The sequence below is a fragment of the Candidatus Seongchinamella marina genome (genome assembly GCF_026262685.1).
GTDB classification, from domain to species: domain Bacteria; phylum Pseudomonadota; class Gammaproteobacteria; order Pseudomonadales; family Halieaceae; genus Halioglobus; species Halioglobus marinus.
Genome location: NZ_SHNP01000001.1, coordinates 920,937 through 977,645 on the forward strand (window position 1 = coordinate 920,937; position 56,709 = coordinate 977,645).

The following is a 56,709-nucleotide window of genomic DNA, read 5'->3' on the forward strand; positions in this document are numbered from 1 at the left end:
GGGAACCCACTATTGCCAGTGGATACGATTGAGCTCCCTCTGCCTTTCTGTTAGTCTGGTTTCCCATCATTTGACAAGACTTCCACCGCGCCGAAACGTGCACCGTGGAGGTTTTTTGTATCCCGAAATACAGCGTAATTAAAGGTTTTTCATGACGCGTTATGTCTTCGTCACTGGTGGTGTGGTTTCCTCTCTGGGTAAAGGGATCGCCGCCGCCTCCCTGGCAGCAGTGCTTGAGTCACGAGGGTTGAAGGTTACGCTCCTCAAGTTGGACCCCTACATCAATATAGACCCCGGAACGATGAGTCCTTTCCAGCATGGCGAGGTGTTTGTCACCGAAGATGGTGCCGAAACCGATCTCGACCTTGGGCACTATGAACGTTTCACTCGCACGACCATGAAGCGCAGCAACAACTTCACCACCGGTCGCGTCTATAACGCCGTGTTACGCAAAGAACGCAGGGGCGATTATCTGGGCGGTACCGTGCAGGTTATTCCTCATATCACTGATGAAATTAAGCGCCGGGTTATCCTGGGCGCTGGCGACGCCGATGTGGCATTGATTGAAATTGGCGGGACAGTGGGTGACATTGAAGGTCTGCCTTTCCTTGAGGCCGCCCGCCAGCTTAAGGCTGAGATGGGCCCCAGTCGCGCGTTGCTGATGCATCTTACCCTGGTGCCCTATATTGCGACTGCCGGAGAGATAAAGACCAAACCTACCCAGCACTCGGTCAAAGAGTTGCGCGCCCTCGGGCTGCAGCCAGATATCCTGCTGTGTCGCTGCTCCGTGGACATCGAGGAAAGTGCCCGCAAAAAAATCTCCTTGTTCACCAATGTTGAAGAGAGGGCGGTCATTCCCTTGCGGGATGCTGACTCTATTTATCGCATACCGGGCATGTTGCATGGTTTTGGCCTTGACGACTTTGTGGTTGAACGATTTGGAATCGACTGTAAAGAGGCCGACCTGGGTGAATGGGATGACGTGATTGAACGCGAGTTCTGTGAGACCGCCGGAGAAGTGCGAGTGGCCATGGTCGGTAAGTACATGGACTTGCTGGATGCTTATAAATCGCTCAATGAGTCACTGGCGCACGCCGGCCTGCAAACTCTTACCAATGTTCGCATTGATCATATTGACGCAGAAGAGATCGAGAAAAACGGAACTGCCGCCCTGGAGGGAGCGAATGCGATCCTGGTTCCCGGTGGCTTTGGCGATCGTGGTATCGAAGGAAAAATCACTGCCGTGCAATACGCTCGCGAGAACAATGTGCCATTCCTTGGTATCTGTCTGGGCATGCATGTGGCACTGGTAGAGTACGCCCGCAATGTTTGCAAGCTTGAAGGTGCTCACTCTACTGAAATGAATGCGACCACGCCTCACCCGATCATAGGCCTCATTACCGAATGGCAGAACGCTGACGGCAGCACCGAGCAGCGTACTGAATCTTCAGATATGGGGGGTACCATGCGTCTTGGTGCACAGCCCTGTCATCTCGAGGATGATTGTAAGATCCGGAGGATCTATGGCGCCGAGACTATAGAAGAACGCCATCGCCACCGTTATGAGGTTAACAACAATTACCTGGAGCAGCTTTGCGGCGCAGGGATGAAAGTTGCCGGCTGGTCCGCCGATCGATCGCTGGTGGAAATGGTTGAGCTGCCGGATCATTCCTGGTTTATTGCCTGCCAGTTTCACCCCGAATTTACATCCAGCCCCCGGGGCGGACACCCTTTGTTTACCAGTTACATTGAGGCAGCCATAGAACACGCAGCAGTCTAAGCTGGCTGAGACGTCGTTGACACACTATGAGGACAGGCCGTGACTGACCAGACCGTCACCCTCGGAGATATCCGATTTGATAACAGTGCCCCCTTCGTTCTGCTGGGCGGCGTTAACGTGCTTGAGAGTCGCGATTTCGCCCTTGCGGTGGCGGAGCAGTATGTGACTGTGTGCCGTCAGCTGGGCATCCCCTTTGTGTTCAAAGCTTCCTACGACAAGGCCAACCGCTCATCCGTGCACTCGTTTCGCGGTCCCGGTTTGGAGGAGGGGCTGTCTATTCTGGCTGACGTGAAGTCGACATTCGATGTCCCGGTTATTACCGATGTGCATAGCCCTGAAGAAGCGGCGCCTGCTGCGGAAGTGGCTGACATTATTCAGCTCCCCGCGTTCCTGGCCCGACAGACAGATCTTGTTGCAGCCATGGCTGCTACCGGCGCGATTATCAATGTGAAGAAACCGCAGTTTCTCAGCCCCTCCCAAATGGGGAACGTGGTGGATAAGTTTGTAGAGTGCGGCAATAGCCGAATACTGCTTTGCGAGCGAGGCAGTAATTTTGGTTATGACAATCTTGTGGTCGATATGCTCGGCTTCGGCGTAATGAAGGAAACATGCGGTAACGCCCCACTGGTCTTTGATGTTACCCATGCCCTGCAATGTCGTGATCCTGGCGGGTCTGCTTCCGGTGGGCGTCGCAGCCAAGTGACAGACCTGGCAAGAGCAGGTATGTCCACCGGTTTGGCCAGTCTCTTTTTGGAGGCCCATCCCGATCCCGATAACGCCCGTTGTGATGGGCCAAGCGCGCTGCCTTTAGACCAACTTGAACCCTTTCTGGCGCAAGTTAAAGCCGTGGACGATTTAGTTAAATCACTGCCACCCTTGCAAATCGATTAGAAAATACGGAGCTACCTTATGAGTAACATCGCAAACATCCAGGCTTTGGAGGTCATGGATTCCCGGGGCAATCCCACCGTTATGGCGGAAGTGACCCTGGAGTCTGGCCAAGTAGGTTCGGCATGTGCACCCTCAGGCGCATCTACAGGTTCCCGTGAGGCCCTGGAATTGCGTGACGGTGACGCTTCCCGCTACCTGGGTAAAGGGGTTCTTAAAGCGGTGGCCAATGTGAATGGTCCAATCCGGAATTTGCTGTTAGGTGCTGATGCTGCGGCACAACGTGATCTGGATAAAGCAATGATTGATGCTGATGGCACCGACAACAAGGCTGAGTTTGGCGCCAACGCGATCCTCGCGGTGTCACTTGCGGCGGCTAAAGCAGCTGCCCAAGCCAAAGGTATGCCGCTTTATCAGCATATAGCAGAGGTTAACGGCACAGCTGACTATTCCATGCCTGTGCCCATGATGAATATTCTCAACGGCGGTGAACACGCCGATAATAATGTGGATATTCAGGAGTTCATGGTCCAACCAGTGGCTGCGCCAACTTTCGCTGAAGGCCTTCGCGCCGGAGCTGAAATATTTCACCACTTAAAAAAGGTGCTGGCCAGTCAGGGGCTCAATACCGCGGTGGGTGACGAGGGTGGTTTTGCACCCAACCTGCCATCCAATGAGGCGGCTTTGGAAGCTATCGCCGTAGCGGTTGATAAAGCGGGGTACAAGCTGGGTTCGGATATCGTTCTTGCGCTGGACTGTGCTGCCTCTGAATTTTATCGCGACGGCGTTTACGACCTGGCCGGTGAGGGCAAGAAGTTTTCCAGTGATGCCTTTACCGACTATTTGGCCGACCTGGCCAACGGACACCCTATCATTTCCATTGAGGACGGTCTTGATGAGTCCGATTGGGATGGTTGGAAGCTGCTCACCGACAAAATAGGCGACAAGATTCAGTTGGTCGGTGATGATCTTTTTGTAACCAACACCAAAATCCTCAAAGAAGGTATCGATAAAGGGGTCGCCAATTCTATCCTGATTAAGTTCAACCAGATTGGCACTCTGACTGAAACCCTTGATGCCATCACCATGGCTAAAGCTGCCGGATACACCGCGGTTATTTCACATCGATCAGGCGAGACCGAAGACACGACTATTGCAGACCTTGCGGTGGCGACAGCGGCAGGCCAGATCAAAACAGGCTCACTGTGTCGTTCTGACCGGGTGGCAAAGTACAATCGCTTGCTGCGTATTGAGGCGGAGCTCGCTGGCCGCGCTCCCTATCGCGGCATGGCGGAATTTCAGCGTTAAGCTGTAATTACCTTGCGCTGGCTGTTCGGTGTTTTGCTAATCCTGTTGGTGATACTGCAGTATCGCCTGTGGATTGCTGAGGGGAGCATCGCCGAACAACAGCGTCTGCAAGTACAAGTCGAACAATTTATTCAGGTTAACGAGGCGTTACAGGCCCGCAATGCAGTGCTGGAGCGAGAGGTTCTGGAACTGCAAAGTGGAAGCGCCGGTATTGAGCAGCGTGCCCGTGAACAGCTTAACCTGGTGCGTGAGGGCGAAACCTATTTTCAGGTAGAGGACGGGGAAGCTAGCGCCACGCTATCCGCGCCCGAAAAGGTCAAACAGTGAGTCGTCGCTTACACGTTGTTATTCCCGCCGCTGGCATAGGCTCACGCATGACGGCGGACACTCCCAAACAGTATCTGAAAATTGCTGGTAAAACGCTGTTGGAATATAGCGTAGATACCCTGTTGCGAACGCCGGGTATTACTTCTATTACGGTCGCCTTGCACCCCGATGATACCTTTGCCGCAGATTTGCAGATACTGACAGACCCCAGGGTCAGCCGGGTTGCCGGTGGTGATGAAAGGGCTGATTCGGTATTAGCCGCGCTGTATGCCGTAGCAGGAGAAGAGGGCGACTGGGTGCTGGTGCACGACGCGGCCCGCCCTGGCCTGCGTATCGCGGATGTTCAGCGTTTGATCGCGGCGGTAATTGCCAAAGGAGAGGGCGGGATTCTCGCCGAGCCTGTGGTGGATACGGTCAAACTTGGTGACGCAGTAGGGCGGGTAGAGAAAACGCTTGATCGCAGTGCCCTGTGGCGTGCGCAGACACCGCAAATGTTTCAGTTAGGGGAGTTGATCTCCGCTTTGGAGGCGGCGAGCCAGCGTGGGCTTGCAGTCACCGACGAAGCGTCTGCTATGGAACTCGCAGGCCAGCCGGTACAGTTGGTGTCCGGCTCTCCTGCAAACTTGAAAGTCACAGTGCCTGAAGACCTGGAACTGGCTGCCTGGTATCTATCCCGGCAAGGGGAATCTTGATGAGTGTTCGTGTTGGGCATGGTTACGATGTTCACCGCTTCGAGGAGGGTGACGCTGTCGTATTGGGTGGCGTGCGTATTGAGCACCACCGCGGGCTGGCTGCTCATTCCGATGGAGACGTACTGATTCACGCCATTTGTGATGCGCTGTTAGGGGCAATCGCGGCGGGCGATATTGGACGACATTTTCCCGACACCGATTCAGCAAATGCAAATATAGACAGCAGAATATTATTACGAAAAGTCATGCAGTTGGTCGCCGATAAAGGCTATGTGCTGAGCAATCTGGATTCGACCCTGATCGCCCAGACACCGCAGATGTCGCCACATATTGAACAAATGCGCAGCAACCTGGCGGCTGATTTGTTGTTACAAGTAGGGCAGGTCAACGTTAAGGCGACCACCACAGAAAAGCTGGGGTTCGCCGGCAGGGAGGAAGGCATTGCCGCCCACGCCGTGGTGCTATTGGAGACTAACTCTGCGTGAGTGGCCCGTGGCCAACCGTCTCAGCTGAGCTTGTTGCTAGTGGCAAGTTGCGCAGCTCGCCTGAGGACTTTCGAGTCTACGAGGACCTGGGCTTTGAACCAGACGGTGATGGCGAGCATGTATTTCTACACCTGGAAAAGCGCGAACTTAACACCGCTGATCTGGCCCAGCGCCTTTCCAGTCTCAGCGGCATCCATCTGCGGGACATCAGTTTTAGTGGTATGAAGGACCGCAACGCAGTTACCCGCCAGTGGTTCAGCGTCAGGATGGCGGGCAGGGTTGAGCCCGATTGGCAACAGCTGGCTCATCAGGGTGATGTCGCGGTTTTGGCGGTCGCACGGCATCGCCGCAAGTTGAAGCGAGGTGTGCACAGGGGCAATCGTTTTGTGTTGGTGCTGCGAGAATTGACAGGCGGGCGTGAGGCCATCGAATCTCGATTGAGGCATCTTAGCTTGCATGGCGCACCGAATTATTTTGGTGAGCAACGATTTGGACGCAACGGCTCAACTCTGGCGCAGGCCAAGACCTGGATGGCCTCCGGGGGTCGGCGCATCTCCCGCAATAAGCGCAGTATTTACCTGTCAGTCCTGCGGTCCCAGATGTTTAATACCCTGTTGGCGGATCGAGTCAGTGTGGGTGATTGGAATCAGGTTTTGCCCGGTGATACCTGCGTACTGCAGGGAACTCGCAGTCAGTTTACCTGCGAGCAAGCTGATGCAGACATTGTGCAGCGTTGTTTTGTCGGTGATTTGCATCCGGCGTTGCCGCTCTGGGGCCTCGGCGTGGAGCAACTGTCGGCGAGTCTGTTGGAGCGTTGGTCTGATGTTCTTGAACAACAGGCAGCGATTGGCGATTTTCTAATTCACCAGGGTTTGGAACTGGGCCAGCGGCCGACACGGCTTATCGCGGATGACTTTTGCTGGCAGTTTTGTGATGATGGCAGCCTGCAACTCGAGTTTCGTTTGGCTGCCGGCAATTATGCTACGGCTTTATTGGCTGAGTTTGTCCAGTATGGGTAATTCAATGCGGCGCAAGAAGAGTTTAGGGGCGTTTTCGGAGTGGTAACGGGCGTGAACAGGGTAGATCTCAATGGTATCGGGATGACGTCACAGCGCACTCGTGAGCGCTTGATTCAGCGCCTGGTTGACCAGGGTATCGACAACCATCAAGTGCTTGACGTCATCCGCACAACGCCCAGACATCTGTTCCTCGATGAGGCCATGGCTCACCGGGCCTATGAAGACGTGGCTTTGCCAATTGGTTTTCAGCAAACCCTTTCCCAGCCCTATATCGTGGCTCGCATGACAGAGCTGCTACTTGAAGGCGGCGCTCCTGAGCGGGTGCTTGAAATAGGCACAGGTTCTGGTTACCAAACAGCGATTCTCGCGCAGCTGGTCGACGAAGTGTATAGCGTCGAGCGCATCAAGCCCCTGCAGCAAAAGGCCCGGCAGCGTATTCGCCAATTAAAGTTGCGCAATGTTCAGATGAATCATGCCGATGGCGGTATGGGATGGGCTGAGAGAGGTCCCTTCGATGGCATTCTGGCCGCTGCGGCGCCCGAAAGTATCCCGCAGGAATTGTTGCAGCAGTTGGCGCCCGGTGGACGGCTGGTGATTCCGGTGGGTGGAGAGACCCAGCATCTGCACGTTGTGGATCGTACCCACGAGGGATTTGAAACGACGGTGGTCGAAGCGGTTTACTTTGTCCCGCTGCGCCCCGGAACGGTGAGATAATTTTGAATCATTTTGGCATTTTTTTGCGTGGCATGCTGATGGGAGCTGCGGACATTGTTCCCGGTGTCTCCGGTGGCACTATGGCGTTTATCACCGGCATTTATGACACCCTCTTAACGAGTATTCGCTCGGTAGATCTGGACTGTCTTCGCCTGTTATTGAAATTCGATATTCGCGGTGCATGGGATCATGTTAACGGCAGTTTTTTGCTCGCGCTGTTGGCTGGGATTGCTACCAGCATACTGTCTTTGGCCAGGCTTATCTCCTGGCTGTTGGAAAATCATCCCGTACCTTTGTGGGCGTTTTTCTTTGGCCTGATATTGGCATCGGCCCTGGTGTTATTGCGCCAGGTACAGGGCTGGAGTATTGCCCGAACCCTGTGTCTTGTTGCTGGTCTTGGGATTGCGGCAACGATAGCGCTTTCCCCCACGGTGAACATGCATTTCGGCATGGCGGGTATATTCCTCTCAGGCTTCCTGGCTATTTGTGCCATGATTCTGCCCGGCATTTCCGGTAGTTTCATATTAGTACTGCTGGGCATGTACGGCACAGTCCTGAGCGCGCTCAAGTCGCTAGACCTGGGCTTCATCCTGGTGTTTGCTATGGGCGCGGCAATTGGCTTGCTGACCTTCTCTCGCCTGCTGCATTTTCTGTTGCACCGTTTTCATGAAGCTACTATGGCGTTACTGACGGGATTCCTGTTTGGATCCCTTTTGGTAGTCTGGCCCTGGAAACATGTGCTGGTTTGGATTGAGGGCAGTCATGGCCAGCTTAAACCAGCGCAGCAAGTTCCTGTCATGCCCTTGGAATTTACCGTGCTCACGGGGGAGTCTTCGCAACTGGTCTTGTGCCTTTCACTGATGGTGGTCGGCTTTGCCCTTGTGTGGCTCATCGATGCCCGTTGGGGTGGGAAGCAAGAGAACCCCGCCGAACAGTAAGGCGGATACTCGCCCGCTTGACGGGCATTGAAAAGGAGAGTGCGCTATCAGGGCGCTTATTTGCAGTGTACTGCTTCTGCTCCTGGTGGTTGCCTGTGGTGGCAATCCGCCTGCGCCTGTGGAGGATCGTCAGTCCAGGGCAGGCGCGGCTGCGGGAGGGTCGGCGTACAGAGTACAGAAGGGCGATACGTTGTATTCCATAGCATTCCGATATGGTCTCGATTACCGTGGCCTCGCCGCGGCGAATAGTATTCCCGCCCCCTATACCATCTTCCCGGGACAAGCTCTGAAACTGAAAGAGGCTAAGCCGCCGAAGGTCACCCGTGCGAGCAGTAGCACCAAAAGCGCGACAGCATCATCAAAGCCCTCGTCGCAACCCCCTGCGGCCAAACCAAACACGACGGTCACTCACTCTTCATCAACAAAGGCTACAAAGCCCTCATCTCGCCCGACTGCGGCAAGCAGTTCGTCGGTTGGTCCTGTAAAGGCCTGGCGCTGGCCTACTTCAGGAAAGGTTGTGCGTAGCTATTCATCCACTTTGCACAAAGGCATTGATATCAGTGGTAGCCGGGGTGATTCGGTGCAAGCCGTCGCAGCAGGGCAGGTAGTGTACGCCGGCACGGGCATTGTCGGACTCGGTGAACTAATCATTGTCAAACACAATGAAGTTTACCTCAGTGCCTATGGGCACAACAGTCGCCTGCTGGTCTCAGAGGGCGATGGGGTGAAAGCCGGGCAGCAGATTGCAGAGAAGGGCAGCAGTGGCACTGATACTGTGAGGTTGCACTTTGAGATCCGCAAGGAGGGCAAGCCGATTGACCCTCTTCGGTTATTGCCCAAGCGCTAACAGGTGTTGCAAAGTATCCACGGGCGCCCGATTTTGACCGAAAGCCAGTTGATGCAATTTTTTGCATAGCTGCTTGTAATTGTTCTTTAGGATGAGGTAATCTGGCCGGCCCGGCGGGGAATACTCTCTACACTTAATAGAAGAATTGAGGTATAGCCATGGAACTGGAAAGCACTGCCAGCCCGAAACGGAATTCGAAATCGGGACGAAAATCAAGAGCAGCGACGAACACTAAGCCCAAGACTCGAGCTTGCGGCACCAAGGATGCAGCGAATGCAAACAAGGTAAAGCCCGCAGTTGAGGCCTCCGGTGCTGACACTCAGGTGACAGAAGAGGCTCAGTTTGATCGAGCCAAGGCTCGAACTGCCACCGCACGCAAAGTCGGAAAGTCGCTGGACGTCACTCAACTTTACCTGAATGAAATTGGCTATTCGCCACTGCTGACAGCGGACGAAGAAAAGTACTATGCCCGCCTTGCCATCAAGGGTGACGAGTCTGGTCGTAAGCGCATGATCGAAAGTAATCTGCGGCTAGTCGTCAAAATATCCCGACGGTACATCAATCGCGGCTTGACCCTGTTGGACCTGATCGAAGAGGGGAATCTTGGCCTGATTCGAGCGGTTGAAAAGTTCGATCCCGAGCGAGGGTTCCGTTTTTCAACCTATGCCACCTGGTGGATCCGACAGACGATTGAACGGGGCATCATGAACCAGACTCGCACCATCCGCCTACCCATCCATGTCGTTAAAGAACTCAATGTTTATTTACGTGCCGCCCGTGAATTAACCCAGAAACTGGATCATGAGCCTACGGCCGAAGAAATAGCTGACATGCTCGACAGGCCTGCGGCTGACGTAAAACGTATGCTGGGCCTCAATGAGCGAGTGACCTCGATGGACACGCCGCTGGGTCCGGACTCTGACAAGGCGGTAGTCGATACTATTGCCGATACTCATGAGAGCGACCCGTCGCAGTTGTTGCAGGATTCGGACATCAAGGACAGCATCGGTTCGTGGCTGAATGAGTTGTCTGAAAAGCAACGGGAGGTCGTTGCGCGCCGTTTTGGACTGCGAGGGTACGAAAGTAGCACTCTTGAAGAAGTGGGCCGGGAAATTGGCCTGACTCGTGAGCGAGTGAGACAAATTCAGGTGGAGGCGCTCAAACGCTTGCGTGGCATTATGGAGACGCAGGGTCTCAGTGGAGAATCGCTGTTTAGTTGAGACTTTATCCTGATATTAAAAAGGCCGCCCATCAGGCGGCCTTTTTTGTGCTGACGCGGTTAGCCCCTGGGGCGTCCAAGCAATAATATAGCAAGCCCGAGCATAAAGGGACCGGTGCGCTCGAGGATGTCGCCAGGGGTGTTGGGCAGCAAGTAGCAGACCACTGCCGCGAGGAAGCCGCAGCCCACTGCAGGCAATAGCCTGCCGGCAGGGATGCTGGCACCGAGGGCGTGACAAACAATCGCTGGGCCCAGAGCGGAGCCTATGGCGACCCAGGCAAACAGAACTCGCTGGAAAATGGTCGACGGTAGGTAAATGGCTACCGCCATTGCCAATAAGGATATGACTGCAATGGTCAGTCGAGATGCCAATAGCGCATGCTGCGGGTAGTGTCGGGTAAGCCCCAGGTCGTGGGCTACGGTTGTTCCTGTCACCAGTAACATGCTGTCCGCAGTTGACATGATTGCTGACATTACGGCCGCCAGCAAGACGGCGGCGACCACGGAAGGAAAGAGGGTGCTATTGAGTGCGAAGAACACTTGCTCACTATTCTCCAGCTCCGGAAGCAGGATTTTACCGGCAAATCCTACTATACACATGCAAAAAAACACCACGGTATACCAAGCGGTGGCGATCAGCTGTCCTTGCTTCAAGGCGCGCTCGTCCCGCAAGGCAAGAAATCTCGCCACCAGATGAGGTTGGCCCAGGGACGACAGGCCAACGGACAGGGAGCCTGCTATTGTTCCCGCGGCAATCAGGCCAACATTGCCGCCCAGGGGAGCTGCAAAATTGCTGCTGTCTGTTGTCAGCAGAGCTTGGTAGAACTGCGCGGGGCCGCCCAGATGGAGCACTGCAGCTGCGGGTAGCAGGATGGCAGTGAAAATCATCAGCATCCCCTGCAAGGTGTCGGTGATACTTACTGCCCAGAACCCCCCCGAGCAAGGTATAGACCAAAATGATGGAGCCGCCCAGCAGAATGCTTTGGCTGGCATCGAGATTAAAAGTGGAGGCGAAGGTGTTCCCTGCACCCTGGAACTGGGAGGCTATGTAAACCACAAAACAAAACAGAATAATCAGTGATACGAGCGCTATTAAGCGGTTACGCTCGGTGCCCTGGGTGTTCCCGGCGATTAATTCTGTAGCGGACAGGAGGCTTTGTTGTTGGCCCTCACGCATTATTCGGGGAGCAAGTACAAACCAGGACGCAGCGCAAACCAGGACAGCCCCCAGTGCCACCCATAGCGCCGAAAAGCCGATGCTGTAGGCAAGGCCGCTCATCCCCAATAGGGTCCAGGCGGAGGCGGCACTCGCCGCGTAACTGATCGCCGCAACCCAGGGCCCTAGTTGCCTGCCGGCGAGGAAAAATCCTGTTCGCTGTTGACCCTGCGCTGTGCCCAGAAACCGATCAGGATTAATACAACTTTGTAAACGATCAGGGCAGTAAGCACTACACGGGTATCGAGCAAGGTGACTCCTTCATGGGATTGATGTTTCTCAAAGGGCTGGCTGGCACCTCATGTCATGCTGTATACATATCACAGGCGGCGGGGAGGTAGCCAATGCATTGGTCAAAGATGCGCCCAGGCCAGGCTGACGCTGATTTCAGTTATTGATGGAGAAGAATATGTCGGACGGACAGAGACCGTTAGAGGGAATAAGGGTCATAGAAATGGGGCAGCTATTGGCGGGGCCTTTCACCGGCACAATTCTGTCTTATTTTGGTGCAGAAGTGATTAAGGTCGAGCCACCCACCGGCGACCCCATTCGAGGTTGGCGGTTGCTGGATGAGAGTGGCACCTCTTTTTGGTGGCGCAGCCTGGGGCGCAACAAAAAAAGCGTTAGCCTGGATCTTAAGTCTGAGCGCGGGCAACAGCTCGCCAAAGAGCTCATTAAGACGGCTGATGTCGTGGTGGAGAATTTTCGCCCGGGCCTGATCGAGACGTGGGGTATTGGGCCCGACGAAATGCGGGCCGAAAAGCCCGGGTTGATTTATGCGCGTATTTCGGGCTATGGCCAGGATGGCCCCTACGCAAGCAAACCCGGATATGCCTCAGTAACTGAAGGGTTTGGAGGCTTTCGCTACATTAACGGTGAACCCGGTAAACCACCGATTCGCACTAACATCAGTATGGGAGATACGCTGTCGGCTATTCACGCTGCCCTGGGTATTGCCCTGGCGATTATTCAGCGCAGTAAACCCGGAGGGGAAGGGCAGGTTATTGATGTGGCTTTATACGAATCTATCTTCAACCTGATGGAAGGCATTGTGTCCGAATACGACGGCGGCGCAGCGATTCGCGGGCCCTCCGGAACCACAGTGACCGGCATCGTGCCTACCAACACCTACCTCTGCGATGACGGCAAGCACGTGGTGATTGGTGGCAATGGAGACTCAATATTCAAGCGCCTGATGGTTGTGGCGGGTCGCTCAGACATGGCCGAAAACCCGCAAATGGCGGATAACTCCGGTCGCGTTATACATCAGGAGGAAATTGACAAGGCGTTGTCTGATTGGTGTGCAGTACATTCATCGACCCACGTGATTGGAGCGTTGGAAGAGGTGAGAGTTCCCGTCGGGCCTATTTACAGCGTGGAAGATATGGTGGAGGACGAGCACTACAATGCTCGTGGCATGTTCGAGAGCGTTGAAATTAACGGTGAACCATTGAAAATTCCCGCTATCCTGCCGAAGATGTCGTCGACGCCTGGCCGCACCGACTGGCCCGGCGGCGAGATTGGCAGCCACAATGATGAGGTTTTGAGAGGGATCCTGCAGTTGGGTGACGAGGATCTGGCTCAGTTGCTGGAAGCGGGGGTTATTACCGCACAGCCAGAATAAAGAACCCGGGGTCGGCATTTGTCAAAGCAGACACAGCGCGCTCGCACGTATAAGCGTCTGCAGCAAGCGACTAAAGACAGTTGTTCATCTCCGCTTTGATTGGTAGCAGGCGCTGCAGGGGGCCTAGGGTTGCTGCCTGGTTCTGCAGACCATCGGCGTTTTATAACGTATAGTCTGGCCGCTTCATCGGCCCCACTGAAGTTGATCTGACGGGTAGGAAAAATTCGGGCGGCTCTGTTTCCGGGTAGCCCTCACCCCAGTTTACGGGATCCCCTTTCATCTCTACGCTGGCGCTATCTGTATACCAGTCGACCAGCTGTCCGTCACAGCGCAAAATTCACACAGTGCCATTTTCTCCGGAGGTGAAGTCTCCGTGACGGATGCCTTTTGGGCGAAAAAAATATTGGCCCTTGACCATCTCACCAAAGTTATAGTCGAAAGTACCATCCAGACAGCAAGCTGTATCCCGTCAGCACCATCTGGACACATTGACCTGATTGCTTAAGAGACACATTTGGCTCATGGTTAATCCCAAGAGGAACGATGATGACAAAGCGTAATCACAACAAACGCAGTTCTGAACAGACTGTACGCGATATCCGCAGGGCAACACGACGCCAGTATTCCGCGGAGGAGAAGATTCGTATTGTTCTGGACGGCCTCCGAGGCGAGGACAGTGTAGCCGAGTTGTGCCGCCGTGAGGGCATCAATACCAACGTCTACTACCGCTAGCCCAAGGAATTCCTGGAGGCAGGTAAAAAAACGCCTGGCTGGCGATACCGCCCGGGAAGGTACCACCACTGAGGTCATAGATCTCCGCTCAGAATCTGCCGCCCTCAAGGAGGCCTTGGCAGAGTTGCTCATGGAAAACCGGTTGCTCAAACCAAGCGTGACCGGGGATGGGGCGGACGATATATGAGATATTCGGCCTCGGAGAAGTATGAAATCATCCGCCTGGTGGAGCAGTCCAGCCTGTCGGTTAAACAGACACTTACCCGTCTGGATATCCACCGGTCCACATTTTATGCCTGGTTGAAGCGCTATGAAGCTGGAGGCATTGATGCACTTGAGGATCGAAAACCTGTTCCCCGCTCTGCCTGGAACAAGCTGCCTGAAGATGAGCAGGTGGCTATAGTGGATCTGGCGCTGAAGAAGCCGGCGCTTTCACCCCGGGAAATCGCGGTGACGTACACGGACGAGAAAGAGCGATTTGTCTCTGAATCTACCGTCTATCGGCTCCTCAAAGCCCAAGACCTGATAACCAGCCCCGCCTATATCCTGATGGAGGCAGGTGACAAGTTCTAGCATCCGACCACCCGGGTGAACGAGATGTGGCAGACAGATTTTACCTACTGCAAGATCATCGGTTGGGGCTGGCATTACCTGTCGACAATTCTCGACGACTACTCCCGATACATCCTGGCCTGGCGCCTGTGTACAACCATGGCGGCTAGCGATGTCTCAGATACGCTGGACGACGCGCCGAGCTTTACCGGCCTTGATCAGGTGAAGGTCAAACACAAGCCACGCCTGCTCTCGGATAACGGTCCCTCGTACATTGCCAGCGATCTGGCGGATTACCTCGGCGACAAGGGAATAGACCATACGCGGGGTCGACCGTATCATCCGCAGACGCAGGGCAAAATCGAACGTTGGCACCGTTCACTGAAGAACCAGATCCTGCTGGAGAATTACTATTTGCCCGGTGATCTGGAACAACGTATCGGCGAGTTTGTGGATTACTGCAATCACGAACGCTACCACGAGTCACTGAATAACCTGACGCCAGCTGATGTGTACTATGGGCGGGGACAGCAGGTGCTGGAACGTCGCGAGCAGATAAAACTGAACACTTTGGCGATGCGTCGCAAGATGCATTACGATAACCAGATGAAATCACAGACCCTGATGAGCTGAAGTGTCTCTTAAATCAGAACGCAATCTGTCCAGAAGGCTTTGACGACGTACACGCTGGGCAGGTGGCTGCCGTTACCTGCCCGGTACTCGCTTTTGCGGGTGATGAGGACTTGCTGAAAACCGCAGTAGCCCCAACCCTTGCGCTGTTGCGTGATGGGCATAAGGCGACGTTGCCGCAAGGTGCGGGCACTTATGCTTGTGAGCAGAATGCGTCAGAAATGGCAGTGATTCTTCGTGAATTTTTTAGCACTCGAAATAAATCCAGGGAGTACTAGAGCATGGATCTTAACAGGGAGTCTCTTGGCTTGGGCAAAAGTCCAGCACTCTTGCTAGTGGATATGATCGAGGGTTTTACCAACCCTGACTGCCCTCTCGGGTGCGCCTGCCCCGAGGTGGTGGCTGCCAATAAAATGTTGTTGGAGACATTTCGGCGGCAGCAGCGCCCGGTGTTTTTTACTTCTGTGGTCTACCACAACGAGAGCCAGGCGCGTGTTTTTCGGGATCGTGTGCCAGCATTGAACGTACTGACTGCTGACTCCCGCTGGGTGAAAGTGGATCAGCGCTTGAGCCCTGAGCCTGGCGAGCCGGTGATTGAGAAACACTGGGCAAGCGCTTTCAGAGCGACTGATATCGATAGCATGTTAAGGGCAAAGGGGGTCGACTCTCTGGTGGTTACCGGACTTACAACAAGTGGATGCGTGCGAGCCACCGTGGTCGACGGATTGCAGTACGACTACCGGGTGGTGGTTCCACGAGAGGCGGTAGGTGATCGCGATAGTGACGCGCACGAGGCGAACCTTTTTGACATGCACGCAAAATACGCAGATGTTTGGAATCTGGCGGATGTTTTAACTGCGCTCGAAAGGGTGAGTTGACCCGTGAGTAATTCGCAAGCTCCCATTGTTATTGCAGGCGCTGGCCCGGCCGGCTGTCTGTTGGCGCTATACCTGGCGAGCAGAGATGTGTCTGTGGTTCTGTTAGAAAAAGAGCCAGAACTACCGGTCGACCTGCGCGCATCTACTTTTCATCCGCCCAGCCTGGAAATGATTGCCGATCTTGGCTTTGGGATTATTGATGAAATGTTACACAAAGGCCTGATCGCTGATCGCTGATCGCTGATCGCTGACCGCTATCAGTATCGTGATCGCCGCAGTGGTGAGGTGGCCAACTTTGAAATGGATTTATTGGCCGATAGCACACGCTATCCGTTTCGCTTGCAACTCGAACAGTACGAGTTCACGCGGCTGGTGGCCGCTGTGCTTGAGGGTATCGACTCTGCAGACCTGCGTTTTAATGTAGAAGCCAAGGGCTTCACTGAAACTGCAGGCCACGTCATCGTTCAATTGGATACAGCGGCAGGAGAGGAACAGCTCCCGGCGTCTTTTTTTGGTCACTGCTGAAGGCGCCCGCAGCCAGATTCGCAAAGCCGCGGGGATTGACTACCTGGGGTTTACCTACGACGAAAAATTCCTCGTGGCGAGTACCCAATTTCCTTTTGAAGAAGTGTTTGATGACCTTTCCTGGGTGAACTACGTGTCGGACCCGGACGAATGGTGCGTCAGTGCATTGGAGTCGTTAGCCGGTGCAAGTCTGCACAGCTCACGGTGTAAAGCAGATTTGCGGCTCGCGTTGCGCCTTAACCTTGAGCCGCACGCTCCCCTGCGATGAAGCCAAACACCATGGCAGGTCCTAAAGTGGCACCCGGACCCGGATAGGCGGGCAGCAGAGCAGCAGTAGTGTTCCCGCAGGCATAGAGCCCAGCTATGACTGCGCCATCCTCATTCAATACTTGAGCGTTGTCGTCGATGACCAGGCCTCCCGCTGTTCCCATTTCTCCAGGATAAAGAGCGAGGGCGTAGAAGGGTGGTTTTAGCAAAGGCGCAAGACAGGGGTTGGGCTTCACCTCTGGGTCGGCGTAGTAGCGGTCATAGCTAGAGTCACCTCGCTGATAGTCAGCGTCTTTGCCATCAACAGCATATTGATTAAAACCCGCAACGGTATTTTCTAAGCCACTCGAGTCGATGCCGACCTTGCTCGCTAACTCTTCCAGGCTGTCTGCTTTGCTAAGAAACTCCGGCGTCCACCAGGCTTTGGGAATCATCCAGTCGGGGAAAAACTTCCCCTGAATAAGAACGGAAGCGACCGGACGCTGCTGTCGGAAGTCGGCATCGAAAATCATGTAACTGGGGGTGTTTGCTTCGTCCTTGATCATATCGGCAACAAAGCTCACATAATTCTGCGATTCATTACTGAAGCGCGCTCCCTTCCTGTTTACGGTAATGGAGCCGGCCATGCCTTTTTCTACCTGGCTCAGATAGGCCTTTGGCTTGCCGGGTACTGTGGCAGTGGTAAACCACCAGCCCCAGTCCATCTGGGCAGTGTCTGCGCCTAATTTCTGGGCGGCAATTATTGCATCGCCGGTATTTTGCAGGTTGCCTGCACTCCATTGTGTATTGGTGGGGGAGGGTAGGTATTGCTCTCGCATCGCCTGGTTACGCTCAAACCCGCCAGCTGCGAGCACCACGCCCTTGCGGGCTCGCACGAACTCACGTTGATTGTTACGTTCTATGACGATTCCAATTACACGGCCATCCTCCTGCACAAGATCAAGCATGGCGGTGCCGCGCCACAGGGGAATCTGTCGATCCCGCAACGCCAGGAAAAGGCGCGCCACGCCTGCATTGCCCATGGTGAGCCTGGCATCTCGCAGGGTCTTTAGTCGAGTCGGAAAATCAATCAGATATTTGAGAACCAATTTGGCGGCTAGACTAAACCAACCTCGCGTCGCCGCCAGGACAACAGCTCCCTCTACCTGGGTAAAGTTGATGCCCCCAGGCATTTGTGTCTGCGGGTGTTGAGGCGCAAGGTTATAAAAGTCTTCACCCATTGCACTGGCATGCAATGGCTCTGGTTCCATAGAGCGATTGCCAGTCTTGCCTCCGGGGCCATCGGGAAAATAATCTGGATAATAAGCGAGATTACGATAACGCACCCACTCGGTGTGTTCGTGCAGGTAATCAATCACTGCCGGGCCTCTCTCAAGATAAGCTTCCAGCAGTGCGGGATTAATTGTGTTCGACGGAGTCACGTGATCCAGATAAGCCCTGGCGTCTTCTAGAGAGTCGTCTGCTTTTTCCGCTACAGCATAGCGATTGTTTGGAATCCAGACCCCACCACCGGAACTCGCGCTAGTGCCACCGAACTTCTCGGATTTTTCGATAACAAGTGTTTCTGCACCACCATCCGCTGCGGCAATAGCAGCGGTGAGTGCGCCGTTGCCAGAACCCACGACAACGACATCGAATTCATGATTCCACGTTTTTCCGTCCCCAGCGTTCAAATTTCTGCTCCCTCTGTAAAGACTGTCCAGCCAAACCCACCCATGACAAACATTCCGTCAGCAAGCTTGGGATTATAGGCATAAACAGGATGTAACTGTGCTCCTGCCGTTGCCAGTTTGATGAGTGACCCATCGAACCCCCTCAGAATGAATTGCAAAATGCAACTTAATATGAGATTTGGGTTGCGAGGCAGAGCTCACATGGAGCGCCAGGGCCTCTTAATCACCTTGAATTATAAAGGTTTCTTTGATGGCACACTTTGTGCAAGAGCATAAGCAGTGGGAAGAATTCGGAGTATTGCCGAATCGCCTGTGATTAACAAAAACGAACGGAGTCCATTATGTTAGTACTGTCGCGAAAAGTAGGGGAATCCCTGATCATAGGAGACGACGTAGTCGTCACTGTGTTGGAGATCAAAGGCCAACAAATCCGAATCGGAGTTAGTGCGCCTCGTGAAGTAGAAGTGCATAGAGAAGAAGTGTACGAACGTATTGCCGCTGAAGGTTTCAGGACCCCAGCAGAGGTGCCAACACTTGATCAGGTTCACAGAGAGTTGCGCACCAAGAATCAGTTGCGAAGAAGAAAGGTAGGTGAAAGAGTATGAGCGCGGCGTTTACCCATGGCGGGTTGGATAGAACATCTCCCAGCTGGGCGGTGGTAGACAGTGACGAGCGTGATAGCTCGAATTCGCAAGGTCGATCAGGGCGAGAGTCCGGCTTCGGCCGGGGGAGTCATCCTGCTTTTGTTTATGGCGGAATTGACCGTGACCCGATCCTCTGGCACAACGAGTCTGCGGCACCCGATCTGGCTATAGAGTAGGGCGTAAAACCAAGTATATTGCCCAAGTCGATAGGTCTGCAGCGCTGCCTGGCGCCCGCCAGGAGTTCATGACGTTAGCAACACCTGCAGGCGAATAGTCCCTAAGGCCGCTGCTTGGCTTTATTGTCCTTCAAAAAATGCTCCAGCATTCCTTCCAAGCCGTTAAGTTTAACTTCATAGATTAACGCCATTTGGCTGCCCAACTTACCCTGGGGAAATCCCTTGGCGTGGTACCAGACCAAATAGGGTTCGGGTAAGGTAAGCAGTGGTCGGCCCTTATATTTGCCATAGGGCATCACCTGGTTGATGGCGTCTACCAAGTCCCTGTTATTCATTCAGGCTGCAAACTCCATAAGCAAGACTGAGCTCTCATTATTGCAGTATATCGGGTAGCTTGTTTTTCGGTGGCAATGAACGGGGCAGCGTTTTACGGGGCATCAATTCGTCGCTGTTGGCAGCATGGTATACAGCTGTTGCCATCACAGCCGCGGCTTGCATCAAGTCTCCCGGTATTAAGTGGTCGGCGTGATCCACGTTGCTGTGATGAGTGTTCACGTAGTAATCCAGGGAATCTTGGACAAAAGAAAATCCCGGTAAACCCACTGCATCGAAGGACAAGTGATCCGTGCCGGTCGTGTTGGTGATGGTGAACATGTCGACCTCCTGATCAGCGAAGGGCGCTAGCCAAGCCTCCAGGACAGGTCGCGCCATATCATTTTGTTGCAGATAAATACCGCGGATCTTTCCGCCGCCACCGTCAAGGTTGAAATAGACTGAGAGCTTGTTGTGCTCGGGTTTGAGTTTCATTGTGATGGGGTCGGCGAAATGGTCTTTCACGTAACCACGGGAGCCACAAAAACAGGTTTCCTCTTCACCCCAAAGCGCGGCTCTGACGGTACGCTTCATAGGTAGCTTAAGCTTTTTCAAAATGCGCATTGCTTCCATGACTATCGCACTGCCTGCAGCATTATCAGTAGCGCCAGTAGCGCCGTGCCATGAGTCAAAATGCGCTCCCAACATTACCACTTCATTTCTACGGTCAGTGCCCGGCAATTCTGCAATGATATTAAGACCATCGACGTCTTCATAAATTTCTGCATCGACGTCCACTTCCACTGTCACCGGGACATCGCGGTTTAGGAGTCGGTGAATTCGATTGTAGTGTTCCGGCATGAGAGCGACAGAGGGTGGTGGTAGCGAATCGCCCGAATAGGGCGAACCATAGTCGCTGTGCATTATGACTCCGGCGATGCCAGCGCCGCCTGATACAAGAGCGGCGCCCACTCCTTCCTCAACGAGAAACTGCCCCATACGGGACATAATTCGAGCATCGAGGCGCCAGCGATCTGCAGCGAACTCGATAGGAATGACGTTCCACACCTGAGAGCTCTCTTCTTTGTCAATGGGATAGGCCAGCATTGGCCATTCCAGTGTGGGCACCCGGCCGGGTTTTAGGGGCATGTCATAATCGTTGGCAACCCCAGAGGCAATTTCTTGTTCTCCCAGACGATAGGTCTCGGGCTCTGCCGGTATTTTGAACGAGTGAGGATGATCCAGCATCACGATCTTTCCCTCTAGTTGACCACGATACTTACTTTTCCAGCGTTCAATCTGATGCGCCGTTTTTTCAATATCATCGTTCACCGACGCCATACTGGGGTGGTCCCAGAGCGGTGCGAACACGACCTCGCCTGATACCGGTCCATCAGTCCCGGGAGCAAGGTCAGCGGGATAGGCACTCAAGGTGGTCTCTTGTGGAGTTTTCATTTGCACATGCACCCTGGACCAGTCCCAGCCGCGTCCAAATTTGCCCCAGGCTTCCACCTCGACTTGTTCGATTCCGGCCTCTTTGAAAGCCGCAACCGCTTTGTCGGCGGCACTTCGGTAGCTCGGAGAACCCGCCATGCGAGATCCGTGCTCATCTGCAATGAGGTGTATATAGTCCATCACCTGGGAATGAAAATAGGCCTCCTGCTTTATCAGGTGCACGGCATTGAGATCGGCGGTTTCGGCACGGGCAAAGCCTGCAAAAAACATCGCTGCCAGGGCAACCCATCGAGAATATGGCTTCATTGGTGACTCACTGTCTTTTCGTGTCCGAAAAGTTTAGCGCATGCCAGATGGAGTAGAAAGGCTCAAGATGGCCGATCTGCTGGGGGGTGTGCGAACTTCAGAACTTTCGCAGCGTCGCGAGCAGTATCCTCTCGTATTTTGCGTGAGCTCGCGTAAACTTGCGCTGCTCAAGCAACTGCCTGACGGGGGGTAATGTGGAAAAGATCACTATTTTCGTAGACGTGCAGAACATTTACTACACTTGCCGTCAAACCTACGGTCGCAATTTTGATTACAATAAGTTCTGGGCAGAGGTCACTCAAAATCGTGAGTTGGTTGGAGCCTACGCCTATGCGACTGATCGCGGTGACGCCAAACAAATGCAGTTCCAGAGCATCTTGCATGCGATAGGTTTTACGGTAAAGCTCAAACCTGTACTCAAGCGACGCGACGGTAGTACCAAAGCCGACTGGGATATTGGTATAGCCCTGGACGTCTACGAAGCTGCACAGCAGTGTGACACTGTGGTGTTGCTTACGGGCGACGGTGACTTTGGGTTGCTGCTCGATCGAATAAAACGGCGTTTTGACACCAACTGCGAGGTCTACGGGGTGCCTGCTCTCACATCGGACATACTCATCTCAGCAGCAAGTCGATTTGTTCCCATCGACGCCGCTTTATTGTTGAGCTAGTGGTTCTTGATTTAAAAAAGCAGCATAGCAAAAATCAGCGCACCGGCCGAGACAGTCAGCAGTGTGGGCCGGCGAAGCCGTGCGGCGGACACTCCCAAGAACAAGCCACTGATAATGACGAACAGAAGCCCGACCGAAAAGGCGGTTTGAAAGATCTTGAATGCAGATGGGCCGTGACCTTTATGAAGTTCCATCAATCGGCTTTGCAGGTTAGGTCTTACATGAACGACCTCAACGCCTGTCTGTAGTAGCTCGATTACATAGTAATCCTTGGAGGTGGGACGCGTGTAAAGGCTGTTGCCTTTCACTTTGATATATTCGTAGTCGTAGGACTCAACACCGGCATTCACAAGCAAGGCTGTCACATCGGCTTTAAGCGTGCTGGAGTCAGCGCTTATAGCCACGTCCTCGCTGCTGTAGATAGTATCTTGCTCGACTGAGCCTTTGATGCCGGCGAGATAGAGGCCGCCAGATATGGCGACCAGGAAAACTGCGGGTGCAAAGAAAGCTGCCAGGTACATATGCAGTGTCAGCAGTTGTTTACGCGTCAAGGGCAGCTCCTTCTGAAAGTTTCCATGATAGTAAAGCGCAAGATGTCTGACGGACAAGCCTTCGGGAAAAAACTTAACAATTGGAGTCCCAAACGCGGATAGAAGAAAATTATGCACAAGACGCCGAAGCTGTTGCAGGCAGGAGCACCATAAGGGTGATAACGCCTTATTGTCAGTGACCTGCGAACGTAGGACAATCTTGCTCTTACTCTAAAATCGGGTGCGCCTGGCGGCGACTCCCTCAAAACAGCGTCTTTGCATGTCCCAATTGCTTGTCATCGGCTACGTCTGGCCTGAATCTCTGTCTACTGCTGCTGGCTCACACATGCTGTCGATACTGCATGCATTCATTAGCCAGGGTTGGGAGATTACATTTGCCAGCGCGGCGGCGCGCAACGAGCAGATGGATGATCTTAAAAGCCACAATGTCACCTGCGTCGATATTGTGCTCAATAGCAGCAGCTTTGACAAATTTGTCGAGCAGTTGCAACCCAGTGTTGTTTTATTTGATCGCTTTATGACTGAAGAGCAGTTCGGCTGGCGGGTCGAAAAGAGCTGTCCGCAAGCGCTGCGCGTGCTTGATACAGAAGACCTGTTTTGCTTGCGCCACGCTCGTCAGCAGGCGTTCAAAGATACCGGCCTTATTAATCCGTTGTTGAGCCCCTCGCTATTATTTTCGGAACTGGCACAGCGTGAAGTTGCCAGCATCTTGCGCTGCGACTTATCTCTGATAGTGTCGGAAGTGGAGTTACAGTTGCTCACAGAACTTTTTAAAGTTGCTCCGTCATTGTTGCAGTATTATCCATTGTGCTTTTCACCCGAGGCGATCGCTCAGACAAGGCCGCCACTGGAAGATCGTGACGGTTTTATCGCGATAGGAAATTACAGGCACCCGCCAAACTGGGACGCAGTACGTTGGCTAAAAGAAGCGATCTGGCCGGAAATTCGGCTGTTGCTTCCTGGCGCCCAGTGTCGAATCTATGGAGCGTATACCCCACCTAAGGCCACTGCGTTACACAATCCGGAGCAGGGCTTTCATATTATGGGTTGGGCTAGCGATGCCAGAACAGTGATGCAATCTGCTCGCGTAAACCTGGCCCCTTTGCGTTTCGGGGCAGGGCTTAAAGGCAAGTTGGCGGAGGCAATGCTTTGTGGAACGCCGAGTATCACAACTTCCATAGGTGCTGAAGGTATGGCCGGTAACCTCTCATTTGCTGGTGCAGTCAGTGATTGTCCATTTGGGATTGCCAGCGAGGCGGTGGCACTTCACCAGGATGAAGAGCAGTGGGCAGTCGCACAAAGGAACGGTTATTGCATTGTTCGCCAGCGCTTTGATCAGCAAATTCACAACCGGAGTTTATTCAATCGTATTACGCTGTTACAGGGACAACTAGACGATCATCGGCTGCAGAATTTTACTGGTGCCATGTTGCGCCATCATCAACACAAGAGCACTCAATACATGTCGCAGTGGATTGAAGTGAAAAATAGGCTCGCCGAGCAGCTTAGCGACAATTAATACCATCGCCGTGTTTAGGTGCTAACTTCTCGTATAGTGTTGCCAGGGCGTCTCGCGCGTCAGTAGCGGGTGAGTTGCAATCGACTAAGACTGGTTTTTCTTTCTCGAGCCCCGGGATGATTGCTTGTTGCGCTTTTTCTGCTCTTGCTTTGCAGCCTCAATATCCTGCTTCGCCTTTACGATTTTTTCTTCGGCCAGAATCATATCGGGAGTTTCCAAACTGATTCGTCCTAAAGTTCCTGAACGAAATTCATTGACCAGAATGCTGGAAACTTTTTCCAGGTCTACATGCCCACCGGCTCTTAAGCAGCCGCGCCGGGCGCCCAACTCTTCCAGAAACTCGACATCGCTTTTGGGGATGGCGTCAAGATTGTAACGATCCACCAGTAGGCCGGGGTGATATTCAAGCAAATAAGCCGTCAAATAGAAGGCGAGGTCTTCTACTTCCGTCGCCGTATCTCTTATCGCGCCCGAAACTGCGAGTCTGTAGCCACTGTTTTCGTTGTGAATCTTCGGCCATAAAATCCCGGGCGTGTCGAGTAATATAAGTTCATCCTGAATGCGAATTCGCTGCAAGCCTTTGGTGATGGCTGGCTCGTTACCGGTTTTTGCCACTTTGCGACCTGCGAGGATATTAATGAGACTGGATTTTCCAACATTGGGAATGCCCGTGATCATGGCCAGGACGTGAGTACGCGATTTTGATTTATGCGGAACCAGCTCGCGTACCAAACTCATCAGCCTTTGTATTGTTTCAGGCTGGTCCAGCGTAGTGAGCAAGGTTTTTACCGACTTGACGCGTTCGAAATAGTCCTGCCATTGTTCGGTCATCTCAGGATCGGCCAGGTCAGACTTACTGAGTATTTTGATACAGGGCTTATTTTGGGCCAGCTTGGTAATGGCCGGGTTCTGACTGCTGTAAGGAAGGCGACAATCCAGAAGCTCAATGACTAGATCTACGTCAGGTAGAATTTTCGTCATCTCTTTATTGGCTTTGTGCATATGGCCTGGATACCAGTTTATCGCCATATTTATCAGGTCCTTAATTTATTGGCTGTGTCATCCTGTATCGATATGTGGTCTTCGATATAGTTTGCGTGCCCGGAACGCTGTCTATTAAACCAGAAGCTAGCTAATAAGTTAAAGTCTCAGCTTGATGTGGGTCGAATATTAAATACGGTTGAGGCTTTTGTCAGAGCACAGAAGGGCAGAATAATCGAGGCCTTATCCTGAGGATGTTAGCGTACCCTGAGCGACCAGAAAAATACTACCGCATTGAGGCAACCGAAAAGCACGAAGGGTGTAGATGGTCCGAAGTTGGCAAATAGCCAGCCCCCACCGGCAGTGCCGACCAAGATGCCAATGGCACCTGCCACGCCAAACAAGCCGATGATCGCGCCTCTGCGGTTGGCTGCTGCACGTTCTCCTACCAGCGCCTGGCTGCTGACGAAGGCACTGATTTCGGCGACACCCATTATGGCGAGCAGGCCCAATACCCAGGGCGCAGTCGGGTCCTTGACCAGGAAAATAGACAAGTACACTGCCGCGGCCAGTCCAGAGGCGATGCTAACGGCGGTGATGCGACTGACTTTGTCGTTAATGTAGCCCATGACGAGGGCCCCCACTAGCGCACCGGACACCACCGCCATAACTCTGGGGACGGCCAGCTGGAACATGGCCTCGCTGGGCTGTAAGCCCAAATTGCCTGTGCCGTACTGCACCAGCCAGAGGCTCAGAAATGCACCGGTGACAGCCAGGTCGCCCCGGGATATGAAGGCTGCGCCGTAAGAGAGCGCAATACCCGGGTCGCGCGAGGCCTTGCACCCTTCACGGAGCATGGTGGTAATCGACTCACCGGTTTCATGGCTTACCTTACCAACATGCGGCGCAAGGCCAACAAGCACTACCAGGGCGCCAAACACGCCGAGGCTGCCGGCAATACCAAATGTCATTTGTTGCGCTGCCAGTTGGTCGTAACCCTGGTTGGCGAATACCTGGGGAAGAGCTCCCAGGGCGGGAGGTAAAAATGCCCCCAGCGTCGCTATCAGTGCCTGTAAGCCGTTGGCTTTGCCACGCGTACTGTCGCAAGTGTAGTCGGCAATAACGGTGACCATCATGCCTATCATTGCCGCGCTGCCGAAAGCAACAATGACTCGATAGGCAATCAGGGTAGTCATCGAATTGGCGTGAGGGTAGAGGCTGAAGCCCAGCGAGGTCATTAGTAGCCCAAAGATGTACACCGGCTTTCTTCCATAGCGGTCGGCCAGTGCGCCCACAGGACCAAAGAATAAAATGAGGATGATTTCCTGTAATGCCGAAAGATTGCCAGTGAGCATTGCCTGTGCTGACCGTTCAATGCCCATTACCTGCAGCAAGCCAGGCTGTAGCATTGCCAGGGCGCCAGCGTAACTTGAGGAGATAAATGCTGCAAAAAAGTAAGCGATTAAGTGATGTCGTTTGACGCCATCACTCAGATCAATGCCAAGGAAACGCGTTACCATGTTATAGCCCAAAAGCTTCGAACTGGTCTGGCCGTTTGCGGATCATACCCATTGCAAATCGCCGGGCCATTTTGCCGCCGGTGAGCCAGCGAACCATGGTGCCACTGCGATGGGTACTGAGGATACCGTCTACAAGGAAAGGTGCAACGGTATCGACAGTGTCTACCAGGTTATTCATTGCTTTTCTCGATTTTTCAAAGTACTCGGGATTGTCGCGTGCTTCGCGCACAACCGCTTCTGTGACGATCATACCGGGGTGGGAGGCCATATTGCTACCTACGCCTCTGCAGCAACAATGCTGGAGGTCGGCTTTCAGCATTTTTTCCGCGCGCGTAGAGAAGGTTATGGCGGAGACATGGTAATGCCACAACCTCATGCGGCCCCTGGAATTTATGCCCGGGCATTTGTCGAAGGTCGCCTGGACGAACAACAACTGAAAAACTTCCGTCGGGAAACCAAGTCAGGGGGAGGGCTGTCTTCCTATCCCCACCCGCGATCAATGCCAAACTTCTGGCAAATGCCTAACGCTTCGATGGGGCTTTCAACGCCCTCGGCAATTTACCAGGCCCGCTTTGCCAAGTATTTGGAGAACCGCGGCCTAAAGCCTGATAGCGGCGGTAAATTCTGGTGCTTTATTGGTGATGGTGAATCCGACGAGCCAGAGGTGTTGGGAACAATCAATATCGCCGCGCGTGAAAAACTGGATAACCTGGTATTGGTGGTTAATTGCAATCTGCAGCGCCTTGATGGTCCTGTCCGGGGCAATGGCAAAATAATTCAGGAACTGGAGCGATCTTTTCGCGGTGCAGACTGGAACGTGATTAAAGTGATTTGGGGTAGCGGTTGGGACGCCCTGCTGGCGATGGACAGTGAGGGCGTACTGCGACGGCGCATGGAGGAATGTGTTGATGGCGACTACCAGCGTTATTCGATATTAGATGGGGATGCACAGCGCGAGCACTGGGTCCATGGTGACCCTGCATTGGAACATATGATGAACTCCCTGACTGATGAGGAACTCAAGCAGATAAAGCGGGGAGGGCAGGATCCCAAAAAAATCTATGCTGCGTTCAAGATGGCCAGTGAGGCCAGTGATAAACCCACGGTGATACTGATTAAAACGGTGAAGGGCGACGGCATGGGGCAGGCGGCACAAGGTAGGAATACTGCTCACCAGAAAAAGGATCTCAACGTCCAGGAACGTATCGAATGTGCTCACTCCTATGGCATTCCCCTGGATGACGGAGCCATAGCGCGAGCCGAGTTTTATCGGCCGGCCCAAGACAGTCAAGAAATGCGCTACTTGCAACAGCAGCGACAGCGCCTGGGCGGGTTTGTGCCGGCGCGCTCGATAAACTGTCCTAAGCTGTCGCCTCCAGACCTGAGTTTATTTCAGAGTTTTATAGAGGGAACAGGTGAGCGATCGGCGTCTACGACCATGGCCATGGTGCGTATGTTGGCGCAACTGATGAAGGATGAGTCCATCGGGCGTTATGTTGTTCCTACAGTGCCTGACGAAGCTCGAACTTTTGGTATGGACGCCTTATTCAAGGTGGCAGGAATCTTTTCACCACAAGGCCAGAACTATACGCCTGTGGATGCAGACTCCCTGCTGTCCTACAGGGAAGCGGTAGACGGGCAGGTTTTGCAAGAAGGTATTTGCGAGACAGGGGCGATGGCTTCGTTCATGGCGGCAGGCAGCGCTTACGCGGTGCACGGTGTGCCCACCATCCCTTTCTACATTTTTTACTCTATGTTTGGGTTCCAGCGAGTGGGCGATATGATCTGGGCCTGCGCCGATATGATGACTCGGGGTTTTTTATTGGGTGGCACGGCGGGGCGTACCACGCTTAATGGTGAAGGCCTGCAGCATGAAGATGGGCACTCCCATGTTATTGCCAGCACGCTGCCCAACCTCAAATGCTACGACCCTGCTTTTGCCTATGAACTGGCGGTTATTGTTCGTGAGGGAATAAGGCGCATGTATCAGCAGGGCGATAATATTTTCTATTACATTACCCTGTTTTACGAAAACCAGAGGATGCCAGCCATGCCAACACACAAGCATGTGCAGGAGGGCATAATCAGAGGCGCGTATTGTTTCCAGCCACGCGAGGGTGCGGGGCAGGCGGTCGATTTGCTGGCCAGTGGCGCACTAATGCAGCAGGCGATTGAAGCCGCTTCTATGTTGTCAGCGCTTGGCTATGCTCCGGCTATATGGAGTATCACCAGTTATACAGAATTGGCACGCGAAGCCGAGTCCTGTGAACGCAAGGCTCGACTGAATCCACTGGTAGCAGCCCCTGATTGCCATCTGCAGAAGATTTTTGGTGACCTGACAGGTCCAATCGTAGCCATGAGTGATTACCAGAAGAGTCTGGCAGGTTCTATCGCCAAATGGATGCCTGCATCCTACACCGCGCTAGGCACTGATGGCTTTGGGGTCAGTGGCACACGCCCGGAATTGCGTGATTACTTCGAGGTGAGCGCCAAACACATTGTTCAAACAGTTCTGGTTGCGCTGTTCCGGCAGGGCCTGATTGACGAAAAAACCCTTACGCTGCAATTGACGCCGCTGGGTATTAAGCACAACAAGCCCGACCCTGCCGCTCGCTGACTTTGCCCGGCTGAAGGGTAGTCCTCAACTTAATTACAATTCTTAATAAGAATGATTTGCATTTAGATCAATCTTTGGCTAAAGTCCTTCCCAGCTGGCGAGAGCCAATCTGATTTACAACGTAAGAGGGGACACAATGACCAAATCGAGCCTTTACAAGGCCTCCACATTTTTACTGCTGAGCGCTGCCAGTGTTGGTGCAACCGCTGCCGCGCAAACCCCCAACCTGGAAGAGATGTGGGAGTTAATTCAGCAACAGCAGCAGGAGATCGAAGCACTGAAGGCTGAGGCTGCCATTCGAGAAAACCAGTTTTTAGTGGTTGAAGAGCGCCTGGACGATACTGCCGATGCAGTGGTACAGGTTGCCGAAATGAGGCCTCCCATCAGTAATGCCGGAGGTAATACCACGCTGGGCGGTTATGGGGAAATGCACTATAACAATCTGGAAGATCAGAACAGTGATGGTGAGAAAACCGAATTAGATTTTCACCGCTTTGTTCTCTACCTGGGTCACGAATTCAACGAGAATACGCGCTTCTTCAGTGAGCTGGAGCTGGAACACTCACTGTCTGGTGACGGCAAGCCGGGCGAAGTCGAACTGGAACAGGCTTATGTAGAGCACGACTACCTCAACAACCATAGCGTGAAGGCGGGCTTGTTCCTGATGCCTGTCGGTTTGATGAATGAAACGCACGAGCCGCCCACCTTTTATGGGGTAGAGCGTAACCCTGTTGAGAAGAATATTATTCCTGCGACCTGGTGGGAAGGAGGTTTGGCCGTCACAGGGCGCTTTGGTCAAGGCTTTAGCTACGACGCCACCGTGACCTCAGGCCTCGGACTGGAAGACGGTGAATACAAGATTCGCGATGGCCGTCAAAAATTAGCCAAGGCCAAGGCTGAGGCACTGGCTTACACCGGTCGCTTGAAGTACACCGGCGCTGCCGGCCTGGAGCTGGGAGTTACCGCTCAGTATCAGGAAGACCTTTACCAGGACATGCTAGCTGAGACCATCGATGCCACCCTGCTTGAAGCACATGTCAGCTGGCAGACAGGCAATTTCGGACTACGTGCTTTATATGCCCGCTGGGATATTGATGATGCGATCAACGCTATCAAGCTGGGCGCCAGTGAACAAACGGGTTGGTTCATCGAACCAAGCTGGCGCATAAGTGATAGCTGGGGTGTATTTGCCCGCTACAACGAATGGAACAATCTGGACGGGGCCAGTGTAGACGGTGGTATTGCCCAATTGGATTTGGGTGTGAACTATTGGCTGAATCCTAACGTGGTGTTCAAGCTGGATTTCCAAAAACAGGAAGCTGAAAAAAGAGGTGCCAAGGAATTAGATGGCTTTAACCTCGGGGTGGGCTACCAGTTCTGATGAGCATGCCCGGTCAATGGCTGAAGCTGCCTCTGCGTTTTTTACGCAGGGGCTTTTTGCTGTTTGCAGTGTTGGTCCCGCTGGCGGCGGCAGAAGATTATTTGAGCACTGACGAGTTTCTCAGTCAGGTGTTTGGGAGCTCAGTGCCAGCGGCTGAAAAAATGTGGATTAGTGCTGAGCAGCGTCAGGTAGCTGTTAATAGTATTGGTCTTGGGCGGCCGCCAATTCGCGTTCACTATTGGCGTGAGGGCAAGCGCAGTGCCTGGATTTTGCAGGAAGTAGGCAAAGAGAAACCTATAACCATCGGTGTTGGACTGAATGCCGGTCAGGTGGAGACGGTTCGTATTCTGGCTTTCAGGGAGAGTCGCGGGTGGGAGGTCAAGTACCCTTACTTTACTGAACAGTTTAGTGGAGCAACGGTCGATGAAAATAATCGATTGGATAGACGTATCGACGGCATTACCGGCGCGACGCTGTCTGTGAATGCAGTTCAGAAAGTAGTGCGTTGGGCAGTATATCTTGATCGCGGTCTTGAGCCTGCGATAACTGCTGATGCCCACTAGAATCTTTCGTCAGATACGCCTGTTTTTACTGCGCTGGCATCGGCGCCTGGGCGTGGCTGTATCGCTGTTGTTGATTTGGCTGGCCCTGTCGGGTATTGCCCTTAATCACTCGTTCGACTGGGGGCTTGATCAAACTACCGGGCCACAAATACTGCAATCAGTTTATCGTGGCGACAGCATTGAGTTCACCAGTTACAAAGCCGGTGACATGTGGGTCAGCCATAACGGGGCCAGCACACTCTACGTGCAGGGGAGGGAGTTGGGTTACTGCGGTACGCCGTTTGCCGGTGCCGTTTCGTTTGCCGGTGAGTTAATTGCAGCCTGCGGCGACACCCTACTGCTGATAACACCAGCTGCTGAACTCATAGAGGCTATCGATATTGGCTATGACCTTGAGGCAGCACCTACCGGAATCGGCATAAACACATCAGGACTCTGGTTAAAAAGCGATAATGGTGCATATGCCGTCGACCTGAATAGCCTGACATTTACGCTCTCCACCGAAGCGGTCAATGCGGTTGATTGGGCAGTTCCCGGGCGGCACGGGGACACAATTCATGCTGCTTTAGAGAAGGCTTCGTTCGGCAAAGGAGTGTCCTTGACACAAATGTTGCTGGACCTGCACAGCGGTAGGTTTTTTGGCAAGCTGGGAACGGCAGGAATGGATATGGTGGCAGTGCTGTTAATATTGCTGGCTAGTAGCGGTGTGTGGGTGTGGACGACCAAGCCCGGGCGTTTCCGCCGAAAGCACTCTCGTGAAAAGTATTAGACCCGGGGCCCGTTAACGGTTGGAAAGCCCATTAGCCCATCTATTTGTTCTTCCCCGTGTACATGTTGGATGATTCGGAAAAGCAAACCCGCCGCTGAACCATTAAGTAAGGCATCAACCACCATGTCATCGGTATCAACAGCTGCAGCGTTATTTAACAGTTTGCGGAAAGTTCGGGCGAAGTTTTCTGAGTGTCGCTCGCGGATATCAGTACCGTAGAAAATTTCGCACAGTATCGTCATGTCTTTCCGGTTAGTGACCGCCAGTGAAATCATCTTGCGTATAAACCATGAATGGTCGCCGGTAGCAGTGCGGTGACGCTGTTCAGAGAATTCCTCCCCGCTAATTTCCTCTGTACCGGTTGGCCCACATACAGACATGTAGTGAAAGGCAGCAATAGTGCCTAATTGTTCCTGCACTAGCTCGCTTAACTTGAAATAAGAATCTCGCTGGGAGTGCACTTCAAGTCGGCGGGCGCTTTGTTCCTGAATGGAGATCGCTTTGGTGTTTGCCGTTATTTCTTTTTGCTGCATGAAGTGGCCGATCACCAGCCACAAAAAAGCCAGGGGAGCGAAAGCGCCTTCCAGGAAACTGCCAATATCTGCAGTAGGAAGGTGTACGAAATTGCCCCAGCCAACCACCTGGAGAAGATAGAGTAATCCGGTGCTAATCCACAGCAGTGTGACGCTCAGACCAAAGGCGACACGCCAGTCAATGGGCAAAAAGCCGCCGGAGTCGCTAGTACTCATTGCGCGGCCCTCGCAAATCCCCTGAGCTCAGCATTAAAGCACTGTCAGCCATATTGCGTGGAGTACGCCGGGCACCCACATCAGCAAGCACAGTACGATGTTAATGACGAGGTCAGAACCGATACCTTTTTTTAGATATACGGCCACTGGCGGAAGAAAAATAGCAACGACCAATGCGATAATTTTATTATCCATTTTGATTACCTTTTGCTGTGAACGAATTCCCAGATATCAATATAAGGGAGCGGAAGCTCGAAGGCTATTTTATTGACGCTTTGATTGCTGTCGAAACTCCTGAGGAGAGACACCGTGCCAGCGGCGAAAGGCCCGACGAAAATTTGCGCTATCGTGATAGCCCAACAGCGCCGCAATGGACTCAACGCTGAGGCCGGAATCTCGCAAGTGGTGCGAGGACATTGTGGCAAGAATTTGATCGCGTATTTGCCGATAGCCACTGCCTTCTCGTTGCAGACGCCTGGCGAGCGTTCGCTTGGAAACGAACAGTGATCGTGCCACGTCCTCTTCATTTACGCTGCCGACCGGCTGCGCCAGAAGGTACCGTTTGACTCTGTCTGACATGGATAACGAGGTTACCGGAACCTCTTCTAACAGGCGTGCACATAAAGACCTGGCAGCAGCGTGAGAGTCAGTTTCACCAGAAGGGTTGAGTTCTGCACCCATTGCAACCGGGATCTGCAGGCAGTTTTCTTCCTGATTAAAGAGCACCAGTGAATGAATGTAATCACCATAGCTGGCAGCGTAATCCGGGGATTCATAGTTTAACTTGATCAGTGCTTCGGTTAACTTCCTTCCCAGAAATGACTCAATAAGCGACTGTAAAACCAGTACAAAACACTCTAAAAGCATACGTGATTGAGTCGCGTCTGCACGCAACCGATAATCAACTTTACAGGTAAGCCATCTATCGTCTTGTTCAACCGTCAGGTAGGCGAAAGGGATGCGTATCGGTAAAAAGTCCCTGAGCGACATTAGAGCGGTCAACAAGTCAGGACTAGAGAGCGCTACATAGCCGATTGGACCGTGTGCAGAAGGCTGTAACTGCCTGCCCATTCTTAAGCCAAAGTCGGGCGCATTGCCAAGGACTCTGGCGTTTTGCATCACTCGCAACTGCTGTTCCCCGGTAATTCTGGATTCATCTCCCGCTAATAAAATCTCAGGCGCAAGACCGGTGCCAGCAAGAAGTTTTGAGAGGTCGCGCTCCAGTAGGCCGAGTTCCCTAGCGATAATGCGGGAGTAACTACTGGGAATGAAATAAGGTTCGCTGTCTGGCTGCATACGGTTATTGTCTTTTAATGACCCCTTAGTGTCAAAAAATGACCTCCTCATGAGGAGAGTGATCATTAGACAATGACGCCACTTATGTTAAGGAGTCCAGCAATGCCCAAGATCACCCTGATTGAGTTTAATGGCACCAACCACACTATCGATGCCGACGTTGGTAAATCCCTGATGCTCAATGCCATCGATAATGGCGTACCTGGCATCGACGCCGATTGTGGCGGCGCCTGTGCCTGCGGCACCTGCCATGTATTTCTCAATGAAGATTGGTCAGAAGCAGCAGGGGTAGCCAATTCCCTGGAAGACGCCATGTTGTGCATGCGCCCCGACCGGGAGGAGGTCTCACGACTGAGCTGCCAAATAGAAATTACCGAATCGATGGACGGGATGACCGTGCGAATGCCTGAATACCAGATGTAAATTGATGCAACAGGAGAGAATAGTGTGAGCCAGTCAGCGGCACAGCCCGACCCTTTGAGCGCTGCATTGCAGGATATCGACTTTAGCGATCCACGAATGTTCCAGCGTAATAACTGGCATGGCTATTTCGCCCGACTGCGGGATGAGTCTCCGGTGCATTATCAGGCAGAAAGCCCCTTTGGTCCTTTTTGGTCGGTGACACGTTTTGCCGATATTGTTGCGGTAGACAGCAACTTTGAGGACTTTTCTTCGGAGCCAACAATCGTTATCGGCGATCTTGATGACGATATGCCGTTAGAGCAGTTTATCGCGATGGATCCGCCTAAACACGACGTGCAGCGCAAAGCTGTGCAATCTGCAGTAGCACCGCAGAATTTGGCGCAGATGGAGGCACTCATTCGTTCACGGGTTGCTGATATTCTCGACCAATTGCCGATGGGCGAAACCTTTGATTGGGTTGAGAAAGTTTCTATTAATCTGACCACCCAAATGTTGGCAACGCTTTTTGACTTTCCCTTTGAAGAGCGTTCCAAGTTGACTTATTGGTCTGACATGGCAACCGCCGCGCCTGAAGTTTCAGGGGGTGAGGCGGACCCTGAAGAGCGTCAAGCCGCGCTGATGGATTGTCTGGCCACTTTTACTCGCCTCTGGCATGAGCGCAAAGGCACCGAGCGCAGCAGCCTCGATCTTATTTCCCTGCTGCAGAAGGATCCCAATACCGAAGATATTGTCGATAAGCCCATGGAGTATCTTGGTAATTTGATATTGCTGATTGTGGGGGGTAACGATACCACTCGTAATTCAGCGACCGGCGGCGTGCTCGCACTCAACCAAAATCCGGGTGAGTACGACAAACTGCGTGCTGATCAAAGCCTGATTCCCTCAATGGTGTCTGAGATTATTCGTTGGCAAACGCCTTTGGCTCACATGCGCCGGCGCGCTGCCCGCGACCTGGAGCTGAATGGCCAGCAGATCAAAGAGGGTGACAAGGTTGTGATGTGGTACATGTCCGGCAATCGCGATGAGCGGAGCATTGATAACCCTAATGACTTCATCATTGACCGGAACAACCCGCGGCACCATATCGCGTTCGGTTTTGGCATACATCGCTGTATGGGGAATCGCCTCGCCGAGATGCAACTTCGAATCCTGTGGGAGGAAATCATGCAGAGATTTAGTCATGTGGAGGTGATTGAAGAGCCGCGGCGTGTGCTCTCAAATTTTGTGAATGGCTATGAAGAATTGAAGGTGCGAGTGCATCCGGTATAGCACTCGCTGGAGACCAATGAGTTTGCTGGTGTAATCGCAGTAGTCCCGGGTGGCAGCTGTGCTATTGAGGGCAGATGACGGCTAAGTGCCGTAAAGAGGCTGCTTTGCAAAAAGTTGCAACTTGCTGTCTGCAGGTTGGCGAGAGCGAAAATCAGCGTTCCAGCAGTTCCAGTTTATTCGGTTTGCCGGCCCATTCCTCAGCATCCGGCGCGGGTCCTTTCATTTCGGTAATACAAGGCCAAACTTCTGCCAGTTCAGCATTCAGTTCCAGGAATACTTGCTGGTCTTCGGGCAACTCGTCCTCGGAGAAAATGGCGTCTATGGGGCATTCCGGTTCGCACAGTGCGCAGTCGATACACTCGTCCGGGTGGATTACCAGGAAGTTGGGACCTTCGTAGAAACAGTCGACCGGGCAGACTTCCACGCAATCCGTGTGCTTACACTTGATACAATCTTCGCCAACAACAAATGTCATTCTCTACAAACCTCTATGCAATCTTGTTCACTGCCACCCTTGCTTCAATTTAGGATCCAGTGGGTTTAGTGTCTCATGGCCCCCGCCGGAGACAGGAGCGATAGTGCGCGAACGGGCTCTAGCGATCCAGCTCCAAACTAGCGCGCGATAGTTTACCCGCAAGGCTTCTTGATTTGAAGGGCTCCGGGCCTAGAGTTTTCGCTTTAACTCATAGAGTTTTTCCAGCGCCTGCCTGGGGCTAAGGTCGTCTAGGTCGAGCGCTTCCAGGTCATTTACAACCGGGTGGGGAGCAGGGCTGTTGAAAAGATCCACTTGAGGTGAAGGCGCAGCTCCCAGGCCTGGCCCGGGATCTTTGCCTGGGTTCTGGCTCACCGCTGCGTCCGCTGCTTGAGACTCATCAGGCCTCGCTTTCTCCAGGGCTTTTAATTTATCCCCCGCTGCTTGCAACACTCGCGACGGAATGCCTGCCAGTTTGGCGACTTGCAGTCCGAAGCTGCGGTTGGCGGGCCCATCCTGAATATGGTGCAGGAAGACCACGTGATCCTGATGCTCGGTTGCGTCCAGATGCACGTTGGCCATGGTAGGGCACTGCTCGGGAAGCGCAGTCAACTCAAAGTAGTGAGTGGCAAACAGGGTGAAGGCTTTTACGTTCTGTGCCAGCTCAACAGCGGCTGCCCACGCCAGGCTGAGTCCGTCAAAGGTACTGGTGCCGCGTCCTACCTCATCCATTAACACCAGGGACCGTGGCGTGGCATTGTGCAAGATGTTCGCAGTTTCGGTCATCTCTACCATAAACGTAGAGCGACCGGACGCCAAGTCGTCTGATGAACCGATACGGGTAAATATTCGATCCATGGGCGCTAGCCGTGCCGCAGACGCCGGAACATAACTACCGATATGAGCGAGTAGGGCAATGACTGCGTTTTGTCGCATGTAGGTAGACTTACCACCCATGTTGGGGCCGGTGATAAGCAACATACGTCGCGAGTCGTCCAGCAGAGTGTCGTTGGCAATGAACGGTTCTTCGAGCACCTGTTCCACCACTAAATGACGACCCTGGCTCACTTCAAAGACCTGTTCGCGATCAAATTGTGGTCGGCATAAGCTTAAACTGTCGGCGCGCTCGGACAGGCATGCCAGAACATCGATTTCCGATACAGCAGCTGCGGTGTCTTGCAGCTGGCCCAGTTGTTCGTTGAGGCGCTCGATCAACTCTTCATAAAGTGCTTTTTCCCGAGCCAGTGCTCGACTCTTGCTGGAAAGTGCCTTGTCTTCAAATTCTTTGAGTTCGGGGGTGATAAAACGCTCTGCATTTTTGAGTGTCTGGCGTCGAATATATTCCGCGGGTGCCTTATCCGATTGGGCGCGACTTATTTCGATGTAATAGCCATGCACCCGGTTATAGCCGACCTTTAAAGTTGATATCCCGGTGGCCTCCCGTTCCCGCTGTTCTATTTCCAGCAGGTAGTCAGTGGCGCCAGTGCTAATTTTACGCAGTTCATCCAGTTCAGCATCGTAACCATTGGCAATCACACCACCCTCGCGGATCACTACTGGGGGGTTTTCGATGACGGCTCGCAGCAGCAAGTCCACCGTGTCGGGGTAATCACCCGCTTGGTCAGCAAGTTTGCTCAACAGCGTTGCCGAGCACTGTCCTAGTTCTGAGCGCAATTGAGGTAGGGCCGCAATTGAGCTAAGTAGTCGAGTCAGGTCTCGGGGCCGGGCACTGCGCAGTGCCACCCGGGTAAGAATGCGCTCCATGTCGCCAATCGGCTTGAGTGCGTCACGAACGGTTTCGTAATGATAATTGGCACATAGAGCGCCTATGGCATCCTGTCTCGCTTCCAGTGTCGAGATATCGGTAAGGGGCCGGTGTAGCCAGCGACGCAGGAGGCGGCTGCCCATGGCAGTAACGCCTTTGTCGAGAACCGAATAGAGGGTGTTGGTGTCTCCGCCAGCCATATTGATATCGATCTCAAGATTGCGACGGGTAGCAGCGTCCAGGATCACGCTAGCCTCGCGGCTTTCATGGCTCATGCTGCGAATATGCGGAAGACTGGAGCGTTGGGTGTCCTTGACGTATTGCAGCAGGCAGCCGGCGGCTCCTATGGCAAGCTTCAGCCGATCGCAGCCGAAGCCCTGAAGGTCGTGAGTCTGGAATTGGGTATTGAGGGCTCGACTGCCAGATTCATTGTCAAACTCCCACTCCGGCTGGGCTCTGGCTCCCCGGCGGCTGGTGATGGCGGTATGTCCAATGGTGTCGCAATACAGCGTCTCTGCCGGATCGAGTCTTTGCAATTCGCCGGTGAGGGCCTCGTCGCCTGACACCTCCAATACCCTAAATCGACCGCTGGCCAAATCCAGATAGGCCATGCCGTAATCTTCGCCGCGCTGTGATACAGCCAGTAGCAGATTGTCTACGCGCTCTTCCAGTAGCGCCTCGTCGGATAGCGTCCCGGGTGTGACTACCCGGACTACTTTGCGCTCAACCGGCCCTTTGCTGGTAGCAGGGTCGCCTATTTGTTCGGCAATCGCGACCGAAACACCGGCCTTCACCAGTCTCGCCAGGTAATTTTCTGCGGCGTGGTAGGGCACGCCACACATGGGAATAGGCTCACCATTGGACTTTCCCCTGGCCGTCAGGGTGATGTCCAGCAGTTCAGCTGCGGTCTTGGCGTCGTCGTAAAACAGTTCATAGAAATCCCCCATACGATAAAACAGCAGGTCCCGTGGGTGATCGGCTTTGATCGCCAGAAACTGAACCATCATGGGGGTGTGTTCGGAATTATTTTTGGTCGTCGCGTTGCTCAAAATCTTTACAGTCAGCAGGTATGCGTGAGGGTCGCTAACAGTAGCAGCTTTCGGGTCGCTGATGTAGCGCAAACTGCGTCGCGACAATCAGTCCGCCGGGTATCGGTTTCCTTTGACGGCTGCCCACGATGATCAGGGTGCGGCGGAGGTATCTCGTGCGAGCCCTTAAACGGAAATCAGAGTGTGCGATTCAGCTTAGGGGGAATAATCGGGCTGTCCAATGAACAGCCCTGGAGGTCGTTTTAGCCCTTAAAAGCTTTGCTGGGGTCGCTCACACCGGGTGCGTATGTGCCTTTAATGTAAGCCAGCATCGTATCGGCGTCAGAGACTTCGAAGGGGTCGGTAGGGCAGTTGTCGGCGAAGTCAGGCTCCACAAACATTTTTTCTATTTTGCGATCATTAACCAGCATGGAATAACGCCAGGAGCGCATGCCGAACCCCACGTTGGACTTGTCAACGAGCATCCCCATTTTACGGGTAAATTCGCCATTGCCGTCGGGCAGTAAGGCAACATTCTCATTACCGATTTGCTTGCCCCACTGGAACATGACAAAAGCATCGTTTACTGAAACACAAATGATGGAATCTACACCCTGTGCCTTAAACTCTTCGAACAAAGCCTCGTAGCGGGGCAGGTGGTTAGAGGAGCAGGTAGGGGTGAATGCACCCGGCAGCGAAAATACTACAACCCTTTTGCCGGCAAACAAATCATCGGTACATTTGTCTTCCCAGCGATAAGGGTTGGGCCCTAGGACAGATTCGTCGTGCACGCGAGTTTTGAAAGTCACGTTGGGTAGTTTTTCGATTGCGCTCATAATGATTTCCACTGATCGATGATTGAAGGTTATAATAATAGGCTATCAAGAACACTGGTTAAAATTAGATTTAGCTATCGGGGCGACTTGGTTTTACCTATCGTGTTTGCCTGCTAATATCTGGCATTGGGTGCTGTTCCGGCAGACTTTGCTTGAACCGAGCAAGTCAGGGTTCCAGTTTGAATTATTCCCCTTATCAATGACTACCGTATGCTCAATGACCGAGATTGATTTTCAAGCCATCGTTTCACGCTCTCCCTGGTTTGAAGGCTTGCCAGAAGAGGCGTTGGGGAAGCTAGCGGCTGCTTGTGTGCGCCGGCACCTTGATGCTGGTGAGTGTATTTATCGCCAGGGTTTCCCTACGACTGAGGTCTATTGCATCACCAAAGGGCGGGTGCGGGTTTCACTGCACAGTCCCAATGGCCAGGAGTTCGCGCTGATTGAAAGGGAGCCGGAGGCCTGGTTCGGTGAGCCGGGATTGTTGAATGACGAGGGTAGGGTGCTGGAAGCCAGTGCCATTGACGCTGTCGAGTTGCTGGTTATTCCGCGGGAAGCGGTCCTGGAGATTGCTGAGCTGCATCCGCTGACTTACAAAAACCTGTTTCATTACAATATGCAGACTCTCCGTAATATGCATCAATTGGTGGGTGGCATTCTGTTTTACCCGCTAAAAGCAAGAGTAGCAGGTCGGCTTTTGTACCTGTTGGAGGGACATGGGCAGCAGACGGAAGAGGGCTTTCTGTTGGATATAAAGGTAAGTCAGAACGATTTTGCTCGCTTGGCGCTGGGTTCCCGGCAACGCGTCAACAAAATATTTCGCGACTGGAGCATGCGTGGCCTGGTGGAAACTCGTAACGATTTCTTGCTTGTTCCAGATCCTGAGCGGTTGAAGGAAGAAATTAGTCTGTTTGAGTAAGCAGGGAGTCACCTTGGTGACAGGGTCGGCTCCAAAAAAACTGCTAGCATCCGATTTGAATTCCCACCCCGGCCATTAGTTCGCCGGCATTCATACCCACAAAACTGCGGAAGCCAAGATGTTCAAACTTGATCCTCAGGGCAGCTATATGATGCCTGCCCATTTCGGCCCCAGACCCTTTTCTCCCAAGTCCAGTGGTTGGTATCGAGATGTCACCAGCATGACGGTGGCTTTTGTTACCGAGCGGGAGGCACTGGCAGCATATCTCCCTGCGCCATACCGCGTGGCTGATATTCCAGTGGTCACCATCACCTACGCCTGTAATCGACAAGTTGATTGGCTTGCGGGGCACGGCTACAACCTGGTCGCGGTCAACGCTGCGGCAGTGTTTGAAGGCGAAGATGAAACGCTGGAGGGCAACTTCACGTTGATTATGTGGGAGGATCTCGCCGATCCCATTCTCACCGGCAGGGAGATGCAGGGCATACCCAAGGTGTATGCCGATATTACCGAGCACAGCGTAATAGATGGACACTGGCACACCAGCGCGGGTCATTTTGGACACAAGTTCCTTGATGTGAACATTACAAACCTGCGCGAGCCGACTCCAGAGGAAGTTGTTGGCAATGCTCGGGCTCGCAAGGGCAAAGACAATCCGATGGCGTGGCGTTATATGCCCGCTGTCGGTGGCTTTGGCCAGGCGCTAAATGACGCAACGACATATCCCTCGGAGAATGTCATTGACGAAGCATGGGTGGGAGAGGGCAGTGCAGCATGGCAACACCTCACCTGGGAGCAGAACCCGACCCAGTTTCATATCGTTAATGCGCTGGCCGATCTGCCAGTCCTTAGCTGGCTGCCCGCAACGGTTGCCAGGGGTTCGACTAATCTTGTGGTGCTGGATCGACTACCGCGAAGGATTAGCTAGGCATCGTTATGGCCATACCTGAAATCAAAACAGTGTGTTTTGTGGGCGCCGGCACCATGGGCTGTTACAACGCTTTGGCTGCCGCGGTCTCTGGCTATCAGGTAGTTTTATACGATGCCAGCACTGATAGTCTCGAACGTATACCAGAAGTTCAGCAAGAGCTGGCGATGATGCTTGTTGGCGGCGGCTATTGCAGCGAAGCAGACGTGCACCAGGCGCTCACGAGGACTCGTGTGAGTGCTGACCTGAGTGATGCGACAGAGGGCGCGGATCTTGTCAGTGAATCTGTATTTGAGGAAAAGCAACTTAAGCGTCGGGTGCATGCAGAGCTGGACGAGTGTTGTCCCGAACGCACCATACTGACATCAAACTCATCAGGGTTACTGGTGTCCGATATTGAAGATGTGGTTGCCCGGGGTGATCGCTTCGCGGCAATGCACTCGCATCTGGGGTCAGCCTTAATCGATATCGTTCCGGGAGCCAGGACTTCGGCGGAAACTCTGGATGTACTGAAACGTTATGTGCTTAGTATTGGCGGTGAGCCGCTGGTACTGCTCAAAGAAAACCCGGGTTATTTGCTTAACGCCATGCTGGGTCCGGTGATAGGAACGTCACTTGCGCTGTGGACGCGGGGTGATTACTCACGTGATGAAATTGATTCAGCGTGGATGGCTCACCTGGATGCGCACATGGGCCCCCTGGGGCTGATCGATTTCTTTGGTATACCGCTGGTGCGAGACACCTGGCAACACCGGGATAAAGGGGACGCATTGCAGGCCTTTCGCAGCGACATCCTGGAATCACTCGAGTTAATGGTCGCTGATGGCAAGCTGGGCATGAAAAGTGGATCTGGCTTTTATCGCTATCCAGAGCCAGCTTATCAGCAGTCTGGCTTTGTTCGCGCTTGTTCCGACCTGCCAGCGTCACGGATACTGCAAGCAGTCCTCATCGCGCAGGGGGTGATATTAGCCGCTGACGAAATTGCTGATCCAGGCGATATAGACAGGGCCTGGTGTGTCGGTACACATCTGGCTAAGGGACCGTTCCAGCTGTTGGCCGACTCAGCCAGGGAAACACTGGAGGGTGATTTACTGCAGCTCTTGGAGCTGAAGCTCATGGGCAGAGCGGATGTAGCTCGAGCGCTGGAATGGCTGCAACAATAGAACAGGCGTCAGGATGATGCCATTCAGTAGATTTGGAGCGTTTGTCTGGTCTCAAGGGCAAGACAGCTGCGGTCAATGGAGGGTAGGGACTGCGGTTTGCTTTAATAGTGAGGCAGGCGCCTACACCAGTGGAACTATTATTGCGGTGCACGACGCTTCTTTGATCAATGATCAAGGTTTGCGCAGTCCTCGGCCGGAGCAGCTTGTTTAATGGCAGCGATACCACTTAGTACACGACTCAGTTACGGTGTCGGACAGTTATCCGACGGCGTCAAGCAATCTGCTTTTAGCACCTTTCTGTTTTTTTATTACAATCAAGTGTTGGGGTTGTCGGGCAGTCTAGCGGGTTCGGCGGCACTGCTGGCGCTATTAGTGGATGCAATCACTGACCCCATGGTGGGGCAATTGTCGGACCGATTTCAGTCGCGGTGGGGAAGGCGTCATCCTTTCATGCTAGCCGGGGCTGTGCCCTTTGGTATAGCGATATTTATTTTGTTCAGCCCGCCAGCTGATTTGTCCCAAGCGGCCTTGTTTGCGTGGATGCTTGGAGGTGCAATCAGCGTCAGGCTAATGCTGACACTGTTTTATGTGCCCCACCTGTCCCTGGGTGCAGAGCTGGCCAAGGACTATTATGGGAGGACATCACTGATTGGCTACCGGGTATTCTTCGCGTATGCCGGTATCCTGGTCACCAGCGTGGTCGGTTTTTCCCTGTTCTTTCCACCGTCAGAAATGTATCCCAACGGGATGCTCAACAAAGCCAGTTACCCTGGCTTTGGCTTGTTTTGCGGGATGATGGGTTCTACCGCCATGCTGTTGTCTGTTGCCGGCACCTGGCGGTCTATTCCTGAACTTAGCAAGCCGGTGATAACAGGCAATGAGTCTACCGCCTGGCTGGCGTTTATCGGTGTATTCAGAACGCTGAAACTCGACTCGTTTCGGGTATTGTTTGCAGCAATCCTGATGTTTTCTACCCTGGCGGGAGTGTCACAAACACTGATGATTTACGTGGCAACTTATGTGTTTGAGTTCAAGCCGGGGCACCTCGCCGGACTCGCAAGCTCAGTTTTAATAGGCATTACTTTTGCTTCGTGGGTGGCTCAGGGGCTTTCTGCTCGTTTCGATAAAAAGCGGGCACTCAGAATCTGCGTGATCACTGGCGGATTTTTCGCATTCTCACCACAGATACTTTATTTCGGTGGGTTTTTGGGCCAGGTAGATGATGCCCTGAAGTTTACCCTGGTATTTAGCGTCAACGGTATTTCGCAGATCTTTTTCATTGCCTACATGATCTTGCTCGACTCGATGCTGTCAGACAGTATCGATGAACATCAATTAAACTGCGGCAAGCGTGAGGAGGGCCTGTTTTTTGCTGCTCGCTCTTTCGCAACCAAGGCCAGCTATGGATTGGGCAGCTTTTTAGCGGGTATCGGTTTGGACATCATCGAGTTCCCCAAGTCGGCGACACCGGAGACTGTGCCCGTTGAGGCAATCATAAAGCTGGCGATTCTTTCTGGCCCGGTACTGTTGTTCTTTTTCATTGCCACCGTTTTGATTTCCAATCGTTATCCAATGAGTGAGGCAAGGCACAGGGAAATCATGGGAAAAATTGCGCAGCGTGAGAAGCCGGAATTCAAGGACTAAGTCGCGAGCCTCAGTTAAACGCAGAAGCGTTTCTGACCAGCAATTTAACCAGTATTTCGGCGTGCCTTTCAACCACTGCATCTGTTCTTGATTCAACATTAAACAGTAGTTCGCACTCAGGGGCGAAGTAGAACAGTGTTGAACTGGCGCTGATCAGTATGTAGTACCAGTGCACAAAATCTTCGCGATCCAGTCCCAGGGTTTGGTTTGCGAGGGTTTCCATGGCAATGCAGGCAGGCCTGATATGGCCGTCTATGAGGTGTTGAATACGCCAGGACTTCGTTGTTGCTTCCTGGCTTACCAGTGCGCTGACCTCGGGATGAGAGGCACTAAAGTGCACGTAGAACCTTACAATAGTGGCCAGCTGCTCTTCCTTGGACAACTCCTTGAGAATTACAAAGCGCTGGTCAATTTTGCCACGCATTTGCCCAAAACAGGCATCTGCCACTGCCCGCCAGAGCGAATCCTTGTCAGCAAAGTGATAAGCCACAAGCCCCCGGTGGACATCCGCCGATTTCTCTATGTCCCTAACGGTAACGCCGTCATAGCCGCGATAGGCGAACAGGTGCGTGGCCGCATCCAGCAGTTTTTGCCGGGTGATTTCGGTTCGCTCCTGAGTGCGTTTGGCCTTCTCTTTTTTTGGCGTGGCTATACGTTGCATCATGGCTAGTATAACCGAGTAATACTGGAAATAGATATAAAATTTGTAGACATGCTAAATATTAAATATTAAATTAGCATAACTACTAATTAATTCAAAATGAGGACACGCATGAACGCTAATAGCAAAAAGAGACTAGCGCTCGCACTGGCGGCCGCCACAGCAGGCTTGGCCGCATCTGCAGCGTCTGCACAGATGGTGCTGGAAGAGGTCGTAGTTGTGGCCAATCGCGTGGAATCCAACCTGATGGAAACGGCGACTGCGGTCACTGCCTTCGACTCGGGAATGCGTGACCAGTTGGGTATTGAGAATGCTCAGGATATTTCGGCACGCACCCCCTCTCTCACTATAGCCCCCAGCCGTATCAGTATCAGGGGTATTGGACGTCCCACCGTAGCACTGGGTTCAGACCCGGGCGTTGGGCTCTATTGGGACGGCGTCTACAACACCGAGAACGATGTCTTCAGTTATTCCAACTTCCTCGATATCGATCGTATCGAAGTATTGCGTGGACCTCAGGGTACCCTGTACGGACGCAACTCTATCGGTGGTGCGATCAATTTCATCAGTAAGCAGCCAACGCAGGAGTGGGGAGGAAAGATCGTCGCCGAATTGGGTAATTACGATTCCTATATTCTCCAGGGCATTGCCAGCGGTCCGGTGACCGATAAGCTTTCGGTACTGGCAGCATTGTCAAAAATTGAGCGTAAAGAAGGCTTTCAACAGGACGTAGATAGCGGTCGAGATTATGATCTAGCGGAGAGTACTTACGGAACAGTCGCCTTCACTCACGATACGACTGATCGCTGGAGTAACTCTTTAAAAGTGTATACTCGCGACGGCAGTACGACGCCAGAAAACCCTTACGTGCTTGACGCTTTTTCGACTGACTTCATACCGATTGTCAACGATGTAGAAACTGGAACTCAGCTTAACTTTGGGGGTTTCTTTCCCGGAGAGAGCTTTGTAAATACTTTGCAGGGGATGACCAGAGACAATCCAGCCCTGCGCAATGAAAAAGATGTATCAATCGATCGCAAACCGTTTGTGGATAATGAGCGTGATTCTGCAATTTTTATTAGCGATTATGATGCTGACAGCTTTGCACTTAAGTACACCTTCGGATATTCCAAGTTTGAATATGCTTCCGATTACGATGCAGATTTAATTCGCGCTGAGGATTCCGGCCTGGATTGGAGTCAGTTGGAGTTGGCGCCCGGATTGCCTGTTTCTCTTCTCACCGGTTACACGTTTACGCCTGCGGATACCACTCGTCCATTTTCTCAGGAGTCTACGTTCACCTCGCATGAGCTGCAGTTTATCAGCGACTTCGATGGCGATATAAATTTCATCGGTGGTCTTTACTACTATGACAGTGAAGAAGATCAGGCGCTGGCGTTTATCGAGCATAACCAGGAGTTGAGGGAGACTTACGCCGTTCTTGCGACCTTCGTGGGCAGTGGGCCCGTGCCAGTGGATTTGGAGGATGGCTACTTATTCCGCGGTGAAGCGGCCATCGAAACTACCTCATATGCTGCTTACGGACAGATGAACTGGGATATGACTCTCGATACTATCCTGACCCTCGGCTTGCGCTACACCTACGATGAAAAAGACGCTAGCGATAATTATTTTGTCCAGTGGGTTGGCGATCCGGATGACCCAACTGTTTACCGTGATATCAAGGACGACTGGAATAAGGTGACCTGGCGTGTAGGCGTGGATCATTTCTTTAATGACGATCACTTTGTGTACGGTTTTGCTGCAACCGGTTATCGCTCGGGTGGCTTCAATTTAATGACCCCTACTGGGGCTGACCAGGTCGGGGCAGTAGACCCTGAAGATTTGTTGTCGTTCGAAATAGGCTACAAAGGAACGTTCTGGGATCAACGCCTGAATTTGACCACTGCGGTTTACCTTTACGATTACGAGGATCTGCAGGTACTCAGGTCGGACATTGTTGAAGGCGTGCCTCTGACTGTTTATGAGAATGCAGAAGAAGCAGAAGCCTGGGGCGTTGAGATGGAACTGGTAGCACTGCTCACTGAAGGCTTGACCTTCAGTATGGCCGCATCCTACAACGACACGGAATATAAGGATTTCAGCTCAGTAGACAACGAAGCCTGTAGCCTTGGCCCGCTCAGAGAAGGCAACAGCCAGGATCTGTTGTGCACTGAAGCTCAGGATCTTGCCGGCAACAGTTTTCCACTCACTCCGGAAACCAGTTTTTCTGCCAATCTGATTTATGACTGGGAAATGCTGTCCCTTAACTGGATGGCGACCACCAGTTACCTGTATACCGACGAGCAGTACACATCGCTGTTCAACAACGATGATTATGATCTGCTGGATAGCTATGATCGTTGGGATGCTCGTCTATCTGCTGGTTCCACTGACCTGACCTGGGAAGTCACTGCTTATGTCAAAAACATCAATGATGATCGCGAGGTTTTCTTTAAAGGGCGGCCCAGTACTATCAACGATACAACCGGTTACGATCTTACAGCGCCGCGCACATACGGCCTCAGGTTGACCTACAACTTCTAGCACAATGGAAGTTAACGAGAGCAGCTAGCATGCATCAGCGCAAAAATGTTGTCTCCGGTTTTAAAGCACGGCTTGCGTCGGCTGTTGTCATTCTGAGCTGCTTTGCTCCACTGTGGGTCAACGCCGGCCCCGAGGCGCCGGGGGGAGTTGATCGCGAAGCTGTGATCATCTGGAGTCAGGGCGTGCGCCTTGCCGGCGATGTATATCGTCCTCATGACAGTATTGACGGTCACAAGTTGCCCGGCATCTTGATGGTTCCGGGCTGGGGCGGTAACAAAGAAAACGTGGGCAAGAACTATGCTAGCTACTTCGCAGAGGCAGGGTTTGTCGTGCTTGCCTTCGATTTCAAGGGTTGGGGTAAAAGCGACGGACCGTTACTCGCGGCGACAAAGCTTGAGCCTACCGAAGAATCAGCGGAGGTAACACTCAAAGCCACTCATGTTCGCAAGGTGGTTAGCCCTTTTTCTATGGCTGCTGATGTCAGGGCAGCTCTTCATTATCTCGGGGGTGAACCCGGTGTAATGTCGAACAAACTCGGTATATGGGGTACCTCCATGGGTGGCGCTCTGGCACTGGTGAGCGCGACCGGCGACGATCGCATTAAGGCCTATGTCACTCAGATGGGACCAGTGAATTATTCCTACAATTTAAAGCAGTTGCCTGCAGAAATGATGAGGCAAGCGGAGGCCGAGGCAGCGAGAGGTGAAATACCGCCTTATCCTGGGCCTGAAAGTGAAAGCGATCCGCGTCTTCGCGGTTATCCAGACTGGGTTGCATTAAAGCAGTTCGAGCCATTGGCTACGCTGAATCGGCTGGATGCGCCAACATTGATCATTGATGCTGAAGACGAGACCTTATTCGACCCCTCGAAAAACGGGGGGCTGTTGTATGAATCGATAAAAGGGCGACTACCCTCGCGTTATGTCACTTACCCTGGTGGCCACTACGAAATGTACCAGGGAGAAAACCTCAGCGCTTCAAGAGGTGAGGCACTGGCCTGGTTTGTTAAGTACCTGAATTAGGTTTCCCCGCCCAGCAAAATTTCAAAGAAAGCGACATCTAAACGTTCGCTGTTTATACTGCCGGCCCTCTGTCTCAAAATCGGAAGCGAGTGAATGAGTAAATTAAGTGATGATCCCCGCATAGATCCGCGTATCAAGGAATTAATGGGCTCCATGCCAGTCGCGGCTGCAAAGAATGTTGAGAACCGGGAGAAATTACTAGAGAGAGCGAGTAGGCCGGAAAGCTTGGCGCGGATGAACGAAATGACCGCAATGTTTGAGCTGGCAGACAATGAACAGGTTGCGCCTTCTGATGGGCTGAGTATCACAGAGCATGAATTTGTCTCGCAGCCGGACGGCAATACCATCAAAATCCAGTTCATCCGTCCTGATTCTGATCAGCATCTACCGTGCGTTTATTACATCCATGGCGGTGGTATGCAGTCCATGTCCTGCTTTAACGGGCTTTATCGCGCATGGGGTAAGATCATCGCTGCTCAGGGAGTCGCGGTGGCGATGGTTGATTTCCGAAACTGCGTAACGCCGTCCTCAGCGCCCGAAGTCGCGCCATTTCCGGCGGGGCTAAATGATTGCGTATCAGGGCTACGCTGGCTGGTGAGCCAGGCCGAGGCGTTGGGTGTCGACTCCCAGCATATTATTGTCTCTGGTGAGAGCGGCGGCGGCAACTTGACACTCGCCACTGGTTTACAGCTGAAGAATGATGGCGATATTGGTTTGGTCAGGGGGCTCTATGCGTTATGCCCCTACATCGCAGGCGCCTGGCCGCAGGACCGTTACCCTTCGTCGGTGGAAAACAACGGCTTATTACTGGATCTTCATAATAATCATGGCGCTGTGGCCTATGGTATTGCTGAATTCGAGAACGGAAATCCACTGGCATGGCCAGACTTTGCCTCAGAAGAAGATGTAAAGGGGCTGCCGCCCACAGTTATCAGTGTCAATGAATGTGACCCGTTGCGAGACGAGGGCATTGCCTTTTATCGTTTGCTGCTGCGTGCTGGCGTGGCCGCCCGCTGTTTGCAGGTGATGGGTACCATTCACGGAACCGAGATTTTTGCCGTGGCCTGTCCGGACGTGAGCCGCGAAACCGCAGCCAGTATTGCGCGTTTTTGCCGCGAAGCCTGATCTTCATAAGCTCTGCACCCAACCCCGGGTGCGGGGTGACTGAATAAAAAAATAGCGATAACCAAAACTATGCAAAAAAATTCAGCCAGCTCGAGACCATTGAAGGAATCGTTAATCCTGCCCTGTGGAGCCACACTTGCCAATCGTATCGCCAAGGCCGCGATGACAGAGGGTCTCGCTTCAGCCGATGGGTTGCCTACCCCCGAGCTTGAAACGCTTTACGGGTTATGGAGTGACGGGGGCGCAGGCATGTTGCTGTCAGGCAATATACAAGTGGATGCCGACCATTTGGAACGACCAGGTAATGTGGTTATAGATCGGGAGCCGAATGAGCAGATGAAGGCTGCTCTCGCCTCTTGGGCGCAGGCAGGCACACGCCAGGGTAATCACTTCTGGGCGCAGATCAGTCACGCGGGAAGACAGACCCAGAACAACGTTAATCCGCATCCCAAGGCCCCCTCTGCAGTGAAACTTGGGCTACCTGGTGGACAGTTCGGCGAGCCCGTGGCGCTTACTGAAGCTGAAATACAAGACCTTGTGGGCCGCTTTGCGCTGTGCGCCCGGGCGGTTAAGGAGGCAGGTTTTACTGGCGTGCAAGTTCATGCTGCTCACGGTTACTTGTTATCCCAGTTTCTCAGCCCGCGCTCTAATGTGCGCACCGATCAATACGGAGGGGTGCTCGAAAATCGTGCGAGAATGTTACTTGAGGTTGTGCGCGCTGTGCGTGAGAGTGTTGGCCCCTCTTTTCCCGTGGCGGTTAAGCTGAACAGCGCAGATTTCCAGCGAGGTGGATTTGATTTTGCCGATAGCTTGCAGGTTGCGCAGTGGTTACAGCGAGAAGGTGTCGATTTATTAGAGATCTCAGGTGGTACTTACGAGCAACCCAAACTTCTGGGTGTGGAAGGGGTAGAAGAGGTTGATCCGCAGGAGGTGGCGCAGTCTACCCAGCAGCGAGAGGCTTATTTTGTTGATTTTGCCGTCGCCATGCGCGAGCAGGTTTCAATTCCATTCATGGTGACCGGTGGTTTTCGTCGGCGCGACGCAATGGAGCAGGCGGTCGCTACTGCAGGAGCAGACATCATCGGTATTGGACGTCCCATGTGTGTGATGACTGATGCGCCGGAACAGTTATTTAAGGGACTCGATGAGCTTCCACGTTATGAGAATGAGCTGTCTTTGTTTCCCCGTTGGCTGAGCTTTCTTAATCGCAGCCAGACACTTCGTACCATGGCGACGTTTAGCGTGCAGTATTGGTTTTACGCGCAGATTGATGAATTGGGACGCACCGGGCGTGCCAGACCTGAAATGTCAGTGTTCAGCGCGACGCGCCGTTTGATGGCGTCGCAAAAGCACTTGATGGCTCAGCGTTCCAGTTAGCCATTGGCAAGAAACCGCCGGGAGGCGGGAATAGCCCTCTGGCAGTTAACCTGGCCGGTGAAAGCTTCGTAGTTCGGGCGAACCTTGCTAACGCTTAAATGCTGTTCAGGCTTCTGTATCGATGTCGATGAGCAAGTCGTCCGCAGCGACCTGGTTATTGGGTTCTACCAGCACTTCGGTAACGGTACCTGAGGCGTCGGCGACAATCTCATAGTGCATTTTCATCGCTTCCAGTACAGCGAGAGTCTGCCCGCTTGCTACCTTGTCTCCTGCGCTAACTCTTATTTCCAGTAATAGACCGTGCATTGGAGCGACGACTTTACCGCTACCGTCAACCTCATCCTGCTGGCCATCAAGCCGAATTTGATCCTCGTAAACGTTGGTTCGACTGTTTATAGACAAATAAATTTTTCCCACACGGGGTTTCATGTATCGGACAGTGTGTTGCATGCCATCGATACTAATGTGAGCAGTGGTGCCTTCCGTTGAGATCAGCTCAACGCTGACCTCGTTATCTGCGTTGAATACTTTGTAGAGCTTGTCGCTAAGGGGCGTCACGCTCAAATCGTGGGTAGTTACCTCACTGTGGGTATATTTTTTTCGGGAGATCAGTGGGCTGGCGCTGGCCCAGTTGCGTAACTGGGGGGCAACAATGACTGCGCGATCGTAAAGCTCCTCGTATTCAAGTGATAGCTGTAGTGCCGCGGCGACAGCGCTATCGGTAAAATCGGGCTCCGGACTGCTTGTCTCTCCCTCCGCAAATTCCTCGGCGATAAAAGCTGTGGTGGCCTGGCCCTCTGCAAAACACCGTTTCTCAAGGCAGGCCACCAGGAAGTCGCTGTTATGTGTGGCGCCGAATAATACGGTTGCGTTCAGGGCTTCGATCAGGCGCAGACGGGCGATATCCCGTGTCGGACCGTGGGCTATTACTTTAGCGACCATCGGGTCATAAAAAGGTGAAATTTCCTGGCCTGTGCAGATACCACTGTCGATACGCACGCCAACGCCGCTGGCAGGAGACCATAGGTCTATCGATCCTGAGCTTGGCAAGAAATTTTGAGCGGGATCTTCCGTGTACAAGCGGGCCTCAATGGCATGTCCGGTGAGCGTAATGTCCTTCTGGTTAAGTCCCAGGGGCTCTCCTTGGGCCACCTGTAGTTGCAGTGCAACAAGGTCCAGGCCGGTAATCAGTTCGGTGACTGGATGCTCGACCTGTAAACGTGTGTTCATTTCAAGAAAGTAGAAATTGCCTTTTTCGTCCAGCAAAAATTCAACCGTACCGGCACCGCGATAATGAATGCTTTTTGCGGCTGCTACAGCTGCTGCACCCATCTCGGCGCGCAAGGTGTCGGTCATGACGGGGCAGGGCGCTTCCTCAATTACTTTTTGGTGGCGGCGTTGCACCGAACAGTCGCGCTCTCCCAGGTGAATCGTATTTCCCTGAGTGTCAGCAAATACCTGCACCTCTACATGGCGAGGCCGCACGATGGCCTTTTCCAGAATGAGTTCACCGTTGCCAAAGGCTGATTCAGCCTCGGCGCGCGCTAGTTTGATGGCGTTGACCAGTTCAGCCACGTCGTTCACCAGGCGCATGCCTCTGCCACCGCCGCCTGCCGCCGCCTTCACCATTAATGGAGCGTTGATTTTCTCGCCTTCAGCGATCAGTACCCTGTCGCTTTGGTCTGCACCTTCATAGCCGGGGACACAGGGTACCTTAGCGTCTAGCATGCGGCGTTTGGCTTCTGCCTTATTGCCCATCAGATGAATGGCATCGGGGCTGGGGCCGATAAAAATCAGGCCAGCCGCCTCGCAAGCGACGGCGAAGTCCGCATTTTCACTGAGGAAGCCATAACCGGGATGGACGGCTTGTGCTCCACTGATTCTCGCCGCCTCAATAATTTTTTCCTGTACCAGGTAGGACTCGTTAACAGGGCTGGGTCCGATGAAGATAGCTTCATCGGCCATTTTTACGTGGGGAGCTCCTGCGTCTGCATCAGAATACACCGCGACAGTACGATAGCCCTGTGCTTTGGCAGTGCGAATTACCCGGCAGGCTATCTCACCCCGGTTAGCGATCAATATGCTGGAAAATTTGGTCATTGTTTTCTCCGCTTCCTATTCTGCTGCCCAGCTGGGTTTGCGCTTTTCCACAAAGGCGCTAACGCCCTCCTTGCCCTCGTCGCTCAGCATGCACTTGGCGAAGCCTTGCGAGGCGAAATCCAGAGCATCAGAACGTGTTCGGCGAGTCGTTTCGAAGACTATTTGTTTCGTTGCGGCATTCGCACTCGGTGCACAAAGCCTGATTTGTTCAAGCACGCCCTCGCATTTGGCTTCCATGTCATTGGCATCTTCTGCGAGAATGTGTCCAATGCCGTAGTCGACCGCCTCGCTACCTTTGAACCGGGCGCCGGTCATCATCAACCGGCGAGCCTGCGTAAGACCTACACGTTCTGTGACGAAAGGTGCGATCTGCGCTGGCGGTATACCGAGACTGGTTTCACTGAGTCGAAACCTGGCGTCCCTCGTCACTATGGTGATATCGCCGACGCAGGCGAGACCCAGACCGCCGCCGATTGCAGCGCCCTCAACAAGCATAATGGTTGCCTGGGGCTGCTCATTCAATTTGACCATCAAGTTGCCAAAGCTGCGATTGCCCCTCGCTATCTCCTCTTCGTCAGGTGCGCCGCTCTGTAGCCCGGATTTGAATCCCTTGATGTCACCGCCGGCGCAGAACATGCCGCCTTTGCCGCGAAGAATGAGGGTGCGCAACGAGCGATCCTCTCTCACCGCGTCTAACACCGCTTCCATTTCTTCTACCATCTCTGCGGACAGCGCGTTTTTAGCTTCTGGCCGATTAAACCAAATCGTCAGGACGCTACCTTGCTGTTCAAGGACCAGGCACTTGGTTTGGGGTAATGTCGTCATTTGTTATCTCCTGCAGATTACACTCTAGCGATGCCGAAACTGTTTTCTCTCACCGTGCGATTGCGCTTTTCCCATACGGTTTCCAACAGAAACCCGAGCGTTTTTCGCGAATCACGTGGATCTATCATGCCGTCATCCAACATATGACCAGAGGTGTAGTAAGCACTGGACTGACTGTCAAAGAGATTGGCGAGATAAGCTTCTTGCTGCGCAATAACGTTCTCGTCCACATCCTGACCGGCGGCTTCAGCTTTGCCTCGCGCAACCATGGACATGGTTTTCGCTGCTTGTTCTCCGCCCATGACTCCCATACGCGCTTGGGGAAAAGTGTAGAGAAAGTCAGGCTCATAGCCGCGACCGCACATGCCATAGTTTCCTGCGCCGAAGCTGGCGCCGGTCATTAAGGTAATACGGGGTACTTCAAGATTTCGCACTGCCTGGATCATTTTTGCGCCGTGCTTGATCATCCCTGCTTGTTCAGATTTGGTGCCAACGATGTAGCCGGTTGTATTCTGTAGGAACACCATTGGAATATCTGATTGATCGCAGAGCTGCAAAAATTGCGTCGCCTTATTCGCTCCATCGGGGTCTATGGGGCCGTTGTTGCCAATAATACCGACGGGTAAACCGAATATTTCCGCCTGCAAACAGACGGTGGCTGAACCATAGCGTGATTTGAAGTCCATAAAGTCGGAGCCGTCGACGATACGTGCAACGAGTTCACGCATATCATAGGGGGTGCGATAATCGCAGGGGATCACGCCAGCGATTTCATCGGGATCGTAAAGAGGTTCCAGGTAGTGGCCTCTGTTTGGCGCGTTACAACTCTTATTCCAACGTAATCGGTGAATAAGCTCTCGGCACATCTGCACCGCCTGGCCATCATTTTCTGCGAGGTAGTCGGTTAGACCCGATATATTAGCGTGCATTTCTGCGCCACCCAGTTCCTCCTCGTTGGCTATTTCTCCGGTGGCAGCTTTGAGCAGTGGCGGACCGGCAAGAAACGCCCTGCCATTGCCTTTAACCGCAATAACGTAATCAGATAAACCGGGCATGTAGGCTCCGCCGGCGGTAGATGAGCCGTGCAGAATCGAAATCACTGGAATACCAGCCTTTGATAACTTCGCCAGATTGCCAAACAGGAAGCCGCCGTTGGAGAAACTCTCCACGGTGTACTTGATAAGATCGCCGCCAGCACTTTCAACCAGATGCACCAGTGGAAGCTGTTGTTCCAGAGCAATTTCTTCTGCCCTGGTGATACGATAGCCGCCAGCAACCGTTAATGAACCTGCCTGAATTCCACTGTCATCCACGACAATGATGCAGCGAACGCCACCGATAAAACCAATACCAGACATTACTGTAGAGCCGGGCACTGATTTGTCTGGATCGTCAGTGTCCAGTAAATAACCAGCGATATTACCGATAGACATAAATGGCATACCGGGGTCCAGCAGGCGAGCTAGTCTTTCGCGGGGAGTGAGTTGTCCTCTAGCCTCGAAGCGCGGGCGACGCTTCTCGGAAATTGTTGCTCCCCGGCTGTTCAGTTCACGCAGCTTTTGAATATGCTCCATCATGTCTTCCCTGTTTTTGCGGAAGCCTTCGGAATTCGTATTGATTTTGGACTTGAATATGCTCATGAAAGAGTCTCCGCGATTGATGCCGGAACAGGAATCGGAACGGATAGCAGTAACTGCGCATAGCCCTTGCCCTGTGGGTCATTGCGAATGCTGGCTATGCCGCCACCGCCGAGTACCTCGTGCAGTAAGAAGTTAATAGCATTTGATCCAGGAAGGAGGAATCGCTCCACAGCACCGGGCTCGCTGCTCTCCAGAAAATGCGCAAATCGGGCAGTGACAGCTTCAATACTAAGGGCCTGGTAGATGTAAGGCAGATAGCTTGGATCGCGAGCAATGATGCCCACATTGGCTTTAGCCCCCTTGTCGCCGCTGCGTCCCCAGGCGAGTTTTATGAGTGGAACGTTAACTGATGGTTCCGCGGCCGCACTATCTGGAGCGCATGGTCTTTCGATGTGGTCCACATTAAGCGGTTGCCCGCGCACTTCATCACAGGGAGTCGTCTGTCCATCGAGGTCAATGCTGACCTCCACTCTTGCCTTGTCGATAAGAAAAGAGAACAAGCGGACAACGGGAGAGGGTTTGGGGCGCCCTCCGGCAAAACCGGACAGCCCCGGTGGCGTTGCTAGCCCCAGGCCTACAGACTCCTTTAGCATGATGCCAATGCCCATCATGTCCGGATGTTTGGCGGCTATTTTCATCACCACTTCACGACAGTCCTCTACTGCTGAAAAATCACCATACTGGCTTTCGGTGCCCAGCAGTTCGATGCTGGTTTCACTGAAGTCGTCAAGGCCAACTGCGCTGAACACATTGCGCGATGCTTCGAACACGGCTTTGCCCAGGGCGTTTGCCTTGCGATCGGCGTCCAGGCCATAAAAACTCATATAGACACCGCCACGAAACTGGTCCGCATAGGTGGCACTGACCTTGTAAGTATCGGGAGCAGGGCGACCCGTTGCGCCGCTAACGCTGACTCTGTTGTCATCCACCTGCGCCAGAATCGCAGTAGAAAAATCGCAAATCACGTCGGGCAGCATGTACGCCTGTGGATCTCCAATTTCGTAGAGCATTTGTTCGCTGACCGTGCCCACGGTTACCAGGCCGCCAGTGTTAGCAGGTTTGCTGCAGATGAAACTGCCATTCGCTGCTATCTCAGCGATGGGGTAGCCCATATTGGCCATGCCAGTGATCTGCTCCCAGTCGG

General features: G+C 53.1%; 56 protein-coding genes and 2 pseudogenes (2 of these 58 running past the window's edge). 37 read left to right on the top strand and 21 right to left on the bottom strand.

The window, feature by feature from the left end; all coding sequences use genetic code 11:
* The 12 genes from tilS to rpoS form a co-directional block, all read left to right on the top strand.
* Positions 1-32, top strand: the 3' end of a protein-coding gene (gene tilS / locus EYC87_RS04100) for a tRNA lysidine(34) synthetase TilS (RefSeq protein WP_279251731.1). Its footprint begins 1,324 nt before the window's first position; 32 of the gene's 1,356 nt are visible here — the last part of the coding sequence; its start codon lies off the left edge, out of view; the stop codon is at positions 30-32.
* Between the two features lie 119 nt (positions 33-151).
* Complete coding sequence (locus EYC87_RS04105; RefSeq protein ID WP_279251732.1) at positions 152-1,780, top strand: CTP synthase; 1,629 nt, start codon at positions 152-154, stop codon at positions 1,778-1,780.
* 39 nt (positions 1,781-1,819) lie between these two features.
* Positions 1,820-2,671 carry a 3-deoxy-8-phosphooctulonate synthase gene (gene kdsA / locus EYC87_RS04110; RefSeq protein WP_007229056.1) on the top strand — a complete coding sequence of 284 codons (852 nt, stop codon included), beginning with the start codon at positions 1,820-1,822 and terminating at the stop codon, positions 2,669-2,671.
* A gap of 18 nt (positions 2,672-2,689) precedes the next feature.
* The gene (gene eno, locus EYC87_RS04115) at positions 2,690-3,976 is read left to right on the top strand and encodes a phosphopyruvate hydratase (protein ID WP_279251733.1); all 1,287 of its coding nucleotides are present in this window, start codon (positions 2,690-2,692) and stop codon (positions 3,974-3,976) included.
* A 12-nt stretch (positions 3,977-3,988) separates the two neighbouring features.
* Entirely contained in the window at positions 3,989-4,303 is a 315-nt protein-coding gene (locus EYC87_RS04120; protein ID WP_279251734.1) for a septum formation initiator family protein, read from the top strand.
* Positions 4,300-4,995, top strand: coding sequence for a 2-C-methyl-D-erythritol 4-phosphate cytidylyltransferase (ispD, locus tag EYC87_RS04125; RefSeq protein ID WP_007228964.1), 696 nt, complete (start codon positions 4,300-4,302; stop codon positions 4,993-4,995). Before EYC87_RS04120 ends, ispD begins: the two co-directional genes overlap by 4 nt.
* Entirely contained in the window at positions 4,995-5,480 is a 486-nt protein-coding gene (gene ispF / locus EYC87_RS04130) for a 2-C-methyl-D-erythritol 2,4-cyclodiphosphate synthase (RefSeq protein ID WP_279251735.1), read from the top strand. The genes ispD and ispF overlap by 1 nt, the downstream gene beginning before the upstream one ends.
* Positions 5,477-6,499 (top strand): tRNA pseudouridine(13) synthase TruD, encoded by a 1,023-nt coding sequence (gene truD / locus EYC87_RS04135; RefSeq protein ID WP_279251736.1) that lies wholly within the window; start codon positions 5,477-5,479, stop codon positions 6,497-6,499. The genes ispF and truD overlap by 4 nt, the downstream gene beginning before the upstream one ends.
* Before the next feature lie 51 nt (positions 6,500-6,550).
* Positions 6,551-7,213, top strand: coding sequence for a protein-L-isoaspartate(D-aspartate) O-methyltransferase (locus tag EYC87_RS04140; RefSeq protein ID WP_279251737.1), 663 nt, complete (start codon positions 6,551-6,553; stop codon positions 7,211-7,213).
* A gap of 2 nt (positions 7,214-7,215) precedes the next feature.
* A complete protein-coding gene (locus EYC87_RS04145; protein ID WP_007229058.1) occupies positions 7,216-8,151 on the top strand; it encodes a DUF368 domain-containing protein in 936 nt (311 codons plus the stop codon).
* A gap of 517 nt (positions 8,152-8,668) precedes the next feature.
* Entirely contained in the window at positions 8,669-8,998 is a 330-nt protein-coding gene (locus EYC87_RS04155) for a peptidoglycan DD-metalloendopeptidase family protein (RefSeq protein WP_279251902.1), read from the top strand.
* A gap of 158 nt (positions 8,999-9,156) precedes the next feature.
* Complete coding sequence (gene rpoS / locus EYC87_RS04160; RefSeq protein ID WP_279251738.1) at positions 9,157-10,218, top strand: RNA polymerase sigma factor RpoS; 1,062 nt, start codon at positions 9,157-9,159, stop codon at positions 10,216-10,218.
* Between the two features lie 59 nt (positions 10,219-10,277).
* Here rpoS and EYC87_RS04165 read toward each other — a convergent pair whose 3' ends face one another.
* The 3 genes and pseudogenes from EYC87_RS04165 to EYC87_RS04175 all read right to left on the bottom strand — a co-directional run bounded on the left by EYC87_RS04165 (position 10,278) and on the right by EYC87_RS04175 (position 11,684).
* Positions 10,278-11,105: a sodium:solute symporter family transporter gene (locus EYC87_RS04165; protein WP_279251739.1), complete on the bottom strand. Its 828-nt coding sequence runs from the start codon at positions 11,103-11,105 to the stop codon at positions 10,278-10,280.
* 85 nt (positions 11,106-11,190) lie between these two features.
* A pseudogene (locus EYC87_RS19450) lies at positions 11,191-11,616 on the bottom strand (sodium:solute symporter family transporter); the annotation flags it as partial.
* On the bottom strand, positions 11,559-11,684 hold the full coding sequence (locus EYC87_RS04175) for a hypothetical protein (protein ID WP_279251741.1): 126 nt from the start codon (positions 11,682-11,684) through the stop codon (positions 11,559-11,561). The pseudogene EYC87_RS19450 and the gene EYC87_RS04175, both read right to left, overlap by 58 nt.
* 158 nt (positions 11,685-11,842) lie before the next feature.
* Between EYC87_RS04175 and EYC87_RS04180 the strand changes: the two genes are divergently transcribed.
* From EYC87_RS04180 to EYC87_RS04210, 7 genes and pseudogenes are all read left to right on the top strand, one after another.
* Positions 11,843-13,057, top strand: a complete 1,215-nt coding sequence (locus tag EYC87_RS04180; protein ID WP_279251742.1) for a CaiB/BaiF CoA transferase family protein — start codon at positions 11,843-11,845, stop codon at positions 13,055-13,057.
* Positions 13,058-13,600: 543 nt separating this feature from the next.
* Positions 13,601-14,974, top strand: a pseudogene (locus EYC87_RS04185) (IS3 family transposase).
* A gap of 62 nt (positions 14,975-15,036) precedes the next feature.
* Positions 15,037-15,249, top strand: a complete 213-nt coding sequence (locus EYC87_RS04190; RefSeq protein ID WP_279251743.1) for a hypothetical protein — start codon at positions 15,037-15,039, stop codon at positions 15,247-15,249.
* 3 nt (positions 15,250-15,252) lie between these two features.
* The gene (locus tag EYC87_RS04195) at positions 15,253-15,849 is read left to right on the top strand and encodes an isochorismatase family protein (RefSeq protein WP_279251744.1); all 597 of its coding nucleotides are present in this window, start codon (positions 15,253-15,255) and stop codon (positions 15,847-15,849) included.
* A gap of 3 nt (positions 15,850-15,852) precedes the next feature.
* Positions 15,853-16,086 carry an FAD-dependent oxidoreductase gene (locus tag EYC87_RS04200; protein ID WP_279251745.1) on the top strand — a complete coding sequence of 78 codons (234 nt, stop codon included), beginning with the start codon at positions 15,853-15,855 and terminating at the stop codon, positions 16,084-16,086.
* Positions 16,087-16,134: 48 nt separating this feature from the next.
* Complete coding sequence (locus EYC87_RS04205; protein ID WP_279251746.1) at positions 16,135-16,374, top strand: hypothetical protein; 240 nt, start codon at positions 16,135-16,137, stop codon at positions 16,372-16,374.
* A complete protein-coding gene (locus EYC87_RS04210; protein WP_279251747.1) occupies positions 16,361-16,642 on the top strand; it encodes a hypothetical protein in 282 nt (93 codons plus the stop codon). The genes EYC87_RS04205 and EYC87_RS04210 overlap by 14 nt, the downstream gene beginning before the upstream one ends.
* Here EYC87_RS04210 and EYC87_RS04215 read toward each other — a convergent pair.
* Positions 16,611-18,314, bottom strand: coding sequence for an FAD-binding protein (locus tag EYC87_RS04215; RefSeq protein ID WP_279251748.1), 1,704 nt, complete (start codon positions 18,312-18,314; stop codon positions 16,611-16,613). The genes EYC87_RS04210 and EYC87_RS04215 overlap by 32 nt on opposite strands.
* Before the next feature lie 341 nt (positions 18,315-18,655).
* On the opposite strand from EYC87_RS04215, the gene csrA reads away from it, so the two are divergent.
* Entirely contained in the window at positions 18,656-18,919 is a 264-nt protein-coding gene (gene csrA / locus EYC87_RS04220) for a carbon storage regulator CsrA (protein WP_279251749.1), read from the top strand.
* Complete coding sequence (locus EYC87_RS04225) at positions 18,916-19,134, top strand: hypothetical protein (protein WP_279251750.1); 219 nt, start codon at positions 18,916-18,918, stop codon at positions 19,132-19,134. Before csrA ends, EYC87_RS04225 begins: the two co-directional genes overlap by 4 nt.
* Before the next feature lie 101 nt (positions 19,135-19,235).
* Here the strand turns inward: EYC87_RS04225 and EYC87_RS04230 are convergent, their stop codons facing one another.
* Both EYC87_RS04230 and EYC87_RS04235 read right to left on the bottom strand, forming a co-directional pair.
* Positions 19,236-19,469 carry a DUF3820 family protein gene (locus tag EYC87_RS04230; protein WP_279251751.1) on the bottom strand — a complete coding sequence of 78 codons (234 nt, stop codon included), beginning with the start codon at positions 19,467-19,469 and terminating at the stop codon, positions 19,236-19,238.
* A 37-nt stretch (positions 19,470-19,506) separates the two neighbouring features.
* Complete coding sequence (locus tag EYC87_RS04235; RefSeq protein WP_279251752.1) at positions 19,507-21,207, bottom strand: M28 family peptidase; 1,701 nt, start codon at positions 21,205-21,207, stop codon at positions 19,507-19,509.
* Between the two features lie 194 nt (positions 21,208-21,401).
* Between EYC87_RS04235 and EYC87_RS04240 the strand changes: the two genes are divergently transcribed.
* Entirely contained in the window at positions 21,402-21,878 is a 477-nt protein-coding gene (locus EYC87_RS04240; RefSeq protein ID WP_040541292.1) for a LabA-like NYN domain-containing protein, read from the top strand.
* 11 nt (positions 21,879-21,889) lie between these two features.
* On the opposite strand, the gene EYC87_RS04245 is transcribed toward EYC87_RS04240, so the two are convergent.
* Complete coding sequence (locus EYC87_RS04245) at positions 21,890-22,429, bottom strand: PepSY-associated TM helix domain-containing protein (RefSeq protein ID WP_279251753.1); 540 nt, start codon at positions 22,427-22,429, stop codon at positions 21,890-21,892.
* A 259-nt stretch (positions 22,430-22,688) separates the two neighbouring features.
* On the opposite strand from EYC87_RS04245, the gene EYC87_RS04250 reads away from it, so the two are divergent.
* The gene (locus tag EYC87_RS04250; RefSeq protein ID WP_279251754.1) at positions 22,689-23,948 is read left to right on the top strand and encodes a glycosyltransferase; all 1,260 of its coding nucleotides are present in this window, start codon (positions 22,689-22,691) and stop codon (positions 23,946-23,948) included.
* A gap of 84 nt (positions 23,949-24,032) precedes the next feature.
* Here the strand turns inward: EYC87_RS04250 and ylqF are convergent, their stop codons facing one another.
* The 3 genes from ylqF to EYC87_RS04265 form a co-directional block, all read right to left on the bottom strand.
* The gene (ylqF, locus tag EYC87_RS04255) at positions 24,033-24,977 is read right to left on the bottom strand and encodes a ribosome biogenesis GTPase YlqF (protein ID WP_279251755.1); all 945 of its coding nucleotides are present in this window, start codon (positions 24,975-24,977) and stop codon (positions 24,033-24,035) included.
* Positions 24,978-25,186: 209 nt separating this feature from the next.
* Positions 25,187-26,449, bottom strand: coding sequence for an MFS transporter (locus tag EYC87_RS04260; protein WP_279251756.1), 1,263 nt, complete (start codon positions 26,447-26,449; stop codon positions 25,187-25,189).
* A 1-nt stretch (position 26,450) separates the two neighbouring features.
* Positions 26,451-26,717, bottom strand: coding sequence for a hypothetical protein (locus EYC87_RS04265; RefSeq protein ID WP_279251757.1), 267 nt, complete (start codon positions 26,715-26,717; stop codon positions 26,451-26,453).
* Positions 26,718-26,744: 27 nt separating this feature from the next.
* Here EYC87_RS04265 and aceE point away from each other — a divergent pair, with 27 nt between their 5' ends.
* The 4 genes from aceE to EYC87_RS04285 all read left to right on the top strand — a co-directional run bounded on the left by aceE (position 26,745) and on the right by EYC87_RS04285 (position 31,779).
* Positions 26,745-29,066: a pyruvate dehydrogenase (acetyl-transferring), homodimeric type gene (aceE, locus tag EYC87_RS04270; protein WP_279251903.1), complete on the top strand. Its 2,322-nt coding sequence runs from the start codon at positions 26,745-26,747 to the stop codon at positions 29,064-29,066.
* 136 nt (positions 29,067-29,202) lie between these two features.
* Positions 29,203-30,447 (top strand): porin, encoded by a 1,245-nt coding sequence (locus EYC87_RS04275; protein ID WP_279251758.1) that lies wholly within the window; start codon positions 29,203-29,205, stop codon positions 30,445-30,447.
* Positions 30,447-31,010, top strand: coding sequence for an FMN-binding protein (locus tag EYC87_RS04280; protein WP_279251759.1), 564 nt, complete (start codon positions 30,447-30,449; stop codon positions 31,008-31,010). Before EYC87_RS04275 ends, EYC87_RS04280 begins: the two co-directional genes overlap by 1 nt.
* On the top strand, positions 31,000-31,779 hold the full coding sequence (locus tag EYC87_RS04285) for a PepSY domain-containing protein (protein ID WP_279251760.1): 780 nt from the start codon (positions 31,000-31,002) through the stop codon (positions 31,777-31,779). Before EYC87_RS04280 ends, EYC87_RS04285 begins: the two co-directional genes overlap by 11 nt.
* Here the strand turns inward: EYC87_RS04285 and EYC87_RS04290 are convergent.
* The 3 genes from EYC87_RS04290 to EYC87_RS04300 form a co-directional block, all read right to left on the bottom strand.
* Positions 31,776-32,528 (bottom strand): hypothetical protein, encoded by a 753-nt coding sequence (locus EYC87_RS04290; protein WP_279251761.1) that lies wholly within the window; start codon positions 32,526-32,528, stop codon positions 31,776-31,778. The genes EYC87_RS04285 and EYC87_RS04290 overlap by 4 nt on opposite strands.
* A 33-nt stretch (positions 32,529-32,561) precedes the next feature.
* Complete coding sequence (locus tag EYC87_RS04295) at positions 32,562-32,723, bottom strand: YqaE/Pmp3 family membrane protein (RefSeq protein WP_279251762.1); 162 nt, start codon at positions 32,721-32,723, stop codon at positions 32,562-32,564.
* Positions 32,724-32,792: 69 nt separating this feature from the next.
* Complete coding sequence (locus EYC87_RS04300) at positions 32,793-33,824, bottom strand: AraC family transcriptional regulator (RefSeq protein ID WP_279251763.1); 1,032 nt, start codon at positions 33,822-33,824, stop codon at positions 32,793-32,795.
* Between the two features lie 102 nt (positions 33,825-33,926).
* Here EYC87_RS04300 and EYC87_RS04305 point away from each other — a divergent pair, with 102 nt between their 5' ends.
* Together EYC87_RS04305 and EYC87_RS04310 are read left to right on the top strand one after the other, a co-directional pair.
* On the top strand, positions 33,927-34,247 hold the full coding sequence (locus tag EYC87_RS04305) for a 2Fe-2S iron-sulfur cluster-binding protein (protein ID WP_279251764.1): 321 nt from the start codon (positions 33,927-33,929) through the stop codon (positions 34,245-34,247).
* Between the two features lie 24 nt (positions 34,248-34,271).
* The gene (locus tag EYC87_RS04310) at positions 34,272-35,516 is read left to right on the top strand and encodes a cytochrome P450 (protein ID WP_279251765.1); all 1,245 of its coding nucleotides are present in this window, start codon (positions 34,272-34,274) and stop codon (positions 35,514-35,516) included.
* A gap of 151 nt (positions 35,517-35,667) precedes the next feature.
* Here EYC87_RS04310 and fdxA read toward each other — a convergent pair whose 3' ends face one another.
* The 3 genes from fdxA to EYC87_RS04325 form a co-directional block, all read right to left on the bottom strand.
* On the bottom strand, positions 35,668-35,991 hold the full coding sequence (fdxA, locus tag EYC87_RS04315) for a ferredoxin FdxA (protein ID WP_279251766.1): 324 nt from the start codon (positions 35,989-35,991) through the stop codon (positions 35,668-35,670).
* A 189-nt stretch (positions 35,992-36,180) separates the two neighbouring features.
* On the bottom strand, positions 36,181-38,760 hold the full coding sequence (gene mutS, locus EYC87_RS04320; RefSeq protein ID WP_279251904.1) for a DNA mismatch repair protein MutS: 2,580 nt from the start codon (positions 38,758-38,760) through the stop codon (positions 36,181-36,183).
* Positions 38,761-39,044: 284 nt separating this feature from the next.
* Positions 39,045-39,617, bottom strand: coding sequence for a peroxiredoxin (locus EYC87_RS04325; RefSeq protein WP_279251767.1), 573 nt, complete (start codon positions 39,615-39,617; stop codon positions 39,045-39,047).
* 217 nt (positions 39,618-39,834) lie between these two features.
* Here EYC87_RS04325 and EYC87_RS04330 point away from each other — a divergent pair, with 217 nt between their 5' ends.
* From EYC87_RS04330 to EYC87_RS04345, 4 genes are all read left to right on the top strand, one after another.
* The gene (locus tag EYC87_RS04330; RefSeq protein WP_279251768.1) at positions 39,835-40,533 is read left to right on the top strand and encodes a Crp/Fnr family transcriptional regulator; all 699 of its coding nucleotides are present in this window, start codon (positions 39,835-39,837) and stop codon (positions 40,531-40,533) included.
* Between the two features lie 118 nt (positions 40,534-40,651).
* Positions 40,652-41,461, top strand: coding sequence for an acetoacetate decarboxylase family protein (locus tag EYC87_RS04335; RefSeq protein ID WP_279251769.1), 810 nt, complete (start codon positions 40,652-40,654; stop codon positions 41,459-41,461).
* Positions 41,462-41,469: 8 nt separating this feature from the next.
* The gene (locus tag EYC87_RS04340) at positions 41,470-42,624 is read left to right on the top strand and encodes a 3-hydroxyacyl-CoA dehydrogenase NAD-binding domain-containing protein (protein ID WP_279251770.1); all 1,155 of its coding nucleotides are present in this window, start codon (positions 41,470-41,472) and stop codon (positions 42,622-42,624) included.
* A gap of 210 nt (positions 42,625-42,834) precedes the next feature.
* Positions 42,835-44,268 carry an MFS transporter gene (locus EYC87_RS04345; RefSeq protein WP_279251771.1) on the top strand — a complete coding sequence of 478 codons (1,434 nt, stop codon included), beginning with the start codon at positions 42,835-42,837 and terminating at the stop codon, positions 44,266-44,268.
* 10 nt (positions 44,269-44,278) lie between these two features.
* Here the strand turns inward: EYC87_RS04345 and EYC87_RS04350 are convergent, their stop codons facing one another.
* Positions 44,279-44,932: a TetR/AcrR family transcriptional regulator gene (locus EYC87_RS04350; RefSeq protein WP_279251772.1), complete on the bottom strand. Its 654-nt coding sequence runs from the start codon at positions 44,930-44,932 to the stop codon at positions 44,279-44,281.
* A 108-nt stretch (positions 44,933-45,040) separates the two neighbouring features.
* Between EYC87_RS04350 and EYC87_RS04355 the strand changes: the two genes are divergently transcribed.
* The 4 genes from EYC87_RS04355 to EYC87_RS04370 all read left to right on the top strand — a co-directional run bounded on the left by EYC87_RS04355 (position 45,041) and on the right by EYC87_RS04370 (position 51,000).
* Positions 45,041-47,476 (top strand): TonB-dependent receptor, encoded by a 2,436-nt coding sequence (locus tag EYC87_RS04355; RefSeq protein ID WP_279251773.1) that lies wholly within the window; start codon positions 45,041-45,043, stop codon positions 47,474-47,476.
* Positions 47,477-47,505: 29 nt separating this feature from the next.
* Positions 47,506-48,498, top strand: a complete 993-nt coding sequence (locus EYC87_RS04360) for an alpha/beta hydrolase (protein WP_279251774.1) — start codon at positions 47,506-47,508, stop codon at positions 48,496-48,498.
* Between the two features lie 93 nt (positions 48,499-48,591).
* Positions 48,592-49,623, top strand: coding sequence for an alpha/beta hydrolase (locus tag EYC87_RS04365; RefSeq protein ID WP_279251775.1), 1,032 nt, complete (start codon positions 48,592-48,594; stop codon positions 49,621-49,623).
* A gap of 69 nt (positions 49,624-49,692) precedes the next feature.
* Complete coding sequence (locus tag EYC87_RS04370) at positions 49,693-51,000, top strand: NADH:flavin oxidoreductase/NADH oxidase family protein (RefSeq protein WP_279251776.1); 1,308 nt, start codon at positions 49,693-49,695, stop codon at positions 50,998-51,000.
* A 105-nt stretch (positions 51,001-51,105) separates the two neighbouring features.
* Here EYC87_RS04370 and EYC87_RS04375 read toward each other — a convergent pair whose 3' ends face one another.
* The 4 genes in view from EYC87_RS04375 to EYC87_RS04390 are tightly spaced (at most 17 nt apart) and all read right to left on the bottom strand, a layout consistent with a single transcriptional unit that may run on beyond the window.
* Complete coding sequence (locus EYC87_RS04375; RefSeq protein WP_279251777.1) at positions 51,106-53,100, bottom strand: acetyl-CoA carboxylase biotin carboxylase subunit; 1,995 nt, start codon at positions 53,098-53,100, stop codon at positions 51,106-51,108.
* Positions 53,101-53,115: 15 nt separating this feature from the next.
* Positions 53,116-53,925, bottom strand: coding sequence for an enoyl-CoA hydratase/isomerase family protein (locus tag EYC87_RS04380; protein ID WP_279251778.1), 810 nt, complete (start codon positions 53,923-53,925; stop codon positions 53,116-53,118).
* 17 nt (positions 53,926-53,942) lie between these two features.
* Entirely contained in the window at positions 53,943-55,565 is a 1,623-nt protein-coding gene (locus EYC87_RS04385; protein WP_007230252.1) for an acyl-CoA carboxylase subunit beta, read from the bottom strand.
* A protein-coding gene (locus EYC87_RS04390; protein WP_279251779.1) for an acyclic terpene utilization AtuA family protein crosses the window boundary here: on the bottom strand, positions 55,562-56,709 show its 3' portion. It continues 658 nt past the right edge of the window; 1,148 of the gene's 1,806 nt are visible here — the last part of the coding sequence; the start codon falls outside the window, past its right edge — the gene reads right to left on this strand; its stop codon occupies positions 55,562-55,564. Before EYC87_RS04390 ends, EYC87_RS04385 begins: the two co-directional genes overlap by 4 nt.

Excerpts from the sequence above, each read along its gene's own strand:
- EYC87_RS04105 (WP_279251732.1), top strand. The coding sequence starts at position 152 with ATGACGCGTTATGTCTTCGTCACTGGTGGTGTGGTTTCCTCTCTGGGT.
- eno (WP_279251733.1), top strand. The coding sequence starts at position 2,690 with ATGAGTAACATCGCAAACATCCAGGCTTTGGAGGTCATGGATTCCCGG.
- ispF (WP_279251735.1), top strand. The coding sequence starts at position 4,995 with ATGAGTGTTCGTGTTGGGCATGGTTACGATGTTCACCGCTTCGAGGAG.
- rpoS (WP_279251738.1), top strand. The coding sequence starts at position 9,157 with ATGGAACTGGAAAGCACTGCCAGCCCGAAACGGAATTCGAAATCGGGA.
- EYC87_RS04165 (WP_279251739.1), bottom strand. The coding sequence starts at position 11,105 with ATGATTTTCACTGCCATCCTGCTACCCGCAGCTGCAGTGCTCCATCTG.
- EYC87_RS04180 (WP_279251742.1), top strand. The coding sequence starts at position 11,843 with ATGTCGGACGGACAGAGACCGTTAGAGGGAATAAGGGTCATAGAAATG.
- EYC87_RS04195 (WP_279251744.1), top strand. The coding sequence starts at position 15,253 with ATGGATCTTAACAGGGAGTCTCTTGGCTTGGGCAAAAGTCCAGCACTC.
- csrA (WP_279251749.1), top strand. The coding sequence starts at position 18,656 with ATGTTAGTACTGTCGCGAAAAGTAGGGGAATCCCTGATCATAGGAGAC.
- EYC87_RS04225 (WP_279251750.1), top strand. The coding sequence starts at position 18,916 with ATGAGCGCGGCGTTTACCCATGGCGGGTTGGATAGAACATCTCCCAGC.
- EYC87_RS04230 (WP_279251751.1), bottom strand. The coding sequence starts at position 19,469 with ATGAATAACAGGGACTTGGTAGACGCCATCAACCAGGTGATGCCCTAT.
- EYC87_RS04235 (WP_279251752.1), bottom strand. The coding sequence starts at position 21,207 with ATGAAGCCATATTCTCGATGGGTTGCCCTGGCAGCGATGTTTTTTGCA.
- EYC87_RS04250 (WP_279251754.1), top strand. The coding sequence starts at position 22,689 with ATGTCCCAATTGCTTGTCATCGGCTACGTCTGGCCTGAATCTCTGTCT.
- ylqF (WP_279251755.1), bottom strand. The coding sequence starts at position 24,977 with ATGGCGATAAACTGGTATCCAGGCCATATGCACAAAGCCAATAAAGAG.
- EYC87_RS04260 (WP_279251756.1), bottom strand. The coding sequence starts at position 26,449 with ATGGTAACGCGTTTCCTTGGCATTGATCTGAGTGATGGCGTCAAACGA.
- EYC87_RS04265 (WP_279251757.1), bottom strand. The coding sequence starts at position 26,717 with ATGGCCTCCCACCCCGGTATGATCGTCACAGAAGCGGTTGTGCGCGAA.
- aceE (WP_279251903.1), top strand. The coding sequence starts at position 26,745 with ATGCTGGAGGTCGGCTTTCAGCATTTTTTCCGCGCGCGTAGAGAAGGT.
- EYC87_RS04275 (WP_279251758.1), top strand. The coding sequence starts at position 29,203 with ATGACCAAATCGAGCCTTTACAAGGCCTCCACATTTTTACTGCTGAGC.
- EYC87_RS04280 (WP_279251759.1), top strand. The coding sequence starts at position 30,447 with ATGAGCATGCCCGGTCAATGGCTGAAGCTGCCTCTGCGTTTTTTACGC.
- EYC87_RS04285 (WP_279251760.1), top strand. The coding sequence starts at position 31,000 with ATGCCCACTAGAATCTTTCGTCAGATACGCCTGTTTTTACTGCGCTGG.
- EYC87_RS04290 (WP_279251761.1), bottom strand. The coding sequence starts at position 32,528 with ATGAGTACTAGCGACTCCGGCGGCTTTTTGCCCATTGACTGGCGTGTC.
- EYC87_RS04295 (WP_279251762.1), bottom strand. The coding sequence starts at position 32,723 with ATGGATAATAAAATTATCGCATTGGTCGTTGCTATTTTTCTTCCGCCA.
- EYC87_RS04300 (WP_279251763.1), bottom strand. The coding sequence starts at position 33,824 with ATGCAGCCAGACAGCGAACCTTATTTCATTCCCAGTAGTTACTCCCGC.
- EYC87_RS04305 (WP_279251764.1), top strand. The coding sequence starts at position 33,927 with ATGCCCAAGATCACCCTGATTGAGTTTAATGGCACCAACCACACTATC.
- fdxA (WP_279251766.1), bottom strand. The coding sequence starts at position 35,991 with ATGACATTTGTTGTTGGCGAAGATTGTATCAAGTGTAAGCACACGGAT.
- mutS (WP_279251904.1), bottom strand. The coding sequence starts at position 38,760 with ATGATGGTTCAGTTTCTGGCGATCAAAGCCGATCACCCACGGGACCTG.
- EYC87_RS04325 (WP_279251767.1), bottom strand. The coding sequence starts at position 39,617 with ATGAGCGCAATCGAAAAACTACCCAACGTGACTTTCAAAACTCGCGTG.
- EYC87_RS04330 (WP_279251768.1), top strand. The coding sequence starts at position 39,835 with ATGACCGAGATTGATTTTCAAGCCATCGTTTCACGCTCTCCCTGGTTT.
- EYC87_RS04335 (WP_279251769.1), top strand. The coding sequence starts at position 40,652 with ATGTTCAAACTTGATCCTCAGGGCAGCTATATGATGCCTGCCCATTTC.
- EYC87_RS04340 (WP_279251770.1), top strand. The coding sequence starts at position 41,470 with ATGGCCATACCTGAAATCAAAACAGTGTGTTTTGTGGGCGCCGGCACC.
- EYC87_RS04345 (WP_279251771.1), top strand. The coding sequence starts at position 42,835 with ATGGCAGCGATACCACTTAGTACACGACTCAGTTACGGTGTCGGACAG.
- EYC87_RS04350 (WP_279251772.1), bottom strand. The coding sequence starts at position 44,932 with ATGATGCAACGTATAGCCACGCCAAAAAAAGAGAAGGCCAAACGCACT.
- EYC87_RS04355 (WP_279251773.1), top strand. The coding sequence starts at position 45,041 with ATGAACGCTAATAGCAAAAAGAGACTAGCGCTCGCACTGGCGGCCGCC.
- EYC87_RS04360 (WP_279251774.1), top strand. The coding sequence starts at position 47,506 with ATGCATCAGCGCAAAAATGTTGTCTCCGGTTTTAAAGCACGGCTTGCG.
- EYC87_RS04365 (WP_279251775.1), top strand. The coding sequence starts at position 48,592 with ATGAGTAAATTAAGTGATGATCCCCGCATAGATCCGCGTATCAAGGAA.
- EYC87_RS04370 (WP_279251776.1), top strand. The coding sequence starts at position 49,693 with ATGCAAAAAAATTCAGCCAGCTCGAGACCATTGAAGGAATCGTTAATC.
- EYC87_RS04375 (WP_279251777.1), bottom strand. The coding sequence starts at position 53,100 with ATGACCAAATTTTCCAGCATATTGATCGCTAACCGGGGTGAGATAGCC.
- EYC87_RS04380 (WP_279251778.1), bottom strand. The coding sequence starts at position 53,925 with ATGACGACATTACCCCAAACCAAGTGCCTGGTCCTTGAACAGCAAGGT.
- EYC87_RS04385 (WP_007230252.1), bottom strand. The coding sequence starts at position 55,565 with ATGAGCATATTCAAGTCCAAAATCAATACGAATTCCGAAGGCTTCCGC.